This window comes from Angustibacter sp. McL0619, assembly GCF_049994355.1.
Taxonomy (GTDB): Bacteria; Actinomycetota; Actinomycetes; order Actinomycetales; family Angustibacteraceae; genus Angustibacter.
Genome location: NZ_CP188257.1, coordinates 2664824 through 2722494 on the forward strand (window position 1 = coordinate 2664824; position 57671 = coordinate 2722494).

Consider the following 57671-nt stretch of genomic DNA (forward strand, 5'->3'; position numbering starts at 1 on the left):
TGTCTCGAACGAGCACGATCTGGTTCTGGCGCTTGACCTCGAACCGCTCGGTCGCGGCGACGAGGTCACTCAGCTTCCGGTAGCCGTAGTTACGCGGATCGAACGATGCCTGGTTCCCGATCTGGTTGCCGATCTCGCCCAGGTTTGCCCAACCGTCGTCACCGCCCGCCGCGTCCACAGCGTTGCGCAGCATCTGCACAAGGCGAGTGTCGCCGCGCAGCTTCTTCGGGTCGGTCCGCTCAACCACCTGGTCATCGGCCTTTGCTGACGGCTGCCCGAGCCCCTCCACGTAGGTGAACTGCGAGCAGGCGTTCACGAACGGCTCCGGGGTCTTGCGCTCCCCGAACCCGTAGACCTTCAGTCCGTCGGTCAAGATGCGCATCACCAGGGGGGTGAGTCCGCATCGCTGGAGACGATGGCGAACGCGTCCAGGTTCCGCGCGTAGAGCAGGTCCATCGCGTCGATCACCATCGCCATGTCCGACGCGTTCTTTCCGCTGCTGTAAGCGAACTGCTGGATCGGACGGATCGCGTAGGCGTGCAGCGTCGCCTCCCACGGCTTGAGGTGGGGACTCTTCCAGTTGCCGTACGCGCGCCGGACGTTGGCCGCGCCGTGCCGCGCGACCTCACCGAGGATGACGTCGATCTTCGACGCCGGAGCGTTGTCCGCATCGATCAGCAGCGCGATGCGCTTCTCACTGTCGTCCACGTGGGTCCTCACCTCGAGTCCGCCAGAGCGTACGACATCGGGCTGCGTTCACCGGGGCACCTCGGCCGGACGATCGACCGCGCCTTAGAGCCAGCCGCGCCGGCAGGCCTGGTACCCCAGCTGCAGGCGGGTATCGACCCGGGCGCGGTCCATGAGCAGCCGTACCCGGCGCTGGACCGTGCGCAGCGACAGGTCGAGCTGGCCGCCGATGGCCTGGTCGGTGAAGCCGGCCAGCAGGAGCGAGAGCACCTGGGCGTCGAGCTCGTTCGGACGGTCGGCGGTGTCCTCGCCGACAGTGTCGCCGGCCAGCACCAGCTGCGAGGCGCTCTCCCAGACGAAGTCGAACATGGACTGCAGCGCGTCCAGCAACCCGCTCGGGTGGATCAGCAGCGCGCCGCCCGCCAGGTCGTCGTCGGCGGTCGCCAGCAGCGGCACCAGCGCGATCGCCCGATCCGCGATGACCAACCGGATCGGCACGCTCTGGGTGACCCGGACCAGCACCCCGTGGCGCAGCGAGTCAGCGGCGCCTTCGTAGGCACCCGGGCGGTCGAGCATCGCCCGCTCCACGGCGACGCGGTACTGGACGCCGCGGGCGACCGCGACGTCCTCGTCAGCGTTGTCCTCCGGCGCCACCACCGCGAAGTCGGCCTTGACCAGAACCTGCACCTCGCTCTTCGCCGTCCGCTGAAGCTGCGCGAACCGCTGTGCGACCGCCTGCGGCCCGCGCACCACGTCGATCACCTCGTTAAGCGTCCGATCGCTGGCCGTTCCGCGGTACACCGCGGCCAGCGCGTCGAGCTCGAGCTGGGCGTGCCTGAGCTCCTCCTGCCGCTCCACGAAGAGGGCGCCCAGCGCGATCGCCGGAGGTGAGGCGACGAAGCGGTCCGGACCACTGGTCGACCTGGCCACCAGACCCTTGGCCTCCAAGGCGGACAGGATCGAGGCCGCCCGGCTCACGTCGTACCCGAGCGGCCCGGCGAGGTCGTCCGCGGTTCCCGAGGGCAGCTCGATCAGCCAGCGGTAGGCGCGTTCCTCCGCCTCGTCGAGTCCCAGCACGTCGAGCATCGTGTCCTCCCGGGGGTGGATCCCGCACCGCGCCGATGGTGGCGGATCTACGCCATGGCGTATTTCCGTCATTGTTATGGCTCAAGGTACCTGGCACTTTTGTGGCAATCGACTCCCACGCCGACAGGACCGCCACAGATGCTGCGTTCACCGAAGGCTCACCTCACCGCGACCGCCGGCGTCGCCGCCGCCGGGCTGATCACCGGACTCCTGCTCAGCACCCCCACCGCGGCCGGTGCAGCCAGGCTCCCCAGCGACCCACCCTCGCCGACCGTGCGAAAGGCGTCCGCGCAGAGCCATCGGATCACGCTGATCACCGGCGACGTCGTCACCGTGAACGACGCCGGGAACGGCAAGAGCACGGTCACGGTCGACCCCGCGGCGGGGTCCAGCGGCCTGATCCGCACCCAGACCGTCGGCAAGAACCTGTTCGTCCTGCCCGAGGTGGCGCTGCCCTACCTGGCCGCGAACCGCCTCGACCGGGACCTGTTCAACGTCACCGAGCTGATCGCAGATGGGTACGACGACGCGCACTCCTCGGTGCTGCCGCTGATCGTCGAGTACAAGGACGCAGCCACCGCACGCAAGCCGGTTCCCGCTGCGCTGCCCGGGGTCACCCGAGGGCGGCTGCTGCAGAGCATCGACGGTGCGCCCGTGACCACCAGGAAGGCGAGCGCGCGCTCGTTCTGGAAGTCGATCACCCCGGCCAAGGTGGCTCCTGCCCGCCCGACGTTCGACGCCGGCATCACCACGATCCATCTAGACGGACGGGTGCACGTCGATCTGGCCGAGAGCGTCGCCCAGATCGGTGCACCGCAGGCCTGGGCAGCTGGGCTCGACGGCACCGGCACCACCGTCGCGATCCTCGACACGGGCATCGACGCAGAGCACCCGGACCTGGTCGGCCAGGTCGCCGAGTCGACCAGCTTCGTGCCTGGCGAGGACGTGACCGACCGCAACGGCCACGGCACCCACACCGCCTCGACCATCGTCGGAACCGGCTCCGCGTCGGACGGCGTCGAGAAGGGCGTCGCACCGGGGGCCCGTCTGGCCGTCGGCAAGGTGCTCGGGGACGACGGATTCGGCCAGGAGTCGTGGATCATCGCCGGGATGGAGTGGGCCGCGAACCACGCAAAGGTCGTCAGCATGAGCCTCGGCTCGTCCGAGCCGAGCGACGGCACCAGCCCGATGGACCAGGCGGTCAACGAGCTCACCGCGCAGACCGGCGCGCTGTTCGTGATCGCCGCCGGCAACGCCGGCGCCCCCGGTGCCATCGGCGCTCCCGGCGCAGCGGACGACGCGCTGACGGTCGGAGCAGTGGACTCCGCCGACCAGCTGGCCTACTTCAGCAGCATGGGACCGCGATCCGGCGACTCCGCGGTCAAGCCCGACCTCTCGGCGCCCGGCGTCGACATCTCGGCGGCGCGCTCGCAGTACGTCGACGGCACCGGCTGGTACCAGACCATGAGCGGGACGTCGATGGCCACGCCGCACGTCGCCGGCGCCGCCGCGATCCTGTCCCAGGCCCACCCTGACTGGACCGCGCAAGAGCTCAAGGACACCCTGATGAGCACCTCGAAGGGCCTGGACGGCTACTCGCCGTACCAGGTCGGGACCGGCCGGCTGGACGTGCCGGCCGCGTTGCGCGACCTGCACGCGACCGGCTCGGTGTCCTTCGGCTTCCTGCGCTGGCCCAACGCCGGTGCCTCCCCCATCCAGCGCACGATCACCTACACGAACATGGGCGACTCGGCGCTAGCCCTGGACGTCGCGGCCGACCTGCGGGACCAGTCCGGCGCGGCGGCACCCGACGGCCTGCTGACGCTGTCCGCGACGCAGGTCACCGTCGCGGCACACAGCACGCAGACGGTCAGCGTCACCGCCGACCCGGCGCTGGCAGCGGCCGGCTCGGTCAACGCCGGGTACGTCGTGGCGAGCGTAGGCGGCGCAGCGGTGGCGCGCACCAGCCTCGGGCTGGAGAAGGAGGCCGAGCGGTACGACCTCACGCTGCGGGCCACCGGCCGTGACGGCCAGCCGGCGCAGACCTGGGTGACAGTCCACGAGAAGTCGGGCGCGTACCTGAACCCGATCTTCGTCGATGGCCAGACCACGGTCCGCGTGCCGCCGGGCTCCTACAGCGCGATGGCCTGGATGGACGTCTCGGACGGCCCCGACTCAGCGGGCATCGCACTGCTGGGCAACCCGGCGCTGACGCTGGACCAGAACCGGAGCGTCGACCTCGACGCCCGCAAGGCGACGGTGGTCAGCGCGAAGGTCCCACAGCGAACCGAGGCCACGTTCCGGATGATGGAGTACTACACCTCCGGCGCCGAACCGTACGGCGAGGCCCTGATGGTGCCTGCCCTCGTGGACACGATGTATGCCGCACCCACGGCGAGGGTGAGCGACGGTGACTTCGAGTTCGCGACCAGGTGGCGCCTTCGGCAGCCCTCGATGGACGTCACGATCGACGGCAAGCCGCTCGACGCGACCCAGCAGATCGGCAGCGCCTGGCTGCACGGCCGCTCCACCCTTGGCGCGACGTACCTCGGCCGGGGCACCGAGGCCGACTACGCCGGCCGGTCGGTGAAGGGCAAGGCCGTGGTCATCACCCGGTCCGCCGACGTCCCGATGTACGACGCCGCGAGGGTCGCGCTGGCCCACCGGGCCGCGTTCCTGCTGGTGGTCAACGACCAGCCGGGGGAGCTGCTCGACTACCTGGGCGGCCCGAACGGCGAGGTCGTCGACCTTCCCGTCGCAGCGATCAGCGGTACCGAGGGTGCCGCCGTGATCGCCCGGGCCAGCCGTCCGGGTCTGAAGCTCCAGCTCAGCGGATCGCTGAACTCGCCCTGGGTGTACGACCTCGTGGACGCCCACCAGAAAGCCATTCCGGCCCACCTGACCTACGCGCCGAAACAGTCCGAGCTCGCAAAGGTCGATCAGCGGTTCCACGGTGACCGGGCCCGGTCCGGCTCCGAGTTCCGCTGGAGCTTCCGACCGCAGACGCAGTACGGCCTCGGGTTCCCGATGTACGCCGACTTCCCCTCGGTGCGTACGGACTGGGTCTCCACCCAGCCCGGTACCGAGTGGGTGCAGAACGTGGGGGTGCTGGACTGGAGCTGGGACCTGCGTGCCGACCGGACGACGTACCACCGAGGGCGGCACTACGTCGAGAGCTGGATGGACCCCGTCGTCCTGCCCCGCCTCGGCCCAGGCTTCTGGGCACCCGAGCGCCAGGGCGACTACCTGGTGCTCAACCTGCCGGCGTTCGCCGACGCCGGGCCGGACCACACCGGTTCGATGGATACTCAGCTGACCGGCCAGACCGTCCGGTTGTACGACGGCTCTACGCTGGTGTCGGAGGCCGTCGGCTGGCAGTCGCTGTTCGCCGAGGTGACACCGGACCGTCACAGGTTCCGGGTGACCAGCGACGCACAGCGACCCGCGGACCTGTGGGGCACGTCCACGAGGGTGCACTCCGAGTACCAGATCTGGACCGCGCACGCCAACACCAACGAGGTGCCGCCGCCGCTGCCGTTCGTGCAGATGACCTTCGCGGTCGACACCGACCTCGCCGGTGACGCCAGGGCCGGAGCGCGGGACACCATCGGGCTGACCGGCTCGCAGGTCGCCGGCGCCGTGGGTGCGGGCAGGATCGCGGGCGGCAGGCTGGCCGTGTCCTATGACGAGGGCAAGACCTGGAGGTCGGTCCCGCTCAACGGCCGCCCTGCGCACTGGACGGCGAACCTCACCTACCCGAAGAACGCCTCCCGCTACGTCTCGCTGCGTGCGACCGTCTGGGACAGCAAGGGCAACACGGCCACGCAGGAAGTGATCCGCGCCTACGGCCTGCGGTAGTCGGCGCACGGCGGGCGGGTCAGTACGTGGCCCGTCCGCCGCTGATGTCGTAGACCGCGCCGGTCGAGAAGCTGCACCGGTCCGAGGCCAGCCAGGCGACCAGCTCGGCCACCTCGTGGGCGCGTCCCATCCGGCGCATCGGGATCAGGCTGGTCAGGTACTCGAGCACCTCGGGAGTGTTTGTGGCGTTCATCGGGGTCGCGATCACGGCCGGTGCCACGGCGTTGACCAGGACACCGGTGGTCGCGAGCTCCTTGCCCAACGACTTGGTCAGGCCGATCACCGCGGCCTTGGACGCCGAGTAGGCGGACAGCCGGGGGTTGCCGTCCTTGCCCGCGATGCTGGCCAGGTTCACGATCCGACCCCAACCGCGCTCCACCATGTCGGGCACGACCGCGCGGCACAGGTTGAACGTGCCCACCACGTTGACCCTGAACGTCTGTTCCCACTCCTCGTCCGCGATCTCCCACAACGGCTTGTTCGGGCCGACGACGCCGGCACTGTTGACCAGCACGTCGACCCGGCCGAGGTCGGCGACTGCTCGCTGCACAGCGGCGGAGTCGCGCACGTCCAGGACCAGGTCGGCGCCAGGCGCCAGGTCGGCGGTCACCACGGTGAGCCCGTCGGCCCGCAGTCGCTCGGCACTGGCCTCGCCCAGCCCGCTCGCCCCACCGGTCACCAAGGCCACGTTGCTCATCGGCGCCTCCTCCAGTCGTTGGTGCGGTCGGTCGTTGGTGCGGTCGGTCGGTGGTGGGTCAGTGGTTGGTCGGGCTAGCCGGCGAACGGCAGGACTGGCTGTCCCGCCGTCGGTGCCCGGACGAGGTACAGGGCTCCCGCGCCGGGCTCGGCCGCGTCGCCGAGTCCCTTGCGCGACGTGGTGATGTAGAGGTCGCGCAGGTCCGGGCCACCGAACGCGCACGACGTCGCCTGCCGGGCCGCCACCTCGACCACGTCGACCAGCTCACCGGACGGCGTGTAGCAGCGGACCTGGCCGCCCGACCAGATCGCCGTCCAGACGTTTCCGTCGGCGTCGACGGCCAGGCCGTCCGGCGTCCCTACCTCCGGCGCGACGCGCACGAACGGGCGGCCGTCGTGCAGCCCACCGGCCGCGTCGTAGTCGTAGACGACGATCTGTTGCGTCGCCGACTCGGCGTGATAGGCGAGCCGGCCGTCGGGGCTGAACGCCAGGCCGTTCGGGATGGTGAACCCGGACCGGACGGCAGTGACGCTGCGATCGGCGTCCAGCCGGTACAGGGTTCCCGCGCCGGTCCGCTCGTCGTAGGCGGTGGAGGCGCACCAGAACCGGCCGTCCGGATCGCACGAACCCTCATTCATCCGGATGCCGGGATCGGTCCACAGCTCCAGCGACCAGTCCAGCGTGTCCTCCGGTGCGTACAGCGCGACCCCGCGTTCGTGGGCCACGACCATCCCGCCGCCGGCCCGTGGACGGACGCAGGCGGCCACCCGCCCGACGGACAGGCGAGTCACCTGGCCGCCGGGCGCCAAGGTCAGCACGTCGCCGGCGAGCATGTCGACGAACCGCAGACCGCCCCACGCGTCCGACCACACGGCACCTTCGCCGTGCAGCGTGCACACGCCGGTGACCTGCTCGGCACGGGTCACAGCACCTGCACCCCACCACCGGCGACGATCGCGACCAGGTCTTCGAACGGTTTCATGGGAGTCCTTGTGCCGGAGGGGGTTTCATCGGTCGGGGGCGCCAGTGCGGCTTCACCGTCGTGGGTCGACGTGGATCTTGGGGCCGGGCCCGAGGACGCCGTCGGGAAGCCGGCCGGCGAGCGCAGCCCCGACCTCGTCCAGCCCGACGGTGGCCGCGACCAGCGGCCTCGGGTCGACCGCGCCCGAGGCGTACTGCTCGATCGCACCGGCAAGACCGGGCGAGCCGCTCAGGATTCCGACAGCCGTGACGTCCTTGAGCGCCACGGTGCGGGTGTCGAGCAGGCTCGGGCTGCCGGACAGGCCGATCAGTACCACTCGCCCGGCCGGCTCGACCAGATCGACGGCCGTGGCCGGCATGCTTGCAGCGTTCGTCGCGTCGACCACGGCGTCGAACGGGAGGTCGGGCAGGTTCTGCGCCGTCCAGATGCCTGCGAAGCCCAGACCGCGGGCGAACTCCAGCGACCGGTGCGAGCGACCGAGCAGGTGGACCTGCGCGCCCTGGGCCCGGGCGAAAAGGGCCACCAGCAGCCCGATGGTGCCGGCGCCCAGCACCAGCAGGCGGTCACCCGGCGACAGGTCGGCCCCCCATACCGCGCGCAGCGCGTTGCCGCCCGGTTCGACGAGTGCGCCGGTCTCGGCGTCCAGCCCGTCAGGCAGGTGGTGCAGAGCGGTGACCGGAACGGCTAGCTGCTCGGCCAGGGCGCCCGGGAAGCCGCCACGGATTCCCACCTCGAACCGGTCCTCGCACACGTGCTGGCTGCCCTGCTTGCAGCGCCGGCACGACCCGCAGCCCAGCATCGTGTCGCCGGTGACCCGCCGTCCGACCCAGGTCTGGGCAACCCCCGGTCCGACGCTGGCGACGGTTCCGGCCCATTCGTGACCCAGCCGCATCGGGAAGCGCGCATGCCCGTCGGCGAGGTACTGCATCTCGCCGGTGAAGAACTCGACGTCGGTGCCGCACACGCCGACGCGCTCGACGTCCACCACGACGTGGCCCGGTCCGGCGGCCGGAGCCTGGACCTGCTGGACCTCGAACTCGCGGGGAGCCGTGACGACGAAGGCGCGCATGCTCATCGCGGTGCGACCACGGGCCGTCGCTGCCGGCCCAGTCCCCCACCGGCGATCAGGGCTCGGATCGTTGGCAGTTCGGCGACCAGTGTCTTCAGCGGCGTGCGGTGCGCGATGGCGCTGATGCTGATCGCTCCGCTCGGGACGGTCGGTGACTGCAGGAAGACCGGCAGCGCGATGCAGTTGACGTCCGGCTCGTTCTCGCGGTCGTCGACGCTGTAGCCGTTCTTGCGCACCAGTCGCAGCCTGCGGTGAAGGTCCTCGGCCGTGGTGGCGGTCCGGGCCGTGCGGGCGTGCAGGGTCCGCTCACCCACCCAGCTGCGTACGGCCGCCAGGTCCGGCAGCTGGTAGGCCAGCAGGAGCTTGCCCACCCCGGTGGAGTGGGCCGGGTTCTGACCGCCGACCATCGAGGTGAGCTTCATCGCGCCGCCGCTCGGGTCGACCTTGGCGCGGTAGACGATCGACGGGCCGGACAGGACGGCGTAGTGCGCCGTCTCGTGGAACCGCTCGGCCAGGGCCCGCAGCACCGGCTCGACGCGTACGTAGTCCGGCCTGGCCTCGTAGTTGGCGAACGCCAGCCGCAGGAACTCGTCGCCGAGCATGTAGTGGCCGGGGGCGTCCTGGCCGGCGAGCCCGGCCCGGCGCAGCGAAGCGAGGGCGCGGTGCACCGTCGGCTTGGAACTGTTCACCGCGCGGGCCATCTCGTCCAGCCCCACGCCCTCGGGACGGCGAGCAAGCTCCACCAGCACCGCGAGCACGCGGTCCGATCCGACCAGACGCTGGTCGTCTGCCTGTGTCATTTCGCTCGCTCGCGGAGTAGGGTCCGAAGGGATTCCACATGCTAGACCGTTGTTCCATCAGACGGAAGGTCTGTGAATGCCTGGGCTGCGCAGCTCCGAGTGGTACGCCGGATCCGACCGCAACGGGTACATCCACCGGGCGTGGATGCGTCGCGGCCTGCCCGAGCACGCGTTCGACGGACGTCCGCACATCGCCATCGCCAACACCGCCTCCGACCTGACGCCGTGCAACGCGCACCTGAACGAGGTCGCCGAGAGCGTGAAACAGGGCGTCTACGAGGCGGGCGGCATCCCGCTCAACCTGCCGGTCGTCTCCCTCGGCGAGACGTTGGTCCGGCCGACGGCCATGCTCTGGCGCAACATGGCCGCGATGGCGATCGAGGAGATGCTCCGGGCCAACCCGATCGACGGCGTCGTGCTGCTCGGCGGCTGCGACAAGACGATCCCGGCGCTGCTGATGGGCGCCGCCTCGGTCGACCTGCCCGCCGTGGTGGTCCCCGGTGGCCCGATGCTGACCGGCACGTTCCGCGGTCAGCCCCTCGGCTGCGGTACCGACGTCTGGCGGCTCTCCGAGGAGGTGCGCGCCGGCACGCTGTCGCAGGATCAGTTCATCCGGTCCGAGTCGTCGATGATCCGCAGCCGCGGGCACTGCAACACGATGGGCACGGCCTCGACCATGGGACTGGTCGCCGAGGCGCTGGGCATGGTGCTCCCCGGGCTGGCCGGCACGCCCGCGCCGGACAGCAGGCTGTTGGAGCGCTCGCACGAGACCGGCCGGCTCGCGGTCGAGATGGTCGCGCAGGGCCGCACCCCCAGCTCGCTGCTCGAGCGCGGCTCGTTCCTCAACGCGATCGTGGCGCTGGCCGCGATCGGTGGCTCGACGAACGCTGTCGTGCACCTGCTGGCCATCGCCGGACGGTTGGGGGTGCCGCTGACCCAGGACGACTTCGACGCCACCGGTTCCGGCGTTCCGCTGCTCGTAGACCTGCAGCCGGCCGGGCGGTTCCTGATGGAGGACCTGCACCGCGCCGGCGGCCTGCTCGCCGTGCTCCAGCAGGTCGAGGACCTGCTCGACCCGACGGCAATCACCGTGACCGGACGCCCCCTGGTGAGCTATCTGGCCGGCGCCGAGATCTGGGACCGCGAGGTGATCCGGGTGCGCACAGAACCGTTGCAGCCCAACGCCGGCATCGCGGTGCTGTACGGCAACCTGGCCCCGGACGGCGCGGTGATCAAACCTGCAGCCGCCTCGGAACACCTGCTGCAGCACCGCGGGAGAGCAGTGGTCTTCGACTCCATCGAGGACATGCACGCCCGGATCGACGACCCCGACCTGGAGGTGGACGCCGACAGCGTGCTGGTCCTACGGGGCTGCGGCCCCAAGGGCTACCCGGGCATGCCGGAGGTCGCGAACATGCCGCTGCCCAAGAAGCTGCTGGAGCAGGGCGTGCGCGACATGGTCCGGATCTGCGACGGCCGGATGAGCGGCACGGCCTACGGCACCGTCGTCCTGCACGTGTCCCCCGAGGCTGCGGCCGGTGGGCCGCTGGCCCGGGTCGAGACCGGGGACGTCGTCGTCCTCGACGTGCCCAACCGCACGCTGTCGGTCGACGTCACGGCGGCCGAGCTCGACGCCCGGCCGGCCGATCCCGCCACCGTGCAGGCGTTCGCCGCCCCCGCCAGGGGCTGGGAGCGGCTCTACGTGGATCATGTCACCCAGGCGCACAGCGGCGCGGACCTGGACTTCCTGCAGGGCGCCAGCGGCACCTCGGTGTCCCGCGAGTCGCACTAGAGCATCCACCGTCCCTCGATCGAGCCGGGAGTTCCCATGTCAGGACGATTCAGCGGCACCGCAGTGGTCGACCGCCCGATAGCCGAGGTCTTCGACTACCTGGCCGCCGGCACGAACGACCCGAAGTTCAGCCCGCGGGTGCTCTCCATCCGCAAGGAGCCAGACCGTCCGTCCGCGCTCGGGACGGTGTTCGTCAGCCAGGTCAAGGACGCCGGGATGAAGACCGACCGGCGGTTCGAGCTGACCGAGTTCCAGGCGCCGACCAGGATTCGCTGGACCGAGCGGTCCAAGAACCTGGTCACCGCCGACGGCGGCTACGACCTGGAGGACCTGGGTGGAACCCAGACCAGGGTGACGATCTTCAACACGCTGGTCGGCCACGGGTTCGGCAAGCTGATCGCCGGGTTCGCGGTCAAGGCCGCCGTCAAGGACGCCGATGCACTCGCCCAGCGCATCAAGACCGCCATCGAGGTCGGCTGACACCCAGCCGGACTCACAGCCTGCAACCAGATCAGGTTCAGGAAGCCGGTCCACACTGTGCGTCGTCGACGACTTCCCAGGAGTGGCCATGACCGACACACCGCCGAGCGAGACCCCGCCGAGCGAGCCGCCCGCCGAGCACCGAGGTTGGCGCGGTCGGGCGGACCGGCTCGGTGAACGGGTCACCCGCAGCCGCGTCTCGACCGTCAGCACGGCCGTCGCGCTGCTGCTGGTCGGTGGGATCGCGGGCTTCGGGATCGCGGCCGCGACGGACGGGTCGGACCCCCACTCCGACCGTGGCCGGCTCTCCGAGTCCCAGCGCGGCCACCACGGCGAGCGCGGCGGGCCGATGCAGCGGCAAGGTCAGGATGGCGGACCCGGCTGGCCGGGTGGGCAGGGGCCGAAGGGCGGTCCCGGCGGTGGGAACTGGGGTGGGAACGGCGGTGGGAACGGCGGGCGCCCAGGCGCCCGGTGACCGCGAGCTAGGGATGCAGCCCGAGGGCGTGGATGCGGTCCACTGCCTCGCCCCGAGACGACACGCCGAGCTTGCGATACAGCGAGAGGACCTGGCTCTTCACGGTGTGCCGTGACACGAACAGCCGCTCCCCCATCTCGCGCAAGGTCAGATGGGTCGCGAGCAGCGGCACCAGCCTCAGCTCGGCCGTGGTCAGTGACGACGCGCCCGTGGTGACGCCGGTGAACTGTGCGACGTTCTTCCTCAGGCCGGCCACCTCGTCGGCCAGCCGCCCGAGGTTCGGTCGCTGCTGGAGGATGGCGGCTGCCTGGTCCAGGACCGCTTCGGCCCCGGCGACGTCGACGAGCACGAAGTAGGCGGTAGCCAGCTCGATCAGGGCCAGCGCGGAGACGACGGGCAGCGCGTAGGTGAGCAGCGGTCTGAGGTTGGCCGCCTTCCTGGCCAGCCGCCGGGCGCTCGGGATGTCGCCTCGCTCGGCCGCCGACCGGGCACCCGCCGCGAGCACCAGGGAACTCGTCCAGTAGCGGTCGAAGCCTCGGGACTCCACGGTGTCCACGGCATCACGAAGCAGTGGCTCCGCGGCGGCGGGATTCCCCGCGCGGGACGCGACCACGGCACGTTCGGCCTGGACGAGGGTCGCCAACGGCAGGCTGTCGGCGCCCACCGCACTGTCGTACGCATGCGCCAGCAGGGTGTCCGCAGTGCCGAGGTCGCCGTCGAGGAGGTGCGAGAGTCCCTCCACCTGGTCCATCGTCGCCCGGTACGGGCTGACCGGGCTCAGGCCTCGCAAGGCGGCCTGGGCGTCGTCGCGCATGGCGGCCGGACCGTCCCGGCACAGCAGCGCCCGCAGATAGGCCAGCGTTCCCTCCACGGTGCTGCCGTCCGGGAGGGTGCCGGTTCGCGGCTGTCGTTCGGCGACGTCCGTCCATCGCTCCGCCTCGGGTTGGCGGCCGAGCAGGGCGAAGATAAGGGCCCCGTGAGCCGCGATCGCGACGTAGTGCTCGCTGAGCGGGCGGTTGCCGAGCCATTCCATCCAGGCCAGCACCGAGTCCACCCGTCCGGCGGCCCAGACCGGCTGCATGATCTCCAGCACCAGCTCGGTCACGAGCTCCACGTCCTCGGCCACCTGAGCGTGCCGGATGGCCGTCTCGGGCATCCCGTTCGCGGCGTGCCAGGCGGCCGCCCGAGAGTTCAGCAGCACGATCTCGTCCGGGTGCTCAGCCCGCAGCTCCGCCTCGAGCAGCTCGTGCAGCAGGTGGTGGTAGCGGTACCACCCCCGCCGGCGGTCGAGGGGCACAACGAGAAGGTTCCGGCTCTCCAGCTCCGCCAGCACGTGCGCCGAGCCGGACTGTCCCGTCACGGCGTCGCAGAGCGGGCCTGACATCCGGTCCAGAACCGAGGTACGAAGCAGGAACTCACGACGTGGCTGGTCGAGCGATGCCAGCAGCTCCGTGCGCAGGTAGTCGCTCATCAGGCGGTCGTCGCCGGTGAAGCCGAGCTCGTCCAGCGTCAGTGCCTCGGACCTGAGGGCGAGAGCCGCGAGGTACAGCGCCACCGGCCAGCCCTCGGTACGCCGCAGCAGGTCGGCGACCGCGTCGTCCGTCAGGGACACACCGGCGCCACGCAGCAGGTCGCGGGCCTCGCCCGACGTCATGCCGAGATCTGCCGCCCCGATCTCGAACAGCTGGCCTCGACTGCGCAGCCGCGAGATGGGGACCGGGATCTCGCCCCGCGAGGCCAGCGCGAGCTGCCAGCCGGCCGGTAGCCGCAGCGCGAACTCGGCGATCGTCGAGCGGCTCTCCGGGCTGATCAGCGCTTCGAGGTGGTCGAGCATCACGAGCACCGGTCCTGGCACGGAGTCGAATGCGCTGACCAGTGCGGGGACCGCATCGATGCCCGCGCCGGCAGTGGCCAGCACCCGCGCCGCCGCCGGACCGACTGGCCCGATCCCCTCGAGCGAGCGCAGCACCGCAGTCCAGAGGGCCACCGGATCATCGGAGAGCAGGTCGCAGGACACCCAGGCCACCCGCGGACTGCGTCGAGCCGCCCACTGCGCCAGCAACGTCGTCTTGCCGTAGCCGGGTGGGGCGAGGATCGACACCACAGGCTCCTGGGCGGCCACGAGCCGGTCGACGAGACTGGACCGGACGACGACGCCTGGCCGCTGTTGCGGGACGCGAAGGATGGCGCGACCCAGCGTCGACGCAGTCGACGTCGCAGGACCGTGTGCTCGATCCGGACGGGTGCGCACCCGTCCCCCTGCCGCACTGGGCACGCCTCGAACGTACCCGTACGCGGTCCGAACGATCAACGCACCCGCCCTTTCATGCCATCTGGGCGATGCCAACCGCCGAACCCTGCTGCAGAGTTGGTCAGGTGCTCATGGCGCACTGGCGCTTCCCCGCGGAACGACGATGGAGGAACCGATGACGACCACCGGCACGACGCAGAGCCAGGCGACCGACGTCCTCGTGGTGTTCGGGATCACCGGCGACCTCGCGCGCGTCATGACGTTCCGATCGCTCTACCGGCTCGAGGCAAGAGGTCTGCTCGACTGCCCGATCGTCGGCGTCGCGGTGGACGCCTGGACCGTCGAGCAGCTGGTGCAGCGCGCTCGGGAATCCATCGTCGCCACCGGGGAGCAACTCGATGAGACGGTGTTCGGGCGGCTGGCCGCCCGGTTCTCGTACGTGCACGGCGACTTCACCGACGACGCGACGTACGGCCTGGTGGCAGATGCGATCAAGGGCGACCGGACACCGGTCTTCTACCTGGAGGTCCCGCCGTTCCTGTTCGGGACCGTGGTCAAGGGGCTGTCGGATGCCGGACTGACCGACGGGGCCCGCGTCGTCGTGGAGAAGCCGTTCGGCAGTGACGCGGCGACCGCGCGCGCGCTGGCCGCCGAGCTGCACCAGTTCATCGACGAGTCGCAGCTGTTCCGAATCGACCACTACCTGGGAAAGATGGGGATCGACGAGATCCTGCACCTGCGCTTCGCCAACGCGATCTTCGAGCCGTTGTGGAGCCGGGACTACCTCGATTGCGTGCAGATCACCATGGCCGAGAGCTTCGGGGTGGACGACCGCGGACACTTCTACGACCCGGTCGGGGCCTTGCGGGACGTCGTAGTGAACCACCTGATGCAGCTGGTCTCCGCCGCCGCCATGGAACCGCCGGCCCGTGGCGACCTGCGCAGCGTCAAGGAGGCCCAGACCACGCTGTTCCGGGCGGTCCGCGAGGCCGACCCCGCTCAGTACGTGCGTGGCCAGTTCGACGGGTACCTCGACGTCAAGGGCGTCGCAGCCGGCTCGACGACTGAGACCTTCACCGCGCTGAGGTTGGACATCGACAACTGGCGCTGGGCCGGTGTCCCGTTCTTCATCCGCGCGGGCAAGCGCTTGCCGGTCACCCAGACCGAGCTGCGGCTGGTGTTCAAGCGGGCCCCCAAACTCGGCTTCCCCTGGTCGAACAGCCCGGTGCCGAACCAGGTGGTCATCCGCCTCGACCCCTCGACCGGGATCCGGCTGCTCTTGCACGCAGAGCGCGCCGACGTCACCGAGGAAGGTGTCATCAACCTCGACATGACCTTCGCCGACGAGGGTGGCGAAGGCGCCACACCGTACGAGGTGCTGCTACACGCCGCGATGGTCGGCGACGGGACGCGGTTCGCACGGCAGGACGGCGTCGAGGAGACCTGGCGGGTCATGCAGCCGCTGCTCGACGCGCCACCTCCCGTGCAGGCGTACGCGCCTGGTACCTGGGGACCGCAGACCGCAGAGGCCCTCACCGCCGAGTACGGCGGCTGGCACGGCCCCTGGCTCTGACCCGCGAGTCAGTAGCGCTCGCGACCGACATCGCAGTTCGTAGGCGGTTTCTGGGAAGTTCGTCTGCGGTTGCTGGGAAAGCGGTCACGGGCCGGTGTCGACCTGGTATCAGCTGACGGAGAAGCCGGTTATTCGGTTCGTTTCGGGCCACGTCGACCGCACGATGGACCGCATGGACGACTCGAGCGGCTCGCCGCGCACGACGGTCCGGCACCCGAGGGCCGCTCTCCTGGTGCCCGCCGCCAGTCTGTACGCGGCGGCCGTGGAGGGACGCTGGGGCCAGGTTGCCGTCGTCTGCGAACATGCCGCGCCGGGTTCGCTGCGCGCCGCCGGCTCAGCGGTGGACCGTCTGGAGCACTTCGCGGCGGGAACCGGTCTGGTGTTCGGCCCGGCGACCCTGCTCGGGTACACCAGCGAGCCCGGCGCGGTGACGTTCCACGCGACCGCGGCCCAGGCCATCCAGCTCCTCGACCTGTTCCGCCGAGTCCTGCTCGGCCAGTGGTGCGAGGTCGCGCACGTCGCCACGGTGCACGCACGCAACGCCGTTCCGCCCCTGGTCGAGTCCGCGATCTGCGACCTCCGCACGGAGCTGGCGACGCCGGGAGCATTCCCGCACTGCCGCGGTTGGTTGTGGCCGCTGCGCAGGGCCCCGCTGCCGGCGCGAGTCGCCCACCACGCGTGGAGCCAGCTCACCGGTGGTCTGGGTGGTGTTCCACTGTTCGGGCTCCCGTACGGCCCCCTGACCGTGCGGACGAACGCACCGCTGGCTTCGGGTCGCCAGCCGGCACCGGTCGACTAGCTCGGCGCGGCGAACAGCCAGGACCCGGCAGGAATGCCGGCACGGGAAGACGGCGGTCCCCCCGGACGTCGACGCCACGTCGGTTCCTGGCTGCTGCTCAGCCCAGGCGCTCGAGCAGGTGGTCCCCGACGCGCAACGCGTTGGCCATCACCGTCAGCGCCGGGTTCACGGCACCGATGCTCGGGAAGAAACTGGCGTCGACCACGTAGAGGTTGTCCACATCGTGTGCCTTGCAGTCGGTGTCCAGGACCGACGTCTGCGGGTCGTGGCCGAAACGGACCGTGCCCGCCTGGTGCGCGCAGCCGGCGACCGGGATGTCGTTCTTCATGTAGACGTCGCGCGGGATCAGGTGGTGTGGGTGCATGCCCAGGTGGCTGAGGTGCTTCTTGACCCGGTGGTACAGCTGCTCGAGCGGCTCCCGGTTGTTCGGCGTGTAGCTGAGCACGATGTTCCCGTCCAGGTCCAAGGTGACCCGGTTGTCCGGGCTCGGCAGGTCCTCGGTGGACAGCCAGAAGTCCACCGCCCGGTCGGCCACGTCCTTCAGGGCCAGGGTCGGCGCCAGCTTGGTCTCCAGCGGCTTCTCGCCGCGGTACATCGGAGCGGACGACTTGCCGACCATCTGCACGTTGCCCATGGGGTAGCCGAAGTCGTCGTCGCCGAAGTAGTAGTCGTTGAGTCCCAAGGTCTTCTGGAACCGCGTGTCGTTCTTCTCCAGCGAGACCGCCAGGAACGCCCGGCTGTTGTGGAAGACGTAGTTGCGCCCGACCTGGTCCGACCCGTTGGCCAGCCCGCGCGGGTGGGCGTCGCTGCCACTGCTCAGCAGGAGCTTCGCGGAGTTGGCGGCGCCTGCGGACACGACGACGATCGACGCGCTGAAGCGCTCCTCCCGTCCGTCCACGTCGGCCACCACGGAGGTGACCGTTCGCCCGCTGGCGTCCGTCTCGAGCCGGCGTACGTGGGCGTTGCGGATCAGCCGGACGTTGTCGTGGAGCAGGGAGGGACGCACCGCGATCACGTCCGCGTCGGACTTGGCATGCACCAGGCAGGGAAAGCCGTCACAGGTCGCACACCGGATGCACGCGCTGCGCTCGGGCCTGGCCTCGTCGAGCATGACCCCGCAGGGCGCGTGGAAGGGATGCAGCCCGGCTCGCCCCAGGTCGTCGAACAGCTGCTGGATCCGGGGCTCGTGCGAGACCGGCGGGAACGGGTACGGCGAGTCGGACGGAGGGTCCGTAGGGTCCTCGCCACGCGCACCGTGCACCTGGTACAGCTGCTCCGCCTGCGTGTAGTAGGGCTCGAACACGTCGTAACCGACCGGCCACGCCGGCGACGTCCCACCGTGGTGCGTCAGCTCGCCGAAGTCCAGCAGCCGCAACCGGTACAGCGCGGCGCCGTAGAACTTGGTGGCCCCGCCGACGTAGTAGTGGATCTGCGGCTGGAATGCCTTTCCCTCGTGGTCGAACCAGGTGTCCGCGGAGACGTAGCGGTTGTCCACGAACACTGCCCCGGCGTCCCAGTTCTCCGCCTCCCGTGGCAGCCAGTCACCTCGCTCCAGGATGAGCACGCGCTTTCCTGACGGTGCCAGTCGGTGCGCGAGGGTGCCTCCGCCGGCACCCGATCCCACGATGATGACGTCGTAGTCGTCGGCCATGGTGTGCTCCTCAGGGGTGTTTGGCGCCCTGGAGGGCGTCCATAGTCGGCTCGAGCGTGATGTGCGGTCGGTCCTCGTCCTCGCTCCCCCAAGCCAGGCGTGAGGGGGCCGAGGACGCCTCGACGGTCGCGGAGTGGTCCCGGTCGAAGTAGTCCCACGCCCAGGACAGGAACGCGTCGGTCTTGCTGTGGACGCCGCTGAGCAGGCTCGCGTGCACGCCGAGCCAGGCCGCGAACGCGAGTGGACCCTCGATCTCGTGGCGGTGCTTGCCGACCTGGGCGACGGCGGCGTTGCGCCCGATCATCGCCATGATCCCCTTGTCCTTGTAGGCGAAGGGTTTCGGCGGCTCGCCACGGAGCTCGCGCAAGATGTTCGCCGCCGCCCAACGACCGGACTGCTGGGCGACCGAGCCGAGCTGCGGCAGGCTGTCCCCAGCATCGTCACCGGACGGGATGTTCGCGACGTCTCCGACCGCATAGACCCCCGGGTAGCCGTCCACTGTCAGCTCTCGGGTGACGTCGAGGCGCCCACCGCGACCCGGGGTCGGACCGGCGTCGGTCACCACGGACGAGGCAGACTCACCGCCGCCCCAGACGACCGTGCGGGCCGGGACGGAGGTGCCGTCGTCCAGCTCGACGTGGTCGGCGTGCACGGCGGCCACCCCGGTACCGGTCCGGACGACGGCGCCGGCCTCGGTGAGCTTGCGCTGCGCGTACTCCCCGGCCTTCTCCGAGAACGCACTCAACAGGGCGGGGCCCCGGTCGACGATGGTGATCACACCCGGCGGGGTCAGGCGGCCGGTCTTGTGCAGCGCCTGCATGAGCTCGGCGAGCGCGCCGGTGGTCTCCACGCCCGTCGGGCCACCCCCGACGACCACGACGTCGACCTCACCGGGTGTCTGCGGTCCCGAGCCGATGGCTTGCCGTAGGTGACTCTGCAGGTGCAGCCGGAGCCGTTCGGCGTCGGCGACCGAATACAGCGGGAAGGCGTGTTCGGCGGCCCCCGGGACGCCGAAGAAGTTCGGCCGGGCGCCGGCCGCCATCACGACGTACGAGGCGGACAGGGTCCGGCGGTCGGACAGCACCAGCGTCCGCCGGGCGAGGTCGACGGACGTCACCTCGGCGTTGACCACGGTCACCGACGGGTAGTTCCGCAGGATGGTCCGATGAGGTCGGGCGATGTCCTCGGCCGGGAGCTGCGAGCTGGCCACCTGGTACAGCAACGGCTGGAACTGGTGGTAGTCGTTGCGGTCCACCAGTGTCACGGCCACGCCCGCGTCCGCCAGCCCAAGGGTGCACGTGACACCCGCCAGACCGCCGCCGACGACCAGGACGTCAGAACCGCCGCTGCTGCTCACACGGACAACTCCTCCATCAGATCCGCCAGGATGATCCGTGAGGCCGCCTCGATCAGCGCGAGGTGCGAGAAGGCCTGCGGGAAATTGCCCAGGTGTCGGGCGCGGTCGACCTCGAACTCCTCGGCGTACAGGCCGAGCGGCGAGGCGATCCGCAGGAGTCGCTCCATCAGGTCCGTCGCCTGCTGCATCTCCCCCACGATGGCCAGCGCCGACACCTGCCAGTACGAGCAGATCAGGAAAGTGCCCTCCTTGCCGGACAGGCCGTCGTCCGTCTCGTCGGTCTTGTAGCGCAGCACGAACCCGTTCTCGCTCAGCTCCTCCGAGATCGCGCGCACCGTGTTCTTCATCCGCTCGTCGCTGCCGGGCAGGAACCCGAAGACGCCCGCGAGGAGCGTGGAGGCGTCCAACGCGTCGGTGTTGTAGTGCTGGCGCAGGACCCCGCGGTCACTGACGCCGTGTGCCAGAACGTCCTCGCGGATCTCGTCGGCGACGGCGGCCCAGGACTCCTGGCTCTCGAGGTCACCACGGATCCCCGCCAGCTGTGCAGCACGGTCGAGGGCCACCCAGCCCATCAGCTTGGACGAGACGTAGTGCTGCGGTGCGCCGCGGGCCTCCCAGATCCCCTGGTCCGGCTCACGCCAGGAGGCGATGGCGCCGGCCGCCTGCGACTGCACCAGCGGCCACAGCCGTCGGGGTAGGTGCTTACTGCGTCGGGTGTGCAGCAGGATCGAGTCGAGTACCGCACCGAAGACGTCGTTCTGTCGCTGGTCGAACGCGCCGTTGCCGAGCCGGACGGGCCGGGCGCCCTCGTAGCCGGACAGCTCGTCACGGGTCGACTCGGTCAGGTCCCGCCGACCGTCGATGCCGTACATGATCTGCAGGCTGCCGTCCTCGGTCGGCTCGAGGTCGGCGACGAACTGCATGAACTCGTCGGCCTCCCAGTCAAGGTTCAGGTAGTGCAGGGCCTGCAGGGTGAAGGTCGTGTCGCGCATCCAGGTGTAGCGGTAGTCCCAGTTCCGTTCTCCCCCAGGCGTTTCCGGCAGCGAGGTGGTCAGGGCGGCGACCGTCGCACCGGTGGGCATGTAGGTCAGGCCCTTGATCGTCAGCGCAGAGCGCTCGATCGGGTGCCGCAAGGAGTGGTCCGGGATCCGTGCCCGGCCGAGCCACTTGCGCCAGAAGGCGACGGTGACGTCGATCCGCCGGGTGGCGTCCTCGACGTCGGTGGGCGAGGCCAAGCCGGCCGCCCAGGACAGCGCGCAGAACACCCGCTCGCCCTTCTCCAGGACGTGCCGCGCCCGCGCCGAGCCGCCCTCGATCCCGATGGACAGGTCGGTGCTCAGCCGAAGGGTCGCTCCCCCTGCCCCGGCCGCGTCCGCGGCGTGGCCCTCGTCGTCGACGAGGCTCCACTGCGCAGGCACGCGGCCGTAGTCGAACACCGGCTCGCAGACCAGCTCGACCTCGACCGACCCCTCCAGGCACTCGACGGTGCGCACCAGGACGTGTTCCGCGTCGTCGTCCGCCGGCGGACGGGTGTGCGGTGTGACGAGGTCGGGTCCCTGACGTGGTCCCATCGTCAACGCGTCATGGACCAGGACCCAGCCCGCGGGGGTGTGCCACGTCGTCGTCATGACGTTGGTGCCCGGGACGTAGGTTCGGGCCGTCGGGTCGTTGATCCCGTAGGGGCCCATCCGGAACGAGCCCGCACCGCGGTCGAGCAGGTTGCCGAACACGCTCTGCGAGTCGAACGCCGGCACGCAGAGCCAGTCGATCGAGCCGTCGGGCGCGACGAGCGCGCCGGTGTGGCAGTTCGACAGGAACGCGTAGTCGGCGATCGGCGGGAACGGTGAGGTGGAGAGCTTCACGACGGTGACTCCTTCGTACGTCGCAGCGGGGTGCTCGGATCACCGATGTCGGCGACCCCCTCCTCAGGCAGGAGGCCCTTCTGGTCCAGCACGTACAGCAGGGCGAAGGCCGGGATCACGATGACCAGAGCCAGGCCGATCACGATGAACAAGGTCGTGAGGGTGCCCGACGGCGCCGCGGCGTCCGCGAACGTCAGGCTCTCGGGCAGCACGTACGGCCACTGGGCGACGCCCCAGGCGGCGACCACGCCGGCCACGGCCAGGACGGCGAGAAGTCGAGCCCAGTGGCTGGCGTCACGCAGCAGCAGCGCGAGCGCACCCACACCACACACTGCGCTCACCACCACCAGCGGCAGCGCTTCGGAGGTCAGCCCGTCGTACAGGTACGGCGCATCGGAGCGCAGCACGAACACGCCGACCACCCCGATCACCGCCACCGCGATCCCGGCACCGATCGCCCGCACCCGGAAGTACCCGGCCATCTCTGCGTCGTCGAGCCGCCGTGCGTCCCACACCAGGTAGACGGCCGCCAGGTACGCGACCGCCGCGACCGCCAGCACCCCGCCGAGGATCGAGGTCGGGTTGAGCCAGCTGTCCACCGGGTCCCCCGCCTTGCCTCCCGCCGGCACCCGACCGGATGCGACACCACCGGCCACTGCTCCGAGAAAGAACGGAACCAGCAGTGACGAGAGTGCGAAGGCAAGCCCCAGCAGGCGCCGCTCCCGCGCGGTGTCGACGGTCTTGCGGAACGCGAAGCTCGCACCTCGCAGGACGACGCCGAGCGCGGCGAGCGTGAGTGGGACGAACAGCGTGAGCATGATCGAGGCGTAGGCCTCGGAGAACGCGGTCCACAAGACGACGAAGATGAAGATCAGCCAGACGTGGTTGGCCTCCCAAACCGGCCCGATCGAGTGCTCGATCACCCGGCGCGGACGCTCGGCGCCCTCCCCCTCGCCGGCCATGAGCTCCCAGAACCCGGCGCCGAAGTCGGCCCCGCCGAACAGCGCGTAGGCGAGGATGCCCCCCAGCAGGACGATTGCTGCGGCGGTGCTCACGGCACGGCCTCCTCACGTTCCGGGTCGGCGTCCGGCACCGCGTTCGCGCCGTACGGCGCGTCGTGGTCGGTGAAACCACCCGAACGACGGAAGCGCCGACTCATGCCGCGCAGCACGAGGATCGTGGTCACGCCGAGCGTGAGGTACAGCAGGACCACCGCGATGAAGGTGATCCAGACGCCGGTGTTCCCGGTCGCCGCATCCTCGACCTTCATGTACTCGTAGACGATCCACGGCTGGCGACCGACCTCGGTGACGACCCAGCCCGCCTCCATGGTGACCACCGCGAGGACTCCGGAACAGGCTGCGGCGCGCAGGAACCACCTGCTCTGCGGCATCCGCCGTCGGAAGAGCCAGGTCGCGCCGTACCAGAGCGCCAGCAGGAACAGCAGCGTCCCGACACCCACCATGATGTCCCACGACAGGTGCACGATGTTGACCTGCGGGATGGTCGGCCGCTCGTCGGCCGGCACCGTGTTGAGCCCCTGGACGACCGTCGCCTTGCCGGTGCTCGGGTCGGACAGCCAGGACGCCAGCCCGGGAATCGGTACGCCTCCGGTAACCGTCCCGTCCTCGTTGAGGTGGCCGAGCAGGGTCTCCGGGACGTCGCTGCTCGTCGTCGGCACCAGCTCGATGGCGGCGAACTTGACGGGCTGGTTCGAGTAGACCCACCGCGCGAGCTGGTCGCCGACGCCCATCTGGATCGGCGCGGCGACGGCCGCGACCGAGAAGGCGATCACGAAGCCGAGCCGGTGGTAGCGGTCCGTGCGGCCGCGCAGCATGCCGGTGGCGTAGACCGAGGCGATCAGGAAGCCCCCGACGAGGTAGGCAGCGACCAGCATGTGCGCCGCCTGCAGCGGCATCGAGTCGTTGAAGATCACCTGGATCGGGTCGACCTTGACGATGTTCCCGGCGGAGTCCAGCGTGAAGCCGGACGGCGAGTTCATCCACGCGTTGGCCGCCACCACCGACACGCTGCCCAGCACGCCCGCCAGCACGACCGGGACGCCGGTCCAGAAGTGCGTCCACGGCTTGAGCCGGCGCCAGCCGAAGATGTAGATCGAGATGAAGACTGCCTCGGTGAAGAAGAAAAGCCCCTCGAACGCGAAGGGCACCCCGAACGCCTCGCCCCACCGGCCCATGAACCGCGGCCAGAGCAGGCCGAACTCGAAGCTCAGGACGGTGCCGGTCACCGCGCCGACCGCGAAGGTCACCGCCATGTACTTCGACCACCGCTGCGCCAGCAGCATGGCGTCCTTGTCGTCGTGCTTGACCGCCCGGTAGTTGGCGATCAGGGCCATGAAGGCCCAGGAGACGCCCAAGGGCACCAGGATGATGTGGAACGCCAGGGTGAAGGCCATCTGGGACCTCGCCCAAGGCACGGGGTTCACAGTGGCCAACGCCGCATACGTCTCGAGCGTCGCGCCCACTTCACCCACCCCCTCGGTGGTCCGCACAAGCCGCGCATGGTGCCGTCCAGGAGTCTCGTCCGAGCATCGGCCCCCGGCATCCCCCTGTTGGGATGAACTGCCCACTGGCACCCCCGCGAACCTGACGGGCCATTGACGCCTGTACGCATCATGGGAGGGTTGGCCTCGACGCGGTCCGACCAACAGAGCGACGTGAATCGTCCGGGGGCGAGGCGGTGGCGCACGAGGACGAGTCAGAGCCAGCCGGCTCCTCCACGCCGGCCGATTCGGCCTACGGCGAGTCCCGCTGGCCGATGGCGGCCGCCGTCCTGGCCACGATGATCCTGACCGTGCTGCTGCCCGATCGCCTACGACTGGCGCCGGCCTGGGTGCTCCCCACCATCGAGGGGCTCCTGCTGCTCGCGCTGGTCGCGGCCGACCCCGGACGGATCTCGCGCCGGTCCCGGGCACTGCGCGCCGTCTCGGTCCTGCTGATCAGCGTGCTCGCGACGAGCGCGGTCTGGTCGACGATCAAGCTGATCGACGACATGGTGCACGGCGGCCCGGAGACCAGCTCGGCGTCAGCCCTGCTGCAGGCAGGGGGCAGCGTGTACGCCTGCACCGTCCTGGCGTTCTCCCTGCTGTACTTCGAGCTCGACGGTGGCGGGGCGGCCGCCCGCGACCACAGCATGCCCGCCAGCCCGGACCTGGCCTTTCCGCAGCAGCTCAGTCCTGAGCTCAACGCCGGGCTCTGGCGGCCGCGCTACATCGACTACCTCTACCTGGGCCTGACGAACTCGATGGCCTTCAGCCCGACCGACGTCATGCCGCTGGTGCCCTGGGCGAAGATCATCATGGGCGTCCAGTCGGTGATCTCGTTGCTCATCCTGGGACTGGTCGTCGCCCGAGCCGTCAACGTCCTCGTTTGAGCTACGTGCCGCAAAGTGGGTCGGTACTGGGCCTCGCGGTCAGCTGATCAGCCACGTACCACGACGACGGGACGCCCGGCCCGCTGAACGAGCGCATCGACGGTCGCGCGCAGGTGGTGCCTGGCGGAGCGCCGGCGCCCGAACGCCTCGATCACGACGACGTCGGCCGCCCGCCCGGCGCGGCACAGGTCGTCCAGCGAGCTCGCCGTCAGGTCGATGACCGTCACCGACCCTCCACGGCGGTCAGCACGAGCGGAGCCGTAGCCGATCGCGTCCTGGCTCTGCTCGACGTCCTCGACCCCGACGACCACGAGCCCGTCCTGGGGAGGTGAGCCGGATGTCGGGTCGTCCGTGCCTGGGACCTCGGCGGCCGGCACGACGACGAGGGTGCACTCGGCCCGGGCGAGCACATGCTCGAGGACCCCACCCGATGACGTCTGACCGGCGGGTCCAGCACCGACCACCAGGAGGGCGGCCTCGTGCGAGACCTCGACCAGGGACCGGCCGGCGTGCTCGTGCACGAAGGTGGTCGTGACGTCCAGCTGCGGGTATGCACCCCGGACGCGCTCGGCGACGTCGGCCACCTCGCTGACGGCGTTCTGCTCGGCTCGCAGCTCGACGTGGTCGATGCTCGGCCCCGGCACCCGGTCGCCGTGCGAGGACCGGTGACGGGCCTCGCCGGCGAGGGCGTGCAGCAGGGTCAGCCGGAGTCCGGTCGAGGCTGCCTCATCTGCCGCCCACGCCAGGGCGGACTCACTCGAGCCGTCGGCGTAGCCGACGACGACAGAGCCTGATCGTTGCCGAGCCACCCCGGCCTCCTTGGTCGTCCGGAGCCAGTGTGGTGCCCGCGGCGGCGGCTCGGCAACGAGGGGCTCACTCGACCCCGAGCGTGACCTCGGTCGACTTCACCAGCACCGTGACCTTCGTGCCCTCGGCCAGGCCGAGGTCCTCGACGGCCTCGCGCGTGATGGAGGAGGTGATCGACTGGCCACCGCCGTCGAGCGCGACCTTGACGACCGCCATCGCCTCACCGGTGGTAATCGAGGTGACGGTGCCGGGCAGCTGGTTGCGGGTGGACAGACGCATCTGGAACTCCTTGGGTGGTTCGTGCTCGCTTCGGTCGGACGACCATAGACGACCTTCGGTCCCGTTGTCTCCCAACGCCGTTCGCGCGGCCGGACGACGGGCATCCGGCCGTATGCGCGGCTACTCCTCGAGTTCGGCCACGAAGTCGGAGGACGTCATCGGGGTGGAGAACATCGGACAGTCGTACTTGATCGCGTTGTCGTGCTCCTCCGGGCATGTGGCCGGAGCGTCAGCCACCTACGCTGGACACCTGGACGAGCCCGCGACCCTCTCGCGCCTGGCGAAAGGCGACGACAGCAGCCACCCTCGCGTTCCTGGACGAGGTCAGGCCTCCCCCGCGCTGACGGCTGGCAGACAAGTTGACCGGACGTGTCGTTCACCTTCCGTTCATCCGGTGGCCCCACTATCCGGCCATGGATCTCTTCCGGCCCGACATCGGCGCGGACCGCCCCGGCCTGCACCCCGACCTGGGCGAGGCAGCGCGCTCCGTGCACGAGCAGTTCGACGAGGTGGTCGGCCAGGACGAGGTCGACCAGGTCCTGGACCAGGTCGCCGGTCAGTTCACGGACGCGCCCATCCGGGCCTTCGTCCCGTTGTTCGTGCAGCGCTTCTCGAACGAAGAGCTCTCTCGCCGAGCAGCGGCGAGGAGCAGCGCACCGGCGGCCATCTCCCACATCGCCTGAACCTGGGTTCCCTGGCCCCCAAACGGTTCTGCAGAGGCGGCCCACGTCCCGTCCCGCGCCGACACGATCACCCCCCGGGTCACTCGAGGTGCGCGTAACGCTCCTGCCGCCAGGGGTCGCCGTGCACGTGGTAGCCGCGCTGCTCCCAGAAGCCGCGCACCGGCTCCGACTGGTAGGTCCAGCCGCGGAACCACTTGGGTCCTTTCCACGAGTACAGGTGTGGCACGACGAGGCGCACCGGGTGGCCCGTCTCAGGAGTGAGCGCCTCACCGTCCACGGCGACCGCGAGCAGGCTCCGCGGCGAGAGGAGATCCTCGATCCGAACCGTCGCCGAGTATCCGTACTCGCCGAACACCAAGGCATGCGTGACGCCGTCGCCGGGCGGGTAGCGGTCCACGACGTCCCGCGTGCGCCAGCCACGCCAGTGCCGGCCGGCCGCGCTCCACCCGCTCCCGCAGTGCATGTCAGCGACCACCGTGTGCTGCTGAAGGTCAACCAGCTCGGTCAAGGCGACCGGCGTGACCGGCTCCTGAGCTACGAGTCCGTCGAAGGTCAGCCACCACGGACCAGGTCGCTCTCGCGGAACGCGGCCGTAGTGCATGACCGGCGCCTGCTCGACCAGGTGCTGCCCTGGCGGCAGCTGGACGTGGCCGCGGTGGCGGCTCGCGCCACCGCTCGGATCGCGATCAGCCATGTCCACATCATGGCTGCTCGACCAGTCCGACGAGAACTTCGGTGGCCTGTCGTCCGTCCGGGCTCAGGCGAGCGCGGCGAGCAGCTCCGCCTTGGGCTTGTTCGACAGTCCGGCGAGGCCGCGCCGGCGGACCTCAGCCCGCAGCTCGGCGACCGTCCACCCCGCGTCCGGGCCTTTCGGCTGATCCGCAGCCGAAGCCGGGACAGGTGCCGGAACGGACACCGGCATTTTGGCGGTGCCGCTCCGTTGCGCTTTCTTGATCGCCTTCTCCGCCGTCTTGAGGCGCGCGCGCAGGTCGGCCGCGGATGCCTCGGCCTTGATCGCCCGCTGCTTCCACTTGTCTCGCTTGGACTCTGCGCTCGTCAGCTCCGTTCGGAGCTTGGCGATCGACGCCTTGTCCTTCTTGGCTGAGGCCGACTTCGCCTTCTTCGCGGGCATAGGACTCCTTACCGAGGAAGGCACCAGCATGGCCCCTGGACGAGTCCACGCCAACAGTCTCGCCGTTCAGGTTTCGTCCACCACCCATGCCCAATGGTCGCCGCCGGTGGCAGTGAGATGGCTCGGCCTGCGGCATAGTCGTTGCCATCCACGCTGAGGGAGCACGAAATGACGGATCCGGTGCGGCGCGTGCACTACTACTCCGGCCAGCTGCTGACACCCGAGGACTTCCAGAGCGAGCAGGACTACCACCGCAGCATGCGCTACCTGCACAACCGCCTACTCGGCCACGGGGTGGTGCATGGCCTGGGCATCACCGTCGGCAACGGTCCGACGGTCGTCGTCAGCCCCGGCCTCGCGGTTGATGCCTGCGGGCGCGAGATCGTCCTTGCCGAAGAGGTGCACGTCGAGGTCCGGGAGCCGAGCGACCCTGACGGCGCCCTGGACGTGACTGCCACCTGGGCGCAGGAGCCGGACTCGTTCGTCGTCCCCGTCGAGGGCACCGACGAGCCGCCCTTCACCCGCTGGCTGGAACGTCCCCAGCTCGCGTTGGTACCGGCCGGTGAGGCAGCGGCCGAGTCCGTGGTGCTGGGACGGGTGCTGTTCTCGGGTGGCGAGGTCACTGCGGTGGACACGAGCGGCCGAAGTGCCTGGCAACGAGCCGAATCCGGTTCCTGAAGCCGGCCCACGTGATGTCCCGATCTGTCCATTGACCGACGTCGGCGATGGGTGGACACTGCGCTCGATCCCACCGTGAGGGAGGCCCTGATGGCCTGGCGACTGAACGGGACGTACTTCGAGAACTGCTCCTGCGACATGGTGTGTCCGTGCACCACGTCCGGCCTCACGATGCCGGCCGATCAGGACAGATGCCAGGTGGTCCTGGCCTTCCACGTCGACTCCGGCGAGGTCGACGGCCTTGACGTCAGCGACAAGACGGTGGTGGTCGTCGCAGACACCCCGCAGGTCATGTCGGAAGGCAACTGGCGGGTCGGCGTGGTCATGGACGCAGCGGCCACACCGGAGCAGGCATCGGCGCTCGGCGCCATCTTCGGCGGGCAGGCAGGCGGACCGATGGCCGGTCTGGCGCCGCTCATCTCGGAGATGATCGGCATGGAGGCCGCCACCATCGCCTACACCGACGACGGACGACGCCACTCGCTGAAGGTCGGGGACCTCATCGACATCGAGATCGAGGACTTCGTCCCGCCCCAGCTGCTGCCGGACGGCGACGTCGAGATGCTCACCGGGATGTTCCACCCGGCGAACTCGACGCTGACGGTCGCCAAGGCGAACCGGTCCCAGGTGTCGGTGTTCGGACTCCAGTTCGCCAACGAGGGAAAGAACGGGCACAGCGCACCGTTCTCCTGGGCCGCCTGACGGCCATCCTTGTCCACCACCGCGCCGACGCTGCGGCAGTTGACCCTGCCGGCGTCCATCCTGCTCGTCGTCGGTGCCGGCGCGTGGCTCGCGGTCGCCGGGATCGCCCGCGGAATGGGCGTGATGCCAGGCACGATGGGCTTGTCTCTCGGTGCTTTCGTGGCTCTGTGGGCGCTCATGATGACTGCGATGATGCTGCCCACGATCGCCCCGTTCGTCGCGCTGCACACGCGCACGCTGACCGACCGGCGCGCACAACGCATCGGCGAGCTCGCCATCGGGTACCTGCTCGTCTGGACGGCCGCAGCCTTGCCCGCCTACGTGCTCGCGCTGGTCGCCGAACGACTGGTCGACACCCGACCCACCGCCGCGAAAATCCTGGCCGCCGCCATCTTCGCGGCCTGCGGCATCTACCAGCTGACACCGATCAAGGACCGCTGCCTGGCGCGATGCCGGTCCCCGCTGGGATTCGTCCTGAAGTACGGCAGCTATCGCGGACGGCTGCGTGACCTGAGGGTCGGGATGAGCCACGGCGCCTTCTGCCTGGCCTGCTGCTGGGCGCTGATGGTCGTGCTGATCGCGGTCGGCCTGATGAACCTGGCAGCCATGGTGATCCTCGCCGCCGTCGTCCTGACGGAGAAGACCTGGCAGCGTGGACCGCAGTTCAGTCGGGTCGTCGGCGTGATCGCCCTCGTGCTCGCGGTCGTGGTGCTGTTCCGACCGTCGATCGCGCCGGGCCTGTCGCCCGCGCCGATGAGTGACACCGGCGATGGGATGTAGGGCTACTGCAGCTCCCAAACCTCGTCGACCGCCGCGGCCACCCGCGGCATCAGATCCGCGCTGGCGAGCAGGCCGAAGGCGCTGACGCTGACGTCATCGGTTGCACGCCAGCACAGGACGGAACGCGCGTTGAAACGAGGTCCAGGCAGATCCTTCGGTGTCTGGTTCCGCTTGCGCGCGGCGGAGGCGAGGTCGACGGTCTGCGTGCAGGTGACACTCCCGAACATCGTGTACGGCGGCGCGGCCAGGGCGACGTCGAGCTTGTCCGTCAGGTCTGTCCGCGCGACCACCACGTTGAGCATCGGCCCCCCGCTTCTCACGTTGCCGAAGGCCCGCCCATCGAACGCGTTGCCGCCCAGCGTTCCCTTCGCGCTGGTCCGCCAGCTGGTGGGGCCGTCGTCCTTGGCGAAGTCCACGCCGTCCTGCAGCGGGCCGTATGAGGCGAAGCTGTCCGGGAGCACGACTGGCGTCAGGTTCGGTCTGTGGGTGGCACGCCATCCCACCACGGCGAGCAGGACCGTTGCGATCACCGCCGCGACAAGCCCCGCGGCTCGTGGCGCGTTGCTGAAACGGCTGCGCCGGCCCGCCGGACCACTCCCTTGAGGCGCGGGAAGGCTTGCGGGAGGCGGTGCCAACACGGGTGGCCGCCCGCCGGTCGTGAAGAACGGGACGTCGGGAAAGTTGTCGGCGCTCATCGCCTTCCAGCATCGGCGCCCGTGTCAGGGTTCTTGAGGGCGTCGACCTCGGACCTCGCTGATCTTCGGGAGGCGTTCCCCTCACATCCGACGTGACCTTGTGGATGTCCTCAGTGCAGCGGCACCGCGGGCGCGGGCACGTCGTCCGCGTCCTCGAGCAGCTTCGACTCTTCTCGCTTGCGGGGCAGGAAGTACGCCGGGATCAGGGTGAGGGTCACCAGCCACGCCGCCACCCAGAAGGTGTGCGAGAACGCCGCGGCCGCCGCCTGCGGGGCCAAGGCCGGCGAGGCCGGGACGTTGTCCAGCAGAGCGTTGGTCAGCACCACGGAGAAGATCGCGACACCGATCGAGCTGGAGATCTGCTGGTTGATGTTGAGCAGGGTCGAACCCCGGGCGACCTCGTGGTGCTTCAACGTCTTCAGTGCCGACGTCATGATCGGCATCATGGTGGCGCCCATGCCCAGGCCCATCACGAACAGCACCGGGATGAGGAAGCCCCAGTGCGAGGACTCCGCCGTGATCTGGGTCAGGCTGAACATCCCGATGATGATGCCCACCAACCCGAAGGGCACGATCCGTCCGACCGGGTACCGGTCGGTCAGCGCGCCGGCGATGGGCATGGTGACCATGGCGCCGATGCCCTGGGGCGCGACCAGCCAACCCGCGCTGAGCGGCGACTCCCCCTGCACCTGCTGCAGGAACTGCGGGATCAGCAGCAGTCCACCGAAGAAGGCCGCGGCGAAGATGAACATGGTGATCAACGACACGCTCAGGTTGCGGTTCTTGAACAGCCGTAGGTCCAGGAGCGGGTGCTTGGGCTTGAAGCTGTAGAACACGAACGACACCATCAGCACCAGCCCGATCAGGGCGGGAATCAGGACCTTGGGGTGGCCGATGCCGCCCTCACCCGGGATCGACGAGATGCCGAACAGGAACAGCGCGAGGCCGGGGCTCATCATCAGCATGCCCACGAAGTCGAACGTCTCGGACGGAACCGGGTTGTCCTTCTCAAGGGCGAACCGGGAGTAGATCAGCGCGACCAGCCCGATCGGCACGTTGATCAGGAAGATCCAGTGCCAGCTGAAGTTGTCGATCAGCCACCCACCGAGGATCGGCCCGAAGATCGGGCCGAGCAGCATCGGCACCCCGAGGATCGCCATCAGCCGACCCATCCGGGCCGGGCCTGCCGCCCGGGTCATGATCGTCATGCCGACCGGCATCAGCATGCCGCCGCCGAGCCCCTGCAGCACGCGGAACGCGATCAGGAACCCGATCGAGGGGGCGGTCGCGCAGAGGATGGACCCGAGCGTGAACAAGGTGATCGCCAGCATGTACAGCCGCTTGGTGCCGAACCGGTCGGCGGCCCAGCCGGACATCGGGATGACGGTGGCCAAGGCGAGGGTGTAGGCGGTGACGGTCCAGGCGACGGCCGAGTAGGCCAGCGGCTGCCCGTTCTTGGCGAACTCGACCTGGAAGGTGCGCAGCGCGACGTTGACGACCGTGATGTCGATGATCGACATGATCGCGCCGAGAACGACGACACCGGCGACCTTGAGCACGGCGCCGTCGATCTTCTCGGGGTACTGCATGACGGTCCCAGCAGGCGAAGTCACGGGCACCCCTTCACGGTTCGACGTGCGGCGTTGCGATGGATAGCCACCAAATCAGGCTAGCGCGTGGGTCCGACAGACCACGACGGGGTTTCCGCTCGCGGTTGCCAATGAATCGAATTCAACAGCACCCCGCCTGCCCCTGACCCACGCGACGTCTTTGTGCGACGCTGGCTACGCTTCGCCCGCGGCCGGACCGTCAAGGAGATCCGCCATGAGCACCGCCAGCAGAGCCCTACGCCGTCGGTTCTACGCCGAGTCCGTTCTCGCGGGCATCAGCGGCGGCCTCTTCGTCCTCACGCTGTTCTGGCACGACTGGCTGGAGGCTTTCGGCTTCGACCCTGACCACGGTGACGGCTCGGTCGAGTGGCTGGTGGTCGCGGTGCTGCTGGCCGCCTCGCTGTGCTTGACCGTGCTCGCGCGGCTTGAGTGGCGTCGCACTCGGGGCCTCGAGGCCGCCTGAGCCTTGTCACGCCGTCGGGCACCCTGCTTTGATGGCTCGGCTGGACCGTGATCTCCCCTACTGCTGGGTTGAGGCGAATCGCATGGCCTCTCGGCGCGGCGCAGCGGCGTCCGCCGCGAGAGCGTCCTCCCGGACACCGCTGCCGCCCCCCGCCCTCGGCAAGGGCATCAAGAACCCCGCGTGGCTGCCGCCCGTCCGCGCCTCGACGCGGCTGGAGCCCGGCCAGCTCACGACGAAGTTCGTGACCGTTCCCGCCGAAGAGGCGCAACGGGTGCTTCTGGGCATGATCCGCTTCGTCGTGGACATCGACGCCGACACCACCCCGATCGTGGTGTGGCAGCGCGAGGGCGACGAGCTGTGGGTCGACGTCTCCGCGACGACGTTGACCTGTGCTGACGGCCTCGTCCAGGTCGGGGTCCGGGTCGGGTGCGACCAGCTGCGCGTCCCGCTGACCATGAGGGTCCCACTCGGGGTTGGCACCCCGAAGTCGCCGACCGGCCTGCTGCTCACGACTGTGCAACGACTGGACGGGCCGGACCTGGTCACCTCCCGGTGGTCCGATGCGATCACCGCCTTCGCCTGGGAAGCCGTCATCGAGCTCGCCCGTCACGTCTGCGCTGCCCTCGGCGACGACAAGTCCGGGCTGCCGCTGGTCCCCGGCGCCCTCGCCGCGACCGAGAAGGCGCTGCTGATCCAGCCGATGTCCCGCCACGACCTGTCCGCGGTGGGGTGAGCCGATGACCCTGACCGAGGACAGCCTGGGCTCGTTCGGCGCGCTGGCGCGCGGGATCGGGCTGGTTACGGACAGCGGCCCGAACAGCAGCTGGTTCAACGACCCCGTCGGTGGCAGCAGCAGCAACCCCAACGGCCTGAAGACGGTGCTGAGCAGCGACGCCCAGCGCGACGCCCTGGTGAGCTTCGTCGACGACGTCCTCGGGCCACCGGACCAGCACGCCGAGGATGACGTGCGCTGGATCCCGCTGTTCGCGGAGACGAACCCGCACATCATCGTCAGCGTCGTCCTGCAGCCGGTGGCCGGCGCGGTGCGGGTCGGCGTCGGCGTGGAGCACGTAGCCGGCAGCGGCGCACCGCAGGTCACCACGAGGCTGCACGTGCCCATCTTCCATGTCCCACGCGAGGGCACTGACTCGCGCCCCACGGACTCCGACCTGCCGCAGTGGCTGCTGATCGGGCGTCCCGGGGGACGGATCGGCGTCGAGGTCGACGCGCAGTTCGACGCCGGCCCGCCGACCCCCGGCGACGCATTCCTCGGCGGAGCCTCCGTGAGCCTGGCCATCCCGACGACGGCCAACGACGACGCCGAGTTCTCGCTGACCCTGCGCGACCTGCAGCTGCCGGGTGCCACGGCCCCGACGACGCGGACGCTGGACATCACGTCCCTGGACGAGATCGGACCCGACGTCCTCGAGTTCGTGGTCGGCATCGTGCGCCAGCAGATCGACTCGCTCGACCTGACCGACCCGGTCTACCGGCACATCCGCGGGCTCGCCGGGATCCTCGGGCTGCACGACGTCCCGAACCTGCCGCCGCTGCCGATCGGGGACCTGCCCACCGAGGGGCTGCGCGCGATCGTGTCCTGGATCGAGTCGGTGCTGGCGGACGACGAGGACGGGGGCGCGCTGGACGCCTGGCTGGGCGAGCTGGCCGTGCTCGTGGGCGGAGCCCCGGTGCCCGACCGCAACGCGGTGGAGTTCCGCATCGGGCCCTCGCACCTGCTGCTCGGCCTACGGGTGAGCCCGGGCGCCGGTGGCCATCCGGTCCTCGTGCCGTGGGTCGAGCTGACCTGGTCGCCGAGCACCGGCGCCGACCTGGTGGCCTCGGTCGACCTGCTGCGGGCGGACACGGCGACCGGTCACGTCACCGCCGTCCCGGCCCTGACGGCGGGAGCCGTCTTCGGCGCGCAGGCCACCGGCGGGTCGGCCCTGCTCGGCGGTGCTCCGGGAGTCGGGTCGGCGCGGATCGGGCTGAGACTGGATGAGCACCAGCGTCCGGCTTTCGCCTTGACGTTGCATGACGTCGACCTGCCAGGCGGGCGACACCACGAGCTGCTCGACCTGTCCAGTCCGGACGCCGCGCTGGACGCCGCCACCTCGATCATCGACGACGCTCTCGCCGCCGCCCTCGACGGCTTCGGGGATGTCGGCATCCTGCTCGAGCAGCTGTTCGGCATCGACCCTCCCGCGGGCGTCGCCGCGCTGCAGGCCTCGGCCCTCATCGCCGACCCCCTGGCGGCCCTGCAGCAGTACTGGCTGGGTTTGCTCAACGACGCGGACGCCATGGGAACGGTGTTGGGAACCCTGGGCCATCTGCTCACGGGCACCGCCGGCTCGGCCGGCAACCAGGGCACGCCGGAGCACCCCTGGGTGATCGACATCGTCGCTGGGGTCGGGCTGCGCTTCTGGCGTGAGGACCAGGTGCTGGTTGCCGCCCTCGGCGCCGACGTGCTCACCCCGTTGCCCGGCGACCTCGCCGTCGCGACCCGGGCCGATGTCGTGCTGCTGCGGGCCGACCTCGGCGCCGGGCACCTCTCGTTCGCGTGCGGCGCGAGCGCGCAGGTCGTCCTTCAGCCCGCGGCTGACACGCCGATGGACCTCGACCTGGCCGTGGCCACCATCCACTTCAGCGGCGTCGGGGTTCGCGCCCACTGGTCCCCCTCCGTCGGCCTGCAGGCGGTCGTGCTCGGCGACGGGCTCACCGTCTCCTATATGGATCCGCGATCTCAGGCGCCGGCGTTGCATCCGATCCCCCTGCCGACCTTCGCAGCCGACGGATCGGTCACGTTCGCGCCGGACTGGGATGCCCTGGAGGGGATCGTCACCGCCTTGCTGCGCGGCATCGGATCGCCGTTCGTGCAGACCCTCCTCGACCTGCTCGGCTGGACCGGACAGGGCGCGCACCTGCGGCTGAGCGCACTGGTCACTGATCCCGGCGACGCCGTCGCCGCCTGGGCCACGGAGGTGGCCTTGGACTGCGCGAACCTGCAGACCGCCCTCGGTCCGGTGGCCTGGCTGCTCAGCGGTGGCTCCCGCACCGGTCCGATCGGCGACGGGCGTCCCGAGCGCCCGTACCGGTGCCCGGTCGCCAGTGCCCCGAACGCTCCCGGGCTCACCGCCTGGACCGTGCCGGGATGCCCTCCCGCGCGCAGCCTCGCCAGCGCCGGGCCCGACCTGTCGGACCTTCGTGACGGCGGGCTGACCCCGGATGCAGCCGGCATCGCGACCAGTCTGTCCGGCGCGGCCAGGTCGTTGCCGGACCTCGCCGACCTGTTCGTCGGCCGGGACCGACTGGACGGCGGGATCGGCTCACTGCTCAACCGGTGGACCGGCACCGACGGCGTCGTCGCCGCCCCGAGCATCCTGCCGCCCGACGTCACCTCGCTTGTGCTGCAGGGCTACTCCTACGCGGAACTGGTCGCTTCCGGCCGGCTGCACTCGCACGTCCTGGACTCGGTAACGCAACCGCTGGACGCCGTGGTGCACGTCGGGTCCGCTACCGACTGGCTGACCGGCCAGCCTGCGGGACAGTGCATCGACGCCACGATCAGCACCCCCGCGACGGTTCCGACAACCGCCGACGGCACGTGGTACGTCCGGCTACCCACGCCGGCGGCCGCGGCGGCGTCCCGCAGCGACCACGACGCCGTCGCTGCGCAGGCCGCGCGCCTGGCCGCCGTCCTGGCTGCACGCACCGCACCGATCGTCGTCGTGGCCTACGGCGCCACCGGGGCGGCGGCGATCCGGGCGGCAGCAACCCAGCCGCAGGTGAGCGCGGTGGTCACCGTCGCGGTCCCCTGGTCGACGGTCTCCCTGCTGGCGCTGACCGGCGGGCTCGGCGGCGATGCGCTGCGCCTGCTGGACCGTCTCGTCCCCGACCCGCTGCCACAGATCAACGAGGCGCTCACGGCCTACGGCGCCTCCGCACTGATGCGTGGCTGGTCCCTGGTACGCCACTCACTGGAGACGGCGGTGCCTGCCGACCTGCCGTCGGCCGCCGGCGAACCGCGTAGGCCGGGGCTGGCGGTGTACGCCGTCTTTGGTGCCCTGTCTGACTCTGACGCCGCTCGGGCAGTCGCCGCGCTCGTCGTGGCGGGAGTCGACGCGCGGCAGGCGGCCGCGCACCTGGCGGCGAGCACGAGCTCCGGGCCACCGCAGGAGCTGCACGTCGCCGTGGACGTCCCGATGCTGGAGCTCGACATCGGTGGGCTGTTCGTGGGGATGGGCGCAGCCGTGGACCTCGTCTCGGTGAATGCCACCAACCCGCACGTGCGCCCCCTGCGAGAGGTGGTGGCCACCCTCAGGTTCGGGGTCAGCGACGGCTGGCTGGTCGGCGGTCCCGGCGCGAGCCAGAGCGACCTGGAGCTGCGCTGGCTGGAAGCGCGGATCCACCTGCCGTTGGACGGACGTGCCGGGTCCAGCCAGCTCATCCTGCACGAGGCTCGCGCGTACTCGGCCTACCGCGAGCGCTGGGTGGTCACCGCGGCGCCGGTCGGGGACGAGGTCACCGCCCTGCCGGAGATCAAGATCCTGCTCAGCGAGCTGACCACCAGGTTGCTGGCGGACGCCCCAGACGTGGCACACCTGTTGTCCCTGCTGGGAATCCTGCGTTCGTCCGGCCTGGACGGCGGCGTACTGGACCAGCTGCTGTTCGACCCCGTGGCCACGCTCCGCCCGCTGGTCGCGGCCCGTGCGGTGGAGCTCGCCGGCGCGCTGCGCACGCTGATCGGCCTGCCTACGACCGGGCTTGCTCCGACCGCCTTCCGAGCCGGCACCTCTGACGTGCACGTGGACATCGACCTAGCCACCGGCTCCATCGCCGGTGCCGCAACCCTGACCATGGTAGGTCTGCCACCGGTCACCGTGGCACTCACGGTGACAGCCGCGGACGTGTCCGCGTCGTGCGCCTTCGGCACCATCGATCCCGACGCCGGCGGGCTCAGCCTCGTCGGGCTGGCGAGCCGAGCCGGAGCGAGCCTGGCCATCCAGCATCGGCCGCCCGGCGGGTCCACCACCGAGAGCGTGGGGCTATACCCCGCGGTCGATCCGTCCGGCCTCGCCACGCTCGCCCAGTCGGGTCTGCCCGCCATCGTCCTGCAGGCCGTCGCAGGCTGGTGCCGACAAGAGGCGTCCGAGACCGGCCTGGCCCTCCTCGACGCCGCCCTGGACGCGATCGGACTGCTCGGCGCGCCCCGCGCGAACGGCAGCCGCGCGGTCGTCCTCCCGTACGGCCTGATCCAGGATCCCGGGCAGTGGCTGCGGTTGCGGGCCGACCCCTTCGGAGCGGTGGTCGCACTGCTCGAGGCCTTGACGCCCGTCGTCGTCCCGGACCGCCCGACCGGTGTCCAGGGCTGGCCGCTCAGCGACGAGCTGACCATCACCTACGCCGTCGTGGCGGGCCGCCTCGACCTGGCCGCCTCCCTCGCACTCAGCACCACCATCGACGGGCGGGCGATCGCGACGTCGGTGACGGCGGGGCTGTCGGTGTCCGTCGACGTGGTGGTCCGGCCGCTGGTCGACGCGAGCGTCACGGTCGACCAGACCGGCCTGCGGCTCGGGGTCGCCCCCGCGGTGACCTTCGACCTGGTCCGCGCCGTTCCCGCGACACCGATCCGGATCTTCCCGGCCGGCGCCGGCCTCGGTGCGGCCATCGGCGCCGCGGCCGAGTCCGCCGTCCGCGTCGTCCTGAACGCTCTGGTCGACCACCGCACCGACGGCGGGACCTCCCTGGTGAAGTCGGTGGGGGCAGCGATCCACGAGCTGGGCGACGGGCTCGGCCTGCTCGAGACGGATCACTTCACCGACGCCAGGATCGCCGGCTTCGCCGAGAACCCGGCGTCCGCGCTGCTGGACCGGATGCCCCAGATCGTGACCAGCGGGGTGACCGCGCTGGCCCAGGCGCTCGACCCCTCCCAGACCAAGGTTCGGGTCATGCCAGCCAGCGCGGGTCGGCGGCGCATCACGTTCGGCGCAGTCCCGCACCTGCACATCGACCTGGACGGTGCAGGACCTGCGGTCGAGTTCGGCTGCGACATCGAGCTCTTCGCGGCGGGGCACGTCTCGATGGGCCACCTGGTCGTGGAGCGGCTGCGGCTGACGCCCACTGGCCTGCAGGTGGACCTGCGGGGCGGTCCGTTCGTCGTCGACCTGGGTTCGATGAAGCTGTTCCCGCTGGTCGTGGCCCGAGCCGGAGTCACCTCGACCGGTTTCAGCCGGCTGATCGGGCTCGGCGTGGGCCTGGACCCCGCAGGTCGTGAGTCGTTGGAGTTCCGGTGGGGGCTGGACGCGCTGCCGCCGTACGTCGCCTCCGTGTCGCGCGACGTGCTCGGCGCCGAGACCGCCGTACACACCGAGGTCGACGCCGTCGCTCTGAAGATCCTTGGTGTCGCGGTCTCGCTGGCCTCCAGCGTGCTCACCGCCCAGCTGGGCTCGGTGATCACCAGCCGAGCGACGAACATGCTCCAGGACGTGGTCTTCATCGGTGGTGACCAGACCCTCGACCCGACGTTCCTCACCGACCTGGTCAGACCGGAGGCGCTGCTGGTCCGACTGCAGACCCTGGCCTGGAACTGCGCCACCGACCCGAACCACGGTGCGGCCCCGGCCCGGCCGGTCAGCGTCACCATCGCAGGCAAGGTCGTCATCGGGCTCAGCGCGGTGGACGTCGGGGGCGGCGAGCAGCACGTCGGGCTGAACGTCTCGCTCCCCCCGGGCACGATGTTCGACTTCCCGACGTCCGACGTGCAGGTCGCGATGGAGGTGGACGCGTCCTGGGTGGTCCCGCACGTCAACCCCGGCCTGTCCATCCTGCTGCTCAAGGGTCCGGACCCAGCCCACCTCGAGCTCGTACCGGGGTTCGTCGTGGGTGGGATCGGCATGCGGTTCCGCAAGCCAAGCGGGCCGCTGCTGCAGCTCGGGTCCATCGCGGTGGACGGCATCCGGTTCAGCGTCTACGCGGAGTGCGACGCACTCGGCGTCGGCGGGGGCGCCAAGATCCAGCTGGACGGCTTCGCGCTGGCTCCCGGAGGCGCCGGCAGCAACCCCATGGCGAGCAACATCATGAAGGACGTCGGCTCGGCGAGCGCCAACAACCGCCCGGCGTTCAGCCCCTCGGTCGCCGTCCAGAAGCATCCCGGGCCGGGACAGCAGCTCGGCCTCACGCTGCGTGCAGGCGACCCGCCGGGCCCGTGGTGGATCGTGATCCAGCGTCAGCTCGGGCCGCTGTACGTCGACCGGATCGGTTTCAACAGCGTCGAGAGCGGCGGTCGGGTCACCCAGATCTCGCTGCTGTTCAGCGGTCAGCTGTCGATGTTCGGGCTCAGCGCGGCGGTGGACGAGCTCGGGATCACCTGGAACGGCGGAGACGTCCTGTCGATCTCCAGCTGGTCCGTGGACCTGATGGGCCTGGCCATCTCGGCCAACCTGGCCGGTGCCAGCCTGGCCGGCGGTCTGCTCAAGACCGTGGAGGACGGTGTCAACTCCTACGTCGGCATGCTGATCGGCAAGTTCGGCACGTACGGCCTGTCGGTGTTCGGGGGCTACAGCAGCGACAACCACGGGCACGCGAGCTTCTTCCTGTTCGGTGGCATCAACGGCCCGATCGGCGGCCCGCCGTGCTTCTTCCTCACCGGCGTCGGCGGCGGGCTGGGCATCAACCGCGGCCTGGTCATCCCGACCGACCTGAGCAAGTTCGGCAACTACCCGTTCATCCAGGCGCTGGACCCAGGTGCGAAGGCGCCGGCCAACCCGATGGACGAGCTGCACAAGCTGAGCACCTACTTCCCGCACCAGATGGGCAACTTCTGGTTCGCCGCCGGCATCTCGTTCACCTGCTTCTCCCTGGTGGACGGCGTGGCGGTCATCGCCGTCTCGTTCGGCAAGGGCCTGGACATCAACCTGCTCGGGCTGGCGCGGCTTGCGCTGCCGCGACCGGGCGTGGCCATCGTGTCGATCGAGCTGGGCCTGCTGGCCCACTTCTCGACGTCCGAGGGCCTGTTCATGATCAAGGCCCAGCTGACCGACAACTCCTGGCTGCTCTACCAGGAGGTCCGACTGACCGGCGGCTTCGTGTTCTGCTTCTGGTGGAAGGGGCCGCTCGCCGGGCAGTTCGTCGTGTCGATGGGCGGCTACCACCCGAGCTTCCACCGCGAGGGGTACCCGGACGTACCGCGTCTGGGAATCATGTGGCGGATCGGTGACTACCTGGTCATCAAGGGCGGGACGTACTTCGCGCTGACCTCCGAGGCCGTGATGGCGGGTCTGGGCGTGGAGGCGAGCCTCGACCTCGGCTGGGTCTGGGCGAAGATCGCGTTCGGCGCGGACGGCATCGTCTACTTCGACCCGTTCTGGTACGAGGTCTCGGCCTTCGCCAGGATCTCGGCCGGCATCCACCTCGACCTCGGCCTGTTCTCGATCAGCATGAGCCTGACGCTCGGCGCGACCATCAAGGCGTGGGGCCCCGACTTCGCCGGTCATGCCGAGCTCGAGATCGGGCCATCCACCGTGCCGTTCGACTTCGGCAGCGAGCGTCTGGTGGCTGGTGTGCTGCTGCTCTGGAACGAGTTCGTGGGCAAGTACCTGGAGGATGGCGGTGACGCGGCCCGGGCGTTGTCCGCGATCACCGGACGTGGCTCCCTGCCGACGTCGACCGGCGGTCAGAACGGTGCCCCCTCCTCCGACGGCAGCGAGCAGCTGCCCTTCCGGGTGTTCGCCGAGTTCGAGATCACGTTCACCACGACGGTCCCGACGTCCACGGTGGACGTCGGCCCCGGGGCCACGGTCGACGTGCCCACGACCATCGCCGGTCAGCCGGCGCTGCTGGGGCTCAGCCCGATGGGCAGCAGCCATCTGGACTCGACCCTGTCCATCCGCCTGGACTGGTACAACCCCGCCACGAAGGCCTATCAGCCAATGGACAGCGGGCTTGCCCGCCTCGTCGAAGGGTTCGGTTCAGGCGGCGACCGGCCTGGGTACTCGCGCGACGCCTACCCGATCGGCGTCTGGGGATCGCCGAAGGACCCCAGCGTCCCGGTCAAGCCGCTGCCGTCGGGCGACGTCATCTCGGCGGCCAAGCAGGTGCGCCTGGTGGCCGGCGTGGACATGCCCGGGGTCGGCCCAGACATCGACTACCACCAGGTCCGGGCGGCGCGGCGACCGCTGCCGTTGCTGGCCACCGGTGACGAGCGCGAGGTGTTCCTGAACACCGCGGGCTCGCTGCCGAGCGTCGACGCCGCCACGGCGGCCGAGGCGCTGACCTTCGCCGCGGACCAGCTGTTCGCGGACCGCTCGGCCGTCGCCGGGCCGCCGACGGCGCGCGGCGGGCATAGCGCACTCGCGAAGGCGGCGTTCCTGCAGGATCGCAGCGCTCCGCCGATCTTCGGAACGCTGACCGACGGGTTGGCGAAGGCGAACGGCCAGAGCGGTACCCGCAAGGAGCTACCCGGGGCCGACCCGTTCCAGCCCCGCGCGCTGCGGACGCCTTTCGTCACCGGCTTCCTCACCTCCGGGGTGGGTGCCGCGCTACGGCCTGCGGCGACCACGGTGCGAGACGGTCGGCTCAAGCGGCGACCGGCGCCGACGGTGGAGTCGGTGCACGGCCGGCTGGCCCTGCACGTCCCTGCGATGCTGCTGCGCACCCCGGCTCCGGGAGCCGCCACCGCAGGCACGCTGGTCGCCGGCGTCACGCCGCCGCGGACCGAGGCACCCGGTTCGATGCGCTCGCACGAGGCCGGCCCGGTCGGGACGTCGTCCCTGCAGACCCTGGTCGCCGGGCTCGGCACACCCACCTCGAAAGGCCGACGCCGCAGGGCAATCGCCGCCGCCCCGGGCACCGACACCTCGACGGTGCGCTCCGGCGACGTGCTGGTGCTGCAGCTGCCCGACGCGGCGCTGGACGTGGACCCGGACCGCCGGCCCAGCGTCGCAGTCAGTGGAAAGGCACGTGTCACCGTCATCCTCGGGCGCACCGTGCTGCACGACGACGACGTCCTCGACGCCGCAGTGCCCATCCCGCACGGCGCCACCCACGTCGCCGTCCAGGCGGACGGCGACGCCGATGCCAGGGACGGGTGGGCGGGTTGGCACGACCGCACCAGGGTCGCCCGGATCGGTGCGCAGTCCGCGCTGGCCGCGGGATGCGTCCTGTCCGCCGATGCCGTCGGCAGCCGGATCATGCGCTGGGACACCGCAGGGGCCATGGTGGCCGGGGCCCGCGAGGTCACCACCAGGTTCAGCCGGCCGGTCAGCACGGTCGCGGTCGCGTTGTCCGGGGCCACGGCCTCGAGCCTGACCCCGACACTGCTGCACCTGGTCGGCGCCCGCGTGGCCACCGACCGCGCGGGCAGGGAACTGAGACCGGTCGCCGTCTCCCTCGGGGACACGAGTGTGCTGGTCTACAGCCTGGTACCCGACGTCAACGCCACCGGAGTCGCGGTGACCGTGGCCGGTGGGGCGGACTGGGTGGTCTCCGGGGTGGTCGGCACTGACCAGCCCGCGGCGGAGGTGGCGCGCCGCATCGCCCGCTCGCGACTGTCTGGGGTCACCTCGAAGGTGCTCGCGCTGGCCGGGCCCGGGTGCCGGCTCACCTGGCGGGCGGCGTCCTCGCGACGTGCGAAGAGGAGGTCGTGATGGCGATCGAAGAGGGCCACTTCCGGCTGTACACCCACGTGGTGCCGGCGTTGAAGGCCGGCGACTACCGGTTCGCCAGCAGCCAGGGCCTGCGCGCGAAGGACGCCCACAACGCTACGGTCCCGGCGGACCAACTGCCGGTGCAGGACCTGGCGACGCATGTTCGGGTCACGTCACCGCGCTACCTGCTGCCGCCGGACCAGGTGCTGTCCACGTATCCGCCGGCGGGCACCGAAGGCGCCTACGGCTCGCGGCTGCCCCAGGTCGTGATCAAGCGACGCACCCTTCCGTGGGAGCGCGCGGTGGACGCTGGTACGGCCGGCACGCCCTGGCTCGCGCTGGTGGTGTACGCCGAGGGCGAGGCCGAGGTGCTGAAGAACGTCCCCGTGGCGCAGTGCGTCTCACCCGGGGTGAAGCTCGACGGCGTCCCGGAGGTGGCGAAGGGTTCGTGCCTGGAGATCCGGACCTCGATGGTCGAGAGGATCATGCCGACCCGCAAGGACGTTCCGTTGCTGGCCCACGCGCGCGAGGTCAACATCGACGACACCGAGCTGATGCTCGGGGACGACGACGGCTTCCTGGCGGTGGTCGTCTCCAACCGGCTGCCGCTGGCCGCACGCAACCCGGACGGCACGGAGACCCCGGTCAAGTACCACGCGGTCCTGGTCAGCCTCGAGGGGCTGGGCCAGTTCAGCGCCCTGCTGCCGACCTCACCGCCGGCGAAGACCCACACCGATCACCTCGTCATCGACCTCCAGACCGCCGTGTATGCGCCTGCTGACTACGACAACCAGGTCATGGACTCGGCGTACCCGCAGCGCTACCCGCTGCCTGCACACGTCGACGACGGACGGCCCGCGCACGCGCGGGGAGCGCCCGCCGAGCCGCTGGACGTGAACGCCCGCCGAGCGGTGGTCTCGCCGGACGCCGTCACCTCAGCCAACAGCGGTTCGGGGTCCTGGACCCTGAGCGACGTGAAGTACGCCAACCAGGTGTCGGTCGACGCGACCACGGTCATCGTCGCCGGCGACATCAAGCTGGTCGACCCCAAGCTGCGCTTCCCCGCACTGCTGCACTGGACGTTCACCACGATCGGCGACCGGACGTTCGAGCTGCTGATGCGCGACGCCGACTCCGGGCTGCTCGGCACGCTGGGCCAGGCGCCGCAGGTCCCGATCGGGCGGCCACCCTTGGAGGTCGTCGAGACCGGTCACGTCGGGCTGGACCAACGCACCTACCGCGGCGACGGCGTCCGCGCGTGGTACCGCGGACCAGGACTGCCGCACCCGGCGGACCTGGACTCACCGCGGCTGCCGCTGGCCCACACCGGCGACCAGCTGCGCGCCGTCATCCCGGACGGACGCGAGGACATCTCGCTCGCCGCCGCGTTCGAGATCGGCCGGCTGCTGGCGCTCAGCCAGCCCTCGATGGTCGCCTCCCTGCTGCGCTGGCGACAGCTGGGCTACCAGGCCGCTCGGATCGAGACCCTGTGGACCGCCATCCTGGTGGACCTCGACCTCGCCGGCGTGGAGCTCGCCCCCGGACGCCTGCTGGGCACGCACTTCGGTCGCGCACTCGCGCGCACCATCGCGGGCAACCCGGCCGAGACCGTCGGCCTGCCGCGCGAGCTCTGCACGCCCGGATCGCCGATGTCGTTGGACGGCGACCCGATCCGGCTGGTCACCAAAGGCTTCGGCATCGACGTCGGGACGGACGTGCCGCTGGGCGAGCTGCTCGACCAGCTCCGGGTCACCGAGGTTCCGCGCAAGCCGGGCAAGCTGAGCACGGCCGCTGGTCGGGCCGCCATGGCGCGGGCGCTCGAACACGGTCGAGAGGCCTCCCTGGCGCAGCTGGTTGCCGGCGCCCTCGCCGACGACCAGCCGGACGCCCTGGACCGCGCACTGGCCGGGCGGCGCCCGGAGCAGGAGGACGAGCGATGAGAGTCGATACCGAGGTCCTCGTCAACGAGCTGCCGCTGGTCCTCGAGCAGATGCAGAGCGTGGCGGTCGAGGTCACCGACGACGACACGGACTCCGCTGTGCCGCAGGAGCTTCGATCGTGGCTGGTGCGGCTGCGGCTGCTCGAGGGGGTGCCGTTCGCCAACCTGGTCGCGGACACCGAGCTGCTGCCGCCGGAGTCGATCCGCTGGTTCTACCTGGACCGGCGCTGGACCGACGCGCTGGTCCAGGGGGCGCTCAGCGTGGGCACGGTGAACAGCGACGACCGGACGCACCTGGCGGCGCAGTACCCGGCGATCCGGGACGAGCTCGACCAGGAGGAGCGCAACTACCGCCGCCAGCCGGGCACACCACGGTTCGGCGGCAAGGTGGAGGCGGTCAGCGGGTTCATCCTGCGCTCGCAGGCGGTGTCGGGTTGGCCGGGCCTGCACGTGCGGGCCTTCAGCGTGGACCCGGCCGAGTCGGACGACGCGTCCTACCCGGACGACGACCCGCGGCGGATGCGGCTGCTGCGGCTAGAGCGGTTGGCCCCGGCCGTGCTGTTCTGCATGTTCGACGGCATCCCCCAGGTGGTGCACGTCGAGGAGCCTCGACAGGGCGTCCAGTTCGGGTTCGACATGACCGCGACGGGCGCCACGAGCCGCGCGCAGCTCCAGCCGCGCAACAGGAACACGTTCAAGGACCTGCCCGTCGCACCGCTGGACGTGCCGTTCCGGGCCACCGCCGGGGCGACCGGCGTGGTGGACATCCAGGCTCTGGAGCGGCTGCTCAAGGCGATGCCGGACACCGGGGCCGGCGACGGACTGGACGCCGCCGAGTATGCGCTGCAGCTGATCCGCTTCCCCTACCGCCAGGTGTTCGGCGACCCGGAGGACGTCTCGATCGGGTCGGTCTTCACTGCGACGCTGAACTACGTGACGTATGTCGAGGCGACGTTCACCACCGGCGGTGGACCGTGAGCGACCCCACGATCTCGAGCGAACAGCTGCAGGCCGCCGTCTTCTCGGCCAGGTTCGCCGCGCTGGCCCGGGCCGACGTCGACCTGGCCACCTGGAAGACCTGGGACCACACCTTGCCGCGCAACAAGCGGATCCTGGTGCCGATCGACGTGCAGGCCCTCGTGGTCCCCTCCCAGGGCGGTGAGCCGACCGTGCCGGTCGGCGCCCTGATGGACGACCCGTTGCCGTTCGACCCCGGCGAGGTCCCGGCGCCAGGAGTCCACCTGCACTGGGCACTGCCGGACGCGCTGCTGCGCGGCCAGCACGACGAGGCCAACAAGAGCCTGCGGATGGACCCGCTCCCGGACCGCTGGGTCGTCGTCCGCACCCTGCTGCCCGAGGGGGCCCGGACCGCGTACGCCAGCGGATGGGTGATCGACGCGGTGCACGGGGTGGTCGTGCCGCTCGCGACGTTCTCCGGATCCATCGACCAGGCGCTGATCGACGCCTCCGAGGCCCCGGTGCTCAGCCCGCTCGACGGGTCGAGCCGAGGGACGCTGCTGTGGACCGCGACCTACCAGGGGGCGGTCAACCGGTTCGCTCTGCACGATCCACTGACTGATCTCGACAGCTTGAAACCCCTTGCCCCGCACGGCTTCCATCGGGGCAGAGCGGTCTACACGGTCGCCGGTTGGTGGACCGACGCCAGCCAGGACCCGCTGTCCGGCACCGCCGGGACGACCGGACTCGACCGGCGCCTGGCCGCACTGGGCTGGTACGTCACCGGTGACGGCGGGGACGACCTGGACGAGGGCGCCGACCCGAAGCTGAGCCAGCTCGCCACCTACGCCGGGCTGACCTCGCCGCCGTCCACCGCCCCGGTGACGACCGTGACGGAGTACTCGCAGTCCACGGTGCAGTACAGCGGCATCGAGCCGAAGACGAAGATCGCCGTCGACGAAGTGAGCGAGGTGGTCATCGGCCTGGCACTCCCCCGCTACTACTCGATGCTGCATGGCAGCGTGCTGGGCGTACCGATCGACGGATCGAGCGCCGGGGCCGACGACCGGCCGGCCGGCAGCGCGGTGGCAGCCACCATCGGCCTGGACCTCGACGACATCGCCGCGGCTTTCGCCGCGCCCGGCTTCGGCCTGGACCCGGCGCACCGCCAGACAGCCGAACAGCTGATGGCCGCCTTCACCGGAGGTCTGCTGAGCCGCATCGGCACCAGCGACGGGCTGGACGACCTGCAGGAGCGCGAGCACTCCGACGGCTTCTGGGCCATGCCCGGGCCGCCGATCCCCGGAGCCAAGCCGGACCGCCTTCGCACGGAGGACACCACGGCACGGGGGCCCTTGCAGGTCGGGCGCAAGGGCCGGGCGGCGCTGGCCGACTCGGGGGCCCGGTTCCCGCAGGTCAAGGCGCAGTGGAAGACCGGCGTCATCGGCATGACGTCGATCGACGACGAGTCGGCGCAGCAGCAGAAGAAGCAGATGCGCCAGGAGCAGGACGCTCAGGATCTGCCGGTCAAACCGGCGGGCTCCGACGCCCCGGTGAGCCGCGACGTCGTCCGGGCCGCGCCGCGGATGTTCCGCCCGACGGCCGTGATGGTCGGGCTGCGCGGGGTCAAGCCGTCCCTGCGCCACCACGGCGACGGGCTGTTCGACAGCCAGGGACTGCGGTGCCGCTACCCGAACGAGGTCACCACCACCATCGAGGGAGTCGTCGACGGTGCTGCCATCCTGGCGACCCTGGGTAGCGGCGCTATCCCACCCGAGGTCACCCGCGTCGTCCGCGAGGCCGTCGTCCTGGACGGCTACTCCTGGAGCTGGCTGGCCGCGGCCGGCACGTCTGCCGGCGTCAACCAGGAGGCCGCCGTCACCCGGGTGGTGGCCGAGATGACCCGGCTGTACGGCACCCAGAGCCGCTACGACGGCACCGGCGCGGCCTTCGTCGCCGAGGTCGCGGGTGCCCGCGCGCGGCGAGCCGCCGCCAAGGACGGCGGATGGGAGCAGTACCACTCGGACACGCTCATCGTGCAGGGCCAGGTGGCCAGCGAGTTCGCACGCTTCTCCCTCGCCGCGGGGACGCCGCCCAGCCCGGTGGCACTGACGACCTGGCGGCAGCCGTGGGTTCCGCTGTTCGTCGAGTGGCAGGTCCGCCTGGTCGGATCGGCCCTTCTGGACGGCTGGTCGCTCACCGACGGCGACCTGGAGCCCGGCACGGTGGGCAGCGACGTCGACACCACCCTCACCGGCCGCAGCCCGGTCACCACCGGTATCGCCAAGACGCTGACGGCGGCGATCGACCAGTGGCTCGTCGAGGAGAACCAGCGCGACACGACCGACCCGTCGAGCTCGCAGCTGGACGAGCCCGACGAGGCAGCACTCGACCGGCTGGCCGACCTGCTGCGGCCGCTCGACCTCGTCTCGACCTCCCTCGACGGGCTCCGCGAACAGCTGCTCGGCATCGCCTACAACGGCCTGGTGGTGCGGACCAAGGCCGCCGACGGCACCGCGAAGCCGCCCGCGGTCGATCTGCCGACACCGCTCTTCGGTGGGACCCTCACGGTCGAGAAGCTGCGTGCGGTCGATGCCTTCGGTCGGGTCCTGGACCTGCCGACCGGCGCCATCGGCACGACCACCACGCTGGAGGTTGCCGGTCAGCCGTCGACGGTCCTGCTGCGCCCGCGGATCCAGAACCAGGCTCGCTGGTTGCTGCGCATGGTCGATCCCGGCTACGCCCTGTCGGACGATCCTGGGCTCGCGCCCGAGGCGTACGTCGACCAGCTGCGGGCCGCGCTGGCTGTCACTCCGGTGTCCGGTTTCCTGCTGCCCGACCACATCGACGAGGCCCTGGAGGTCTTCGACCGTGACGGCAACCCGCTGGGCCAGGTGATGCACGACTCGGTGACCGACGCCGTCACCTGGGAGGTGGCCCCCGCCCGGCCGCTTCCGCCGGACGCAGGACCGCTGGCTGACATCGCGCCGCACGCCCAGCACGCCGCCCTCGTGGCGGTCGGGTTGATCCAGGCGGACGTGAACAGCAGGCACGGCGACCAGCCGCCGACGTCGAGCTCGTTGAGCGCGCTGCTGCGAGCGATCGACTCCACGCTGTGGACGGTCGACACCTTCACCGCGATCGGCTCGCCGACCATCGCCGGGCTGGTCGGCCGCCCGGTCGCGGTGGTCCGGCTGACCGTGCGGCTGGACGCGCCGGACGACGTCGACGAGGTCGACCTGGCCGCGGCGCCAGGCGGCGCGCAGGCCCGACGGGAGGCGTTCGGGGCGCTGGCAGACCAGCTGTTCCCGTTCCGGCTCGGCGAGCTCGGCCGCAGCGACGACAGCGTGCTCGGCTTCTTCGTCGACGACGACTACCTGCGGTTCCACGTCGTCGACCAGGTCGTCGCGTCGGCGGCCCTGGAGAGCGGCCGGCAGTCCGGACACCTCGGCCTGCTCGGAACGACCCCGACCACGGACCCGATCGACCACCCCTACCTCGACCTGGAGGACACCCTGCTCATCCGGCCCGGGCAGACGGTGCGGCTGACAGTGCTGATGCTGCCCGCGGGCAAGCTGCACCTCACGTCAGGAGTGTTGCCTCGCAAGGTCATGGAGCTCGCCGACGAGTGGGTGACGCCAGGGCTGACGAAGCTGGTCCCGTCGATGCGCGTAGGTCCGGTGCTCGTCGACCCCGCCGAGATCCGGCTGCCCAACGTGTCGTCCCTCGGCGCTAACCAGCAGTTCACCCGTCGCACCGGCCCGTTGACCTGGAAGGACGACCCGATCCTGGCGTCCACCACCAACGCGTACTTGCCGAAGGCGGCGCACGAGGCGCAGGAAGGCTGGATCCGGGTGGCCCCCGCACCGCCTGACCCGGACGCGCCGAGCCAGCCCGCGGGCGGCGAAGGGAGCCAGCCATGACTGCCAAGCGGCGCGTAGCGCTCGGCAAGAAGGCGCGCCTGGCTCAGATGCAGGACGGGCTGGACCGCGCCGCCCAGAAGGCGGCCGGACGCGGCCGAGCCAGGGATCGCGCGGCCTGGAACGCGGCCCGGCTCGGTGGGATCGAGGAGCAGTCGCTGGCCGACGCGATGGCGCGTGTCCTGGCCGAAGAGGATGCGGCCGCGCCGGCCCCGAAGGCTCTCCCCGCCAAGGCGTTTCCGGATGCGATGGTCGCCGAGGGCCGCTGGGTGCCGATCGGGCCGTCCGTCGTCCGTCGCGGGCAGGCCAATGACAACCCGCGGGTCACCGGGCGGGTGCGCGACATCTGGGTCGATGAGACCGGCACCCGGGCCTACGCCGCGACCGCGATGGGCGGGGTCTGGTACACCGAGGACGGCGGGTCCATCTGGACGCCCTTCGGCGGGTGGGCGGAGCGCCCCCGGGTCGTCGGCGGCAGCTCGAACGCCCGGGCCTGCGGCAGCCTGCTGGTGTGGTTCGGGGGCACGGCCGCGGACGACGTGGTGATGGTCGGCACCGGCGAGCCCACGCCGTTGGAGACCGAGACCGGATACGGGGCGCTGGGCGGGATCGGCGTCCTGACCCTGAAACATCCGGTGGCGGACGTCATGACCGGCGATCCGTGGGAGCCGGACAGCGGCCTCGCTGAGCTGGAGGGGTTCGGCACCTACCGCCTGGTGCGCAGCCCCGCCAGCAAACCCGGAAGCGCATCAGGGGCCGACCAGGACAAGGTGGTCGCGTGCACGACCCAGGGCGCGTTCCTGGGCACGCGAAAGTCGCTCCCCGCGTCAGGAGGGCTGCCGGTGCGGGACGGGTTCGAGTGGGCCAGGATGCCCACCGTCCCCAACGTCGCGGTCAGTGATGCCGTCTGGCTCTCGGGCGGACGTCTGGTGATGGCCTTGGTCGGAACGGGGCTGGTCTACACCGACGACCTCGGGGTGACGGTGGTGCCCATCGCCGCGACCCAGCAGCCCGCGATCCAGATCACCGACAGGATGAGCCTCGCCCTGGTCGCCGGCACGAACCGGGTGTACCTGCTCGGCCAGACCGCCGGCGTGCCCACCCTCTGGGTGATCCCCGACGCGATGAACCCTCCGATCCCACCGGCCCTCCTGGTGGACTTGCCCTCGCTGCCGGCTGGGCTTTGGAACGCCGGACAAAGCCAACAGAACTACGACCAGGCGATCGCCGTGGACGTCGTCGCCGCGAAGGATCGGGTCTACGTCGGCGGAAGCACCGTCTCGGTATTGGCGGCCTGGGCCGCGAGCCTGTACTGCTACGAGGTGGTCGCAGGCGCGCTGCAGGCCGTGCCGACGGTATCGGGAGTCGCGGCTCCACCAGCGGGCGCCGGCGCCAACGTGCCCGGCCTGATCGGCAACAACGTGCATGCAGACGTCCACGTGATCCGCCTGACCGGTAAGGCTCCCGCGCCACGTCAGGCCTGGGTGGGCACGGACGGCGGCGTGTTCGTCTCGGACCGCGCGGGACGGGTGCACACGTTCGCGTCCATGAGCAACGGGATGGGCTCGCTGCAGGCGGTGTTCATCCGCAACCACCCGGTGTCCGGGCACCTGGTCGCAGCGGGCTACCAGGACAACGGCACCCAGGTCCGCACCGGCGACACCGTCTGGGACGAGCGCTTCCAGAGCGATGGCGGCGGCGTCGCGTTCGTGCCCACCGCCCCGCACCTTCTCATCAGGCAGTACCTCAACGCACGCTGGTACTGCACGTCGAGCACGGCTTTCGTCGACCCGATATCCCGCTCGCCCGGCACGCCGAACGTCCCTGCGCTCGACCCCGAGAGCCGCGCCTCTGCGGCGTACTCGGGCGTCGCGACCATCGTTGTCGGCCCCAATCGCAGCCGGGTCGCCATCGGCACCGACCGGGTGTGGCTGAGTGAGGACCTGGGCGTCGCCCTTCCGAACACCTGGCTGACCCTCCCCTATCCGCCTGGCGTCCTACTCAAGGACGGCCGCCTGGGTCCGCCGCCAGGAAGCCCCACCCCGGCCCAGCGGGCGATGGGGGTGCCGACGCCCGCCATCGGTGCGGTGTTGGCCCTGTCCTGGGTGAAACCGACCGAGCTGCTGGCTCTCTACCAGCAGGGCATCGTGCGCTACACCGAGGCCCCGCCCGGGACGTGGACGACCAAGACCTGGCGGCTGACCGACGCGTCCGTCGCGATCTCCCGGCACACGACGCCGACGGACATCTGCGCGATCCCCGACGTGCGCAACTTCTACGTCAGCACGATCGGCGAGCCCGGCAAGATCGAGGAGACGCTCTGGTTCTACAGCCCGACGGGCGACACCTTCCAACGGACCAAACTGCGACACGTGCTCGACAAGGTCGGGCCCCCTCTCGTCGTCGGGCCGCGAGACCCGGCGTTCGCAGTCGCGCTGGACCCCGCCGACCCGAAGGTCGTGTTCGTCGGAACCGCGACCGGAGTCTGGCGCGGCGAACGCAAGACCCCGCAGGGAGACCACGAGTGGCATTCCTACGTCAATGGACTGCCGCAGTCCGTCGTCCAGGATCTGCAGACCTGGAGGGACCCGGCAGGAGGTTCGCTACGGCTGCTGCGCGCCGGCCTGCAGTCCCGGGGCGTCTGGGAGGTCGACCTCAGCGCCAAAGCACAACGAGCGACGTGGATCCGGTCCAGCGCCCACGACAACCGGCGCCTGCCGCTCGCACCCGCCCCGGACCCGCTGGCGACGCCACCACCGCCACCGCCGCCACCGCCACACGTGCTGGTCAGCTCCAGCCCGGACATCGTCGTCCGCCCGGAGTCGCCGGTGATCTTCCCGCCCGCGTTCCTCGGTGCCCCGGCGATCACCAAGGGCGGGGCCACGCCCTACCAGGTGTGGACGTTCCAGACCGCCTTCCGCTGGCTCTACCCGAGCGTCGTCGCGGACGGCCAGTGGTCCGACGCGTTCGACAACCTGCTCATGCACCACCGCACCACGATGGGCAAGACGGCAGTGGCGGAGATCGACGCGGACGTCTGGGCCAACGTCGTAGGCACGATGGCGGGCGGTCTGGTCACCGGCGGCGTCCGGGTCAAGGCAGACGGCAAAGTTACGACGGCACCGGCCGACCCGCTGGCCGTCTACCGCGCCCCCTGGCAGACCCCGCGGGCGCCGAAGGCCCCACCGAGCGAGGTCGACTTCCTCGACCTCGTCGTCCCGGCGCGGCCGGGACCGCCCTGGGAGGTCTACAAGGAGCTGTCCGTGGTGGACGTGCTGACCCACCACCGCGACGGGCGCCCGACGGACGGCGCGTACGCAGCCCTGCTCTGGCGCTCGGGCGCCACGGCGGCTGACCTGATGGCGTTGCCCGCGCTGCCAGTGCTGACCTACCTGACGTCGGTAGCCGGGAGCGGCGCGCTGGCAGCGGCGCCCGCGGGCTGGACGGTTGCATTGTCCGGGGCGAACGCACGCTGGACCGTGCCGGTCCCCGTGGACGGCAGGCTTCCCCGCGGCGCCACCATTCCGGTCGACCTGCGCGCGGCCGGGCCGCACGTGCTCCTCCTGGCCTTCGTCTGCTCGACGGACGACGACGCGGTGCCGGCCCCTTCGACGAGTGCGATCGCCTCCGTGATGCCCCTGTCGATCACCGAGCTGGTCACCTGCTGGCCGTATGCCGCGGCGCGCGTCGTCAGCGTCTCGGTTCGACCGCGATGAACCTGTGATGACCAGCCATCGTGCGGGTGGCGACCATGACCCAATGACGCCGGAAGTCACCCGGTCGAGTGTCAGGTACTTCCAGCGTGGCGCAATCACGTGACCGAGGACCGCACGCCGAGCGACAGGTGTGCGGGCGAGTAACCTCCGCTGCCACGCCAACATTTGTGGTTCATTCCGGATGGCCGTGTCGGATTCGCCTGTCGCCGCTCGTGGTGTAGGTGAGTGCGGACCACCGGGTCCACCACAGGAGAAGGAGAGCCGTCATGGCCGAGTACCTCATGTACTTCAACCAACAGTGGGTGGGCGATCACACCGAGGAGTGGTTCCGGGGACGGGGGCCGCTCGCAATGGCGGTTGTGGAGGAGATGAAGGCAGCCGGCGTGTACGTCTTCGCCGGGGGGTTGGAGGAGGAGGACGGCCCGGTCTACAGCGCCGACACCACGAGCGGCACCCTGATGATCACCGACGGACCGTACGTCGAGACCAAGGAGTTTCTGGGCGGGTTCGCCGTGGTGGACGTGGCCGACGACGAGGCCGCCAAGATGTGGGCGGGCAAGGTCGCGCAGGCGTGCGGCTGGCCCCACGAGGTTCGCCGCTTTAAGCCGCAACCCCGGGCCACATGACTCTTGCCTGAAGCGCACTCAACTGCCGCCGAGCTCTTGACCGGCCTACCGGCCCACTCTCGCTTGACCGGCCGTCGTCCCCTGCCCGGCGTACCTGCCCCGCGGGCCCAACCGGGCGAGACTTTCGAGACCAGTGGCGGCGGCGAGCCCCAGCAGCACGCCGAACGCGATCCCGATCATGGCCGCACCGGTGGTCAGCAACGACTCGAACCCGCTCACTCGGCTTGGCCCGAGGACCTGCGTCAGCCCGACCAGCCCTAGCGCACCGGGCACCAGCAGCCAGAAAGCAGGTAGGAAGCTGACCATGGTGGCCGGTCCGGAGGGCAAGGTGGCGACATACACCGCGACCGGGGTCATCAGCAGCGCGCCGGTGAAGGCGGAGAGTGCGCCGCCGAGCAGGAACCCGCCCAGCACCTGCCCTGCGTACGCGACGTACAGCACCAGCAGGATCCAGCCGGCGGCCCGCCGACGAGCGCAACGATGGACGACGACGCCGACGCCGAACACGGCGACACCGAGCCACGGCGCCAGGTCGTTGAGGGTGCTCGAGTCCGCACCACTGACCTGGATTGCCGGGGTCCCGACCAGCTGCGCCGCAACGAGGATCCCCAATGCGAGCAGGGTCAGTTGCATGAGGCCCGCAACGAGACGGCTCGCACCGGAGACCATTTGACCGGTGGCAAGCTCGATGACCGACGTCGTCAGCAGCGCACCGGGCAGGAACATGACCAGTGGAGCGATCAGGGGGGCCAGAACGCCGACGTCCAGACCGGTGCGGGGCAGCAGGAAGACAACGGTGGCGACGACGAACGCGGACAGGACCGGAACGAACACCTGATAGGCGAACGTCACCCTTCGGGTGGCGACCCGAGCAAGCCCGACTGCGGCGCCGAGGACGGCGGCAACGGCGAGGTCGATCGCCTTGCCTCCCAGGATGATCGCCAGGCCCACGGTGAGAACGACGTGGCCGACCACGGTGGCCGGCGTGGAGAACGGGGCACTGCTGGTGCTCGCGGCCTGCAACGCGGACAGGCCCTCGCGCGGCCCGAGCCGTCCGCGCGCGGCGGAATCGGCGACGGCGTACACCGCATCGACCTGGTCCAACCGCAGCGGTGAGACGCCGGCCACGGTGACCGATGTCAGCACCTCCCGCTCGCCGGGCAGCGACACGATCAGCGCGGTCGGCAGGACGACGATCCCGGTGGCACTGACGCCGTTGGTCTCCGCGACCCGGCGCAGCGTGTCCTGGATGTGCGTGACCGGGTCCCCGGAGTCAACCATCGCCTTGCCCAGGGCCGCCAGGAAGGCGACCGTCTCTTGCTGCGGGACGGACTCCGAATCGTTCCTGGTCGGCGACCCGGCCTCCGCTTGTCCGGGCGTGTCGGTCGCCACAGCCTCGCCACGGCGCACCTTCCGCGCCCGCCGACCCGAGACCGCGAGGATGAGCGCCGCCAGCGCCAGGACGGCCACGGCCACCACGATCGTGGCGGACGGCAGCGTCGAGGTGGCGGCCGCGGGTTGGCTGACACCGGTTCCCGGCGTGGGTTGTGCGCTCGCCGAAGGCCGCACGGAAGCGGTCGGGGTAACCCTTGTCGGGGTGCTTGACGTCGTCGCCGAGACCGTCGGCGTCGCGTCCGCTGTCGAGGTCGGCTCGGATGTCGTCGGGGTCGGGGTGCCGGACGCGGTCGGTGTGGCTGTTGGAGTTGGCGACTGCTCGCCCTGCGTCGGGCTCGGCGTGGCCGCCTGCGGCAACGCCAAGAGGGCAATAGCAGCTGCCGGACCCTGAGTCACCACAACGCCCTTCGATGCGTGGCTGCCGAGAGGGCGGTCGTCGCCTCCCCGTCCGCCACCGGGCGAGCTACGCCCGCCCGGTGGCTGACCGATCTAGGGGAGAGTCCCATCGCACCCCTCGTCAGTCCGAGGAGTCCTTGCCTTCCTGCTCGGCCTCCGCCTCCTTGGCGGCGGCCTTCAGGTCGCTGGCAGTCACACTGTCCACGGTCGACTCGACGATCGCCTCGGCAGCGGCCAGCGCGTTGCGGATCTTCACCGCGCCGGGGTCGGAGACCAAGGCCACGATGCCCGAGTGTCCCGGTGCGATGGCGTTCTCCAACCGGTCGGCGATCTCCTTGCGGTGATGCAGCTGGCGTGCCTTGCCGACAGCCGCACCGCCGACGCCGAGGGCTGCAGCACTGCCGATGATCGAAGGCGGGAAGATGACGCCCAGTACGGCCCCGCCGACCAGCCCCCAGGTCAGACCTCGCTTCGTGCTGTGGTCGGTGGCCCGGTGGATGTTCAGCTCGCCGTCGGCCCCACGCTCGACGACGACCACGCCCTCGACCTCGACGTGGCGGCCGTCTTCCATCTCCTTGAGGGCCTCGTACGCTTGCCATGCGGTCTCGGTGTCGGCGAAATCGGCGACGAAAAGGGTGTACGCGCCGTCGGAAACGATGGCGGCGGCCGCGCTCACGTCGGGGGTGTCGCTAGAACTGTTGTCACTCATGGTGTCTCCTCGTTCGAAGGAATGGATCGCACTGGCCACGCTGGCAGCCCCGGACACTGCCGGGTCGAAGGTTCAGGCGAGCGCCTTGGCCTTGAGCGCGTCGAACTCGGCCTGGGTGATGGTGCCCGAGTCCAGCAGCGACTTGGCGTTGGCGATCTGCTCCGTCGGACCTGACGGGGCGGCGACCTGCTTGATGTAGTCGTCCTGGGCGGCCCGGCGCCTCACGAGCTCGGCCATCTGGCGCTCGTTCATGCTCTTGCCCCGGGCGATCAGGTAGATCAGCGCACCGAGCCATGGCACGAAGATGAGCAGGATGGCCCAGCCGGCCTTGCCCCAGCCGCTCAGCGAGCTGTCGCTGAACATGTCGAAGAGGCAGCGGAACCACACCATCAGCGCGGCGATCCAGATGAAGAACCAGAAGCTCCAGAGCAGAACCTCGCCGAAGCTGGTGGTCATTGCGTCCATTTCATTCCCTCTCGTGTGCGTTGAAGATCTTCCTGCGGTGGCGGACCAGAACTGCCCCTCGTCGCGGTCGGTCGTCCAGCGAAGCCAGACAGCCGGCACCGCGGAATCGAGCAGCGTCGCCCTGGCCACGACCGAGCGGGCCGGTTCGCGTCACGTGCCCCCTCCCCTCGGGTCTGCCGGGACGACCGCCTCAACGATCATCGCTGACGCCGGGGGGCAAAGCCAGAGTCGGTCGGGGGGTTGACGTCGGTGCGTTAGTGCTCGCCG

Annotated in this window: 40 protein-coding genes and 1 pseudogene; 20 read left to right on the forward strand and 21 right to left on the reverse strand. The window is 70.6% G+C overall.

Annotated features, from left to right (window positions below; all coding sequences use genetic code 11):
- Position 1: 1 nt before the first annotated feature.
- Both ACPPVT_RS12385 and ACPPVT_RS12390 read right to left on the reverse strand, forming a co-directional pair.
- A pseudogene (locus ACPPVT_RS12385) lies at positions 2 to 708 on the reverse strand (NYN domain-containing protein); the annotation flags it as partial.
- An 84-nt stretch (positions 709 to 792) separates the two neighbouring features.
- Positions 793 to 1773, reverse strand: coding sequence for a helix-turn-helix domain-containing protein (locus ACPPVT_RS12390; RefSeq protein ID WP_426560649.1), 981 nt, complete (start codon positions 1771 to 1773; stop codon positions 793 to 795).
- 138 nt (positions 1774 to 1911) lie between these two features.
- Here ACPPVT_RS12390 and ACPPVT_RS12395 point away from each other — a divergent pair, with 138 nt between their 5' ends.
- Complete coding sequence (locus ACPPVT_RS12395) at positions 1912 to 5631, forward strand: S8 family serine peptidase (protein WP_426560651.1); 3720 nt, start codon at positions 1912 to 1914, stop codon at positions 5629 to 5631.
- A 19-nt stretch (positions 5632 to 5650) separates the two neighbouring features.
- On the opposite strand, the gene ACPPVT_RS12400 is transcribed toward ACPPVT_RS12395, so the two are convergent.
- From ACPPVT_RS12400 to ACPPVT_RS12415, 4 genes are all read right to left on the reverse strand, one after another.
- On the reverse strand, positions 5651 to 6328 hold the full coding sequence (locus tag ACPPVT_RS12400) for an SDR family NAD(P)-dependent oxidoreductase (protein WP_426560653.1): 678 nt from the start codon (positions 6326 to 6328) through the stop codon (positions 5651 to 5653).
- 74 nt (positions 6329 to 6402) lie between these two features.
- Positions 6403 to 7254, reverse strand: coding sequence for an SMP-30/gluconolactonase/LRE family protein (locus tag ACPPVT_RS12405; RefSeq protein ID WP_426560655.1), 852 nt, complete (start codon positions 7252 to 7254; stop codon positions 6403 to 6405).
- 108 nt (positions 7255 to 7362) lie between these two features.
- Positions 7363 to 8379 (reverse strand): zinc-dependent alcohol dehydrogenase, encoded by a 1017-nt coding sequence (locus tag ACPPVT_RS12410; protein WP_426567145.1) that lies wholly within the window; start codon positions 8377 to 8379, stop codon positions 7363 to 7365.
- Positions 8380 to 8381: 2 nt separating this feature from the next.
- Complete coding sequence (locus ACPPVT_RS12415) at positions 8382 to 9179, reverse strand: IclR family transcriptional regulator (protein ID WP_426560657.1); 798 nt, start codon at positions 9177 to 9179, stop codon at positions 8382 to 8384.
- Positions 9180 to 9255: 76 nt separating this feature from the next.
- Between ACPPVT_RS12415 and ACPPVT_RS12420 the strand changes: the two genes are divergently transcribed.
- The 3 genes from ACPPVT_RS12420 to ACPPVT_RS12430 all read left to right on the forward strand — a co-directional run bounded on the left by ACPPVT_RS12420 (position 9256) and on the right by ACPPVT_RS12430 (position 11926).
- Positions 9256 to 10971, forward strand: coding sequence for an IlvD/Edd family dehydratase (locus ACPPVT_RS12420; protein ID WP_426560658.1), 1716 nt, complete (start codon positions 9256 to 9258; stop codon positions 10969 to 10971).
- A gap of 36 nt (positions 10972 to 11007) precedes the next feature.
- The gene (locus tag ACPPVT_RS12425) at positions 11008 to 11451 is read left to right on the forward strand and encodes an SRPBCC family protein (protein WP_426560660.1); all 444 of its coding nucleotides are present in this window, start codon (positions 11008 to 11010) and stop codon (positions 11449 to 11451) included.
- A gap of 88 nt (positions 11452 to 11539) precedes the next feature.
- Positions 11540 to 11926: a hypothetical protein gene (locus ACPPVT_RS12430; protein WP_426560662.1), complete on the forward strand. Its 387-nt coding sequence runs from the start codon at positions 11540 to 11542 to the stop codon at positions 11924 to 11926.
- A 7-nt stretch (positions 11927 to 11933) separates the two neighbouring features.
- Here the strand turns inward: ACPPVT_RS12430 and ACPPVT_RS12435 are convergent, their stop codons facing one another.
- The gene (locus ACPPVT_RS12435) at positions 11934 to 14027 is read right to left on the reverse strand and encodes a LuxR C-terminal-related transcriptional regulator (protein WP_426560664.1); all 2094 of its coding nucleotides are present in this window, start codon (positions 14025 to 14027) and stop codon (positions 11934 to 11936) included.
- Between the two features lie 325 nt (positions 14028 to 14352).
- Here ACPPVT_RS12435 and zwf point away from each other — a divergent pair, with 325 nt between their 5' ends.
- Together zwf and ACPPVT_RS12445 are read left to right on the forward strand one after the other, a co-directional pair.
- Positions 14353 to 15750: a glucose-6-phosphate dehydrogenase gene (gene zwf / locus ACPPVT_RS12440; protein WP_426560666.1), complete on the forward strand. Its 1398-nt coding sequence runs from the start codon at positions 14353 to 14355 to the stop codon at positions 15748 to 15750.
- Between the two features lie 172 nt (positions 15751 to 15922).
- A complete protein-coding gene (locus ACPPVT_RS12445) occupies positions 15923 to 16549 on the forward strand; it encodes a hypothetical protein (protein ID WP_426560668.1) in 627 nt (208 codons plus the stop codon).
- 97 nt (positions 16550 to 16646) lie between these two features.
- Here the strand turns inward: ACPPVT_RS12445 and ACPPVT_RS12450 are convergent, their stop codons facing one another.
- The 5 genes from ACPPVT_RS12450 to ACPPVT_RS12470 are packed head-to-tail and all read right to left on the reverse strand — an operon-like array spanning position 16647 to position 23835.
- On the reverse strand, positions 16647 to 18200 hold the full coding sequence (locus ACPPVT_RS12450) for a GMC oxidoreductase (protein ID WP_426560670.1): 1554 nt from the start codon (positions 18198 to 18200) through the stop codon (positions 16647 to 16649).
- Between the two features lie 10 nt (positions 18201 to 18210).
- Positions 18211 to 19557 (reverse strand): NAD(P)/FAD-dependent oxidoreductase, encoded by a 1347-nt coding sequence (locus tag ACPPVT_RS12455; RefSeq protein ID WP_426560672.1) that lies wholly within the window; start codon positions 19555 to 19557, stop codon positions 18211 to 18213.
- Entirely contained in the window at positions 19554 to 21419 is a 1866-nt protein-coding gene (locus tag ACPPVT_RS12460) for a glycoside hydrolase family 15 protein (RefSeq protein ID WP_426560674.1), read from the reverse strand. The genes ACPPVT_RS12455 and ACPPVT_RS12460 overlap by 4 nt, the downstream gene beginning before the upstream one ends.
- Positions 21416 to 22474: a cytochrome d ubiquinol oxidase subunit II gene (locus ACPPVT_RS12465; RefSeq protein WP_426560676.1), complete on the reverse strand. Its 1059-nt coding sequence runs from the start codon at positions 22472 to 22474 to the stop codon at positions 21416 to 21418. The genes ACPPVT_RS12460 and ACPPVT_RS12465 overlap by 4 nt, the downstream gene beginning before the upstream one ends.
- Complete coding sequence (locus ACPPVT_RS12470) at positions 22471 to 23835, reverse strand: cytochrome ubiquinol oxidase subunit I (RefSeq protein ID WP_426567146.1); 1365 nt, start codon at positions 23833 to 23835, stop codon at positions 22471 to 22473. Before ACPPVT_RS12470 ends, ACPPVT_RS12465 begins: the two co-directional genes overlap by 4 nt.
- Positions 23836 to 24119: 284 nt before the next feature.
- Here ACPPVT_RS12470 and ACPPVT_RS12475 point away from each other — a divergent pair, with 284 nt between their 5' ends.
- Positions 24120 to 24812 (forward strand): hypothetical protein, encoded by a 693-nt coding sequence (locus tag ACPPVT_RS12475; RefSeq protein ID WP_426560678.1) that lies wholly within the window; start codon positions 24120 to 24122, stop codon positions 24810 to 24812.
- A gap of 47 nt (positions 24813 to 24859) precedes the next feature.
- Here ACPPVT_RS12475 and ACPPVT_RS12480 read toward each other — a convergent pair whose 3' ends face one another.
- Together ACPPVT_RS12480 and ACPPVT_RS12485 are read right to left on the reverse strand one after the other, a co-directional pair.
- Positions 24860 to 25621: a universal stress protein gene (locus ACPPVT_RS12480; protein WP_426560680.1), complete on the reverse strand. Its 762-nt coding sequence runs from the start codon at positions 25619 to 25621 to the stop codon at positions 24860 to 24862.
- A gap of 64 nt (positions 25622 to 25685) precedes the next feature.
- A complete protein-coding gene (locus tag ACPPVT_RS12485) occupies positions 25686 to 25898 on the reverse strand; it encodes a TOBE domain-containing protein (RefSeq protein WP_426560682.1) in 213 nt (70 codons plus the stop codon).
- 413 nt (positions 25899 to 26311) lie between these two features.
- On the opposite strand from ACPPVT_RS12485, the gene ACPPVT_RS12490 reads away from it, so the two are divergent.
- Complete coding sequence (locus tag ACPPVT_RS12490) at positions 26312 to 26581, forward strand: three-helix bundle dimerization domain-containing protein (RefSeq protein ID WP_426560684.1); 270 nt, start codon at positions 26312 to 26314, stop codon at positions 26579 to 26581.
- Between the two features lie 79 nt (positions 26582 to 26660).
- Here ACPPVT_RS12490 and ACPPVT_RS12495 read toward each other — a convergent pair whose 3' ends face one another.
- Both ACPPVT_RS12495 and ACPPVT_RS12500 read right to left on the reverse strand, forming a co-directional pair.
- A complete protein-coding gene (locus ACPPVT_RS12495) occupies positions 26661 to 27275 on the reverse strand; it encodes a molybdopterin-dependent oxidoreductase (protein ID WP_426560686.1) in 615 nt (204 codons plus the stop codon).
- Between the two features lie 63 nt (positions 27276 to 27338).
- Positions 27339 to 27713: a hypothetical protein gene (locus ACPPVT_RS12500; RefSeq protein ID WP_426560688.1), complete on the reverse strand. Its 375-nt coding sequence runs from the start codon at positions 27711 to 27713 to the stop codon at positions 27339 to 27341.
- Between the two features lie 168 nt (positions 27714 to 27881).
- Between ACPPVT_RS12500 and ACPPVT_RS12505 the strand changes: the two genes are divergently transcribed.
- The 3 genes from ACPPVT_RS12505 to ACPPVT_RS12515 all read left to right on the forward strand — a co-directional run bounded on the left by ACPPVT_RS12505 (position 27882) and on the right by ACPPVT_RS12515 (position 29873).
- Positions 27882 to 28391: a hypothetical protein gene (locus ACPPVT_RS12505; RefSeq protein WP_426560690.1), complete on the forward strand. Its 510-nt coding sequence runs from the start codon at positions 27882 to 27884 to the stop codon at positions 28389 to 28391.
- A gap of 90 nt (positions 28392 to 28481) precedes the next feature.
- On the forward strand, positions 28482 to 29093 hold the full coding sequence (locus ACPPVT_RS12510) for a DUF1326 domain-containing protein (protein WP_426560692.1): 612 nt from the start codon (positions 28482 to 28484) through the stop codon (positions 29091 to 29093).
- A 39-nt stretch (positions 29094 to 29132) separates the two neighbouring features.
- On the forward strand, positions 29133 to 29873 hold the full coding sequence (locus ACPPVT_RS12515; protein ID WP_426560694.1) for a DUF2182 domain-containing protein: 741 nt from the start codon (positions 29133 to 29135) through the stop codon (positions 29871 to 29873).
- Between the two features lie 2 nt (positions 29874 to 29875).
- On the opposite strand, the gene ACPPVT_RS12520 is transcribed toward ACPPVT_RS12515, so the two are convergent.
- The gene (locus ACPPVT_RS12520) at positions 29876 to 30568 is read right to left on the reverse strand and encodes a hypothetical protein (RefSeq protein WP_426560696.1); all 693 of its coding nucleotides are present in this window, start codon (positions 30566 to 30568) and stop codon (positions 29876 to 29878) included.
- A gap of 110 nt (positions 30569 to 30678) precedes the next feature.
- Entirely contained in the window at positions 30679 to 32157 is a 1479-nt protein-coding gene (locus tag ACPPVT_RS12525) for a DHA2 family efflux MFS transporter permease subunit (RefSeq protein WP_426567147.1), read from the reverse strand.
- A gap of 235 nt (positions 32158 to 32392) precedes the next feature.
- Here ACPPVT_RS12525 and ACPPVT_RS12530 point away from each other — a divergent pair, with 235 nt between their 5' ends.
- The 8 genes from ACPPVT_RS12530 (at position 32393) to ACPPVT_RS12565 (ending at position 54439) form a co-directional block, all read left to right on the forward strand.
- A complete protein-coding gene (locus tag ACPPVT_RS12530) occupies positions 32393 to 32641 on the forward strand; it encodes an ABC transporter permease (RefSeq protein ID WP_426560698.1) in 249 nt (82 codons plus the stop codon).
- Positions 32642 to 32723: 82 nt separating this feature from the next.
- On the forward strand, positions 32724 to 33374 hold the full coding sequence (locus ACPPVT_RS12535) for a hypothetical protein (protein ID WP_426560700.1): 651 nt from the start codon (positions 32724 to 32726) through the stop codon (positions 33372 to 33374).
- A 4-nt stretch (positions 33375 to 33378) separates the two neighbouring features.
- On the forward strand, positions 33379 to 43281 hold the full coding sequence (locus ACPPVT_RS12540) for a DUF6603 domain-containing protein (protein WP_426560702.1): 9903 nt from the start codon (positions 33379 to 33381) through the stop codon (positions 43279 to 43281).
- Positions 43281 to 45221, forward strand: coding sequence for a hypothetical protein (locus ACPPVT_RS12545; RefSeq protein WP_426560704.1), 1941 nt, complete (start codon positions 43281 to 43283; stop codon positions 45219 to 45221). The genes ACPPVT_RS12540 and ACPPVT_RS12545 overlap by 1 nt, the downstream gene beginning before the upstream one ends.
- Entirely contained in the window at positions 45218 to 46198 is a 981-nt protein-coding gene (locus ACPPVT_RS12550; protein WP_426560706.1) for a hypothetical protein, read from the forward strand. Before ACPPVT_RS12545 ends, ACPPVT_RS12550 begins: the two co-directional genes overlap by 4 nt.
- The gene (locus tag ACPPVT_RS12555) at positions 46195 to 50100 is read left to right on the forward strand and encodes a hypothetical protein (RefSeq protein WP_426560707.1); all 3906 of its coding nucleotides are present in this window, start codon (positions 46195 to 46197) and stop codon (positions 50098 to 50100) included. The genes ACPPVT_RS12550 and ACPPVT_RS12555 overlap by 4 nt, the downstream gene beginning before the upstream one ends.
- On the forward strand, positions 50097 to 53813 hold the full coding sequence (locus ACPPVT_RS12560) for a hypothetical protein (RefSeq protein ID WP_426560709.1): 3717 nt from the start codon (positions 50097 to 50099) through the stop codon (positions 53811 to 53813). Before ACPPVT_RS12555 ends, ACPPVT_RS12560 begins: the two co-directional genes overlap by 4 nt.
- Before the next feature lie 266 nt (positions 53814 to 54079).
- Complete coding sequence (locus ACPPVT_RS12565) at positions 54080 to 54439, forward strand: YciI family protein (protein WP_426560711.1); 360 nt, start codon at positions 54080 to 54082, stop codon at positions 54437 to 54439.
- 45 nt (positions 54440 to 54484) lie between these two features.
- On the opposite strand, the gene ACPPVT_RS12570 is transcribed toward ACPPVT_RS12565, so the two are convergent.
- Complete coding sequence (locus ACPPVT_RS12570) at positions 54485 to 55909, reverse strand: threonine/serine ThrE exporter family protein (protein ID WP_426560713.1); 1425 nt, start codon at positions 55907 to 55909, stop codon at positions 54485 to 54487.
- Between ACPPVT_RS12570 and ACPPVT_RS12575 the strand changes: the two genes are divergently transcribed.
- A complete protein-coding gene (locus ACPPVT_RS12575; RefSeq protein WP_426560715.1) occupies positions 55881 to 56225 on the forward strand; it encodes a hypothetical protein in 345 nt (114 codons plus the stop codon). The two genes, ACPPVT_RS12570 and ACPPVT_RS12575, sit on opposite strands and share 29 nt — an antisense overlap.
- A 126-nt stretch (positions 56226 to 56351) precedes the next feature.
- Here ACPPVT_RS12575 and ACPPVT_RS12580 read toward each other — a convergent pair whose 3' ends face one another.
- Together ACPPVT_RS12580 and ACPPVT_RS12585 are read right to left on the reverse strand one after the other, a co-directional pair.
- The gene (locus tag ACPPVT_RS12580) at positions 56352 to 56906 is read right to left on the reverse strand and encodes a DUF1269 domain-containing protein (protein WP_426560717.1); all 555 of its coding nucleotides are present in this window, start codon (positions 56904 to 56906) and stop codon (positions 56352 to 56354) included.
- Positions 56907 to 57011: 105 nt separating this feature from the next.
- Entirely contained in the window at positions 57012 to 57404 is a 393-nt protein-coding gene (locus tag ACPPVT_RS12585; RefSeq protein ID WP_426560719.1) for an SHOCT domain-containing protein, read from the reverse strand.
- Positions 57405 to 57671 lie beyond the last annotated feature (267 nt).

Excerpts from the sequence above, each read along its gene's own strand:
- ACPPVT_RS12575 (WP_426560715.1), top strand. The coding sequence starts at position 55,881 with ATGAGCGCCGCCAGCGCCAGGACGGCCACGGCCACCACGATCGTGGCG.
- ACPPVT_RS12505 (WP_426560690.1), top strand. The coding sequence starts at position 27,882 with ATGACGGATCCGGTGCGGCGCGTGCACTACTACTCCGGCCAGCTGCTG.
- ACPPVT_RS12560 (WP_426560709.1), top strand. The coding sequence starts at position 50,097 with ATGACTGCCAAGCGGCGCGTAGCGCTCGGCAAGAAGGCGCGCCTGGCT.
- ACPPVT_RS12495 (WP_426560686.1), bottom strand. The coding sequence starts at position 27,275 with ATGGCTGATCGCGATCCGAGCGGTGGCGCGAGCCGCCACCGCGGCCAC.
- ACPPVT_RS12530 (WP_426560698.1), top strand. The coding sequence starts at position 32,393 with ATGAGCACCGCCAGCAGAGCCCTACGCCGTCGGTTCTACGCCGAGTCC.
- ACPPVT_RS12470 (WP_426567146.1), bottom strand. The coding sequence starts at position 23,835 with ATGGCCTTCACCCTGGCGTTCCACATCATCCTGGTGCCCTTGGGCGTC.
- ACPPVT_RS12510 (WP_426560692.1), top strand. The coding sequence starts at position 28,482 with ATGGCCTGGCGACTGAACGGGACGTACTTCGAGAACTGCTCCTGCGAC.
- ACPPVT_RS12520 (WP_426560696.1), bottom strand. The coding sequence starts at position 30,568 with ATGAGCGCCGACAACTTTCCCGACGTCCCGTTCTTCACGACCGGCGGG.
- ACPPVT_RS12445 (WP_426560668.1), top strand. The coding sequence starts at position 15,923 with ATGGACGACTCGAGCGGCTCGCCGCGCACGACGGTCCGGCACCCGAGG.
- ACPPVT_RS12415 (WP_426560657.1), bottom strand. The coding sequence starts at position 9,179 with ATGACACAGGCAGACGACCAGCGTCTGGTCGGATCGGACCGCGTGCTC.
- ACPPVT_RS12545 (WP_426560704.1), top strand. The coding sequence starts at position 43,281 with ATGGCGATCGAAGAGGGCCACTTCCGGCTGTACACCCACGTGGTGCCG.
- ACPPVT_RS12525 (WP_426567147.1), bottom strand. The coding sequence starts at position 32,157 with ATGCAGTACCCCGAGAAGATCGACGGCGCCGTGCTCAAGGTCGCCGGT.
- ACPPVT_RS12585 (WP_426560719.1), bottom strand. The coding sequence starts at position 57,404 with ATGGACGCAATGACCACCAGCTTCGGCGAGGTTCTGCTCTGGAGCTTC.
- ACPPVT_RS12490 (WP_426560684.1), top strand. The coding sequence starts at position 26,312 with ATGGATCTCTTCCGGCCCGACATCGGCGCGGACCGCCCCGGCCTGCAC.
- ACPPVT_RS12500 (WP_426560688.1), bottom strand. The coding sequence starts at position 27,713 with ATGCCCGCGAAGAAGGCGAAGTCGGCCTCAGCCAAGAAGGACAAGGCG.
- ACPPVT_RS12430 (WP_426560662.1), top strand. The coding sequence starts at position 11,540 with ATGACCGACACACCGCCGAGCGAGACCCCGCCGAGCGAGCCGCCCGCC.
- ACPPVT_RS12395 (WP_426560651.1), top strand. The coding sequence starts at position 1,912 with ATGCTGCGTTCACCGAAGGCTCACCTCACCGCGACCGCCGGCGTCGCC.
- ACPPVT_RS12425 (WP_426560660.1), top strand. The coding sequence starts at position 11,008 with ATGTCAGGACGATTCAGCGGCACCGCAGTGGTCGACCGCCCGATAGCC.
- ACPPVT_RS12550 (WP_426560706.1), top strand. The coding sequence starts at position 45,218 with ATGAGAGTCGATACCGAGGTCCTCGTCAACGAGCTGCCGCTGGTCCTC.
- ACPPVT_RS12400 (WP_426560653.1), bottom strand. The coding sequence starts at position 6,328 with ATGAGCAACGTGGCCTTGGTGACCGGTGGGGCGAGCGGGCTGGGCGAG.
- ACPPVT_RS12410 (WP_426567145.1), bottom strand. The coding sequence starts at position 8,379 with ATGCGCGCCTTCGTCGTCACGGCTCCCCGCGAGTTCGAGGTCCAGCAG.
- ACPPVT_RS12535 (WP_426560700.1), top strand. The coding sequence starts at position 32,724 with ATGGCCTCTCGGCGCGGCGCAGCGGCGTCCGCCGCGAGAGCGTCCTCC.
- ACPPVT_RS12565 (WP_426560711.1), top strand. The coding sequence starts at position 54,080 with ATGGCCGAGTACCTCATGTACTTCAACCAACAGTGGGTGGGCGATCAC.
- ACPPVT_RS12540 (WP_426560702.1), top strand. The coding sequence starts at position 33,379 with ATGACCCTGACCGAGGACAGCCTGGGCTCGTTCGGCGCGCTGGCGCGC.
- zwf (WP_426560666.1), top strand. The coding sequence starts at position 14,353 with ATGACGACCACCGGCACGACGCAGAGCCAGGCGACCGACGTCCTCGTG.
- ACPPVT_RS12485 (WP_426560682.1), bottom strand. The coding sequence starts at position 25,898 with ATGCGTCTGTCCACCCGCAACCAGCTGCCCGGCACCGTCACCTCGATT.
- ACPPVT_RS12390 (WP_426560649.1), bottom strand. The coding sequence starts at position 1,773 with ATGCTCGACGTGCTGGGACTCGACGAGGCGGAGGAACGCGCCTACCGC.
- ACPPVT_RS12450 (WP_426560670.1), bottom strand. The coding sequence starts at position 18,200 with ATGGCCGACGACTACGACGTCATCATCGTGGGATCGGGTGCCGGCGGA.
- ACPPVT_RS12420 (WP_426560658.1), top strand. The coding sequence starts at position 9,256 with ATGCCTGGGCTGCGCAGCTCCGAGTGGTACGCCGGATCCGACCGCAAC.